At 42.2% G+C, this 57,671-nt stretch carries 51 protein-coding genes and 1 pseudogene (1 of these 52 running past the window's edge); 38 read left to right on the plus strand and 14 right to left on the minus strand.

All coding sequences use genetic code 11. The annotated features are described in order from the left end of the window. Positions 1-2,467: 2,467 nt before the first annotated feature. A complete protein-coding gene (locus tag MHN00_RS19815) occupies positions 2,468-3,349 on the minus strand; it encodes a hypothetical protein (RefSeq protein WP_239302160.1) in 882 nt (293 codons plus the stop codon). Between the two features lie 385 nt (positions 3,350-3,734). Next, complete coding sequence (locus MHN00_RS19820) at positions 3,735-5,201, minus strand: helix-turn-helix domain-containing protein (RefSeq protein WP_239302162.1); 1,467 nt, start codon at positions 5,199-5,201, stop codon at positions 3,735-3,737. Positions 5,202-5,734: 533 nt separating this feature from the next. On the opposite strand from MHN00_RS19820, the gene MHN00_RS19825 reads away from it, so the two are divergent. The 3 genes from MHN00_RS19825 (at position 5,735) to MHN00_RS19835 (ending at position 9,820) form a co-directional block, all read left to right on the plus strand. Further along, a complete protein-coding gene (locus tag MHN00_RS19825; protein WP_239302164.1) occupies positions 5,735-6,658 on the plus strand; it encodes a ParA family protein in 924 nt (307 codons plus the stop codon). Further along, positions 6,658-7,785 carry a ParB N-terminal domain-containing protein gene (locus MHN00_RS19830; protein WP_239302166.1) on the plus strand — a complete coding sequence of 376 codons (1,128 nt, stop codon included), beginning with the start codon at positions 6,658-6,660 and terminating at the stop codon, positions 7,783-7,785. The genes MHN00_RS19825 and MHN00_RS19830 overlap by 1 nt, the downstream gene beginning before the upstream one ends. 1,354 nt (positions 7,786-9,139) lie before the next feature. Further along, positions 9,140-9,820, plus strand: coding sequence for a PEP-CTERM sorting domain-containing protein (locus MHN00_RS19835; RefSeq protein ID WP_239302167.1), 681 nt, complete (start codon positions 9,140-9,142; stop codon positions 9,818-9,820). A 170-nt stretch (positions 9,821-9,990) separates the two neighbouring features. Here the strand turns inward: MHN00_RS19835 and MHN00_RS19840 are convergent, their stop codons facing one another. Continuing rightward, entirely contained in the window at positions 9,991-10,458 is a 468-nt protein-coding gene (locus tag MHN00_RS19840; RefSeq protein ID WP_239302168.1) for a hypothetical protein, read from the minus strand. A 504-nt stretch (positions 10,459-10,962) separates the two neighbouring features. On the opposite strand from MHN00_RS19840, the gene MHN00_RS19845 reads away from it, so the two are divergent. Further along, positions 10,963-11,916 (plus strand): DNA replication terminus site-binding protein, encoded by a 954-nt coding sequence (locus MHN00_RS19845; protein ID WP_239302169.1) that lies wholly within the window; start codon positions 10,963-10,965, stop codon positions 11,914-11,916. A gap of 160 nt (positions 11,917-12,076) precedes the next feature. Here the strand turns inward: MHN00_RS19845 and MHN00_RS19850 are convergent, their stop codons facing one another. The 3 genes from MHN00_RS19850 to MHN00_RS19860 form a co-directional block, all read right to left on the minus strand. Further along, on the minus strand, positions 12,077-12,616 hold the full coding sequence (locus MHN00_RS19850; RefSeq protein WP_239302170.1) for a hypothetical protein: 540 nt from the start codon (positions 12,614-12,616) through the stop codon (positions 12,077-12,079). Between the two features lie 1,435 nt (positions 12,617-14,051). Beyond that, the gene (locus tag MHN00_RS19855) at positions 14,052-15,458 is read right to left on the minus strand and encodes a heavy metal sensor histidine kinase (RefSeq protein WP_239302171.1); all 1,407 of its coding nucleotides are present in this window, start codon (positions 15,456-15,458) and stop codon (positions 14,052-14,054) included. Further along, positions 15,442-16,125 carry a heavy metal response regulator transcription factor gene (locus MHN00_RS19860; RefSeq protein ID WP_012516830.1) on the minus strand — a complete coding sequence of 228 codons (684 nt, stop codon included), beginning with the start codon at positions 16,123-16,125 and terminating at the stop codon, positions 15,442-15,444. Before MHN00_RS19860 ends, MHN00_RS19855 begins: the two co-directional genes overlap by 17 nt. A 747-nt stretch (positions 16,126-16,872) precedes the next feature. Between MHN00_RS19860 and MHN00_RS19865 the strand changes: the two genes are divergently transcribed. The 11 genes from MHN00_RS19865 to MHN00_RS19915 are packed head-to-tail and all read left to right on the plus strand — an operon-like array spanning position 16,873 to position 29,475. Beyond that, positions 16,873-17,382: a DUF411 domain-containing protein gene (locus tag MHN00_RS19865; RefSeq protein ID WP_012516831.1), complete on the plus strand. Its 510-nt coding sequence runs from the start codon at positions 16,873-16,875 to the stop codon at positions 17,380-17,382. After that, on the plus strand, positions 17,382-18,746 hold the full coding sequence (locus tag MHN00_RS19870) for a TolC family protein (protein WP_239302172.1): 1,365 nt from the start codon (positions 17,382-17,384) through the stop codon (positions 18,744-18,746). The genes MHN00_RS19865 and MHN00_RS19870 overlap by 1 nt, the downstream gene beginning before the upstream one ends. Further along, complete coding sequence (locus MHN00_RS19875; RefSeq protein WP_202285626.1) at positions 18,743-20,761, plus strand: efflux RND transporter periplasmic adaptor subunit; 2,019 nt, start codon at positions 18,743-18,745, stop codon at positions 20,759-20,761. The genes MHN00_RS19870 and MHN00_RS19875 overlap by 4 nt, the downstream gene beginning before the upstream one ends. After that, positions 20,758-23,895, plus strand: a complete 3,138-nt coding sequence (locus MHN00_RS19880; RefSeq protein WP_202285628.1) for an efflux RND transporter permease subunit — start codon at positions 20,758-20,760, stop codon at positions 23,893-23,895. The genes MHN00_RS19875 and MHN00_RS19880 overlap by 4 nt, the downstream gene beginning before the upstream one ends. Next, entirely contained in the window at positions 23,895-24,587 is a 693-nt protein-coding gene (locus MHN00_RS19885; protein WP_202285630.1) for a peptidase, read from the plus strand. The genes MHN00_RS19880 and MHN00_RS19885 overlap by 1 nt, the downstream gene beginning before the upstream one ends. Before the next feature lies 1 nt (position 24,588). After that, positions 24,589-26,427 carry a 2Fe-2S iron-sulfur cluster-binding protein gene (locus MHN00_RS19890; protein WP_239302173.1) on the plus strand — a complete coding sequence of 613 codons (1,839 nt, stop codon included), beginning with the start codon at positions 24,589-24,591 and terminating at the stop codon, positions 26,425-26,427. 11 nt (positions 26,428-26,438) lie between these two features. Next, on the plus strand, positions 26,439-26,831 hold the full coding sequence (locus MHN00_RS19895) for a copper resistance CopC family protein (RefSeq protein WP_014996991.1): 393 nt from the start codon (positions 26,439-26,441) through the stop codon (positions 26,829-26,831). Between the two features lie 8 nt (positions 26,832-26,839). Beyond that, complete coding sequence (locus MHN00_RS19900) at positions 26,840-27,754, plus strand: CopD family protein (RefSeq protein WP_239302174.1); 915 nt, start codon at positions 26,840-26,842, stop codon at positions 27,752-27,754. A gap of 29 nt (positions 27,755-27,783) precedes the next feature. Continuing rightward, a complete protein-coding gene (locus tag MHN00_RS19905; protein ID WP_239302175.1) occupies positions 27,784-28,245 on the plus strand; it encodes a nuclear transport factor 2 family protein in 462 nt (153 codons plus the stop codon). A 31-nt stretch (positions 28,246-28,276) separates the two neighbouring features. After that, positions 28,277-28,762, plus strand: coding sequence for a nuclear transport factor 2 family protein (locus MHN00_RS19910; RefSeq protein ID WP_239302177.1), 486 nt, complete (start codon positions 28,277-28,279; stop codon positions 28,760-28,762). 14 nt (positions 28,763-28,776) lie between these two features. Beyond that, entirely contained in the window at positions 28,777-29,475 is a 699-nt protein-coding gene (locus MHN00_RS19915) for a heparan-alpha-glucosaminide N-acetyltransferase (RefSeq protein ID WP_239302178.1), read from the plus strand. Between the two features lie 264 nt (positions 29,476-29,739). Here the strand turns inward: MHN00_RS19915 and MHN00_RS19920 are convergent, their stop codons facing one another. The 4 genes from MHN00_RS19920 to MHN00_RS19935 all read right to left on the minus strand — a co-directional run bounded on the left by MHN00_RS19920 (position 29,740) and on the right by MHN00_RS19935 (position 33,272). Next, a complete protein-coding gene (locus MHN00_RS19920; RefSeq protein ID WP_239302180.1) occupies positions 29,740-30,240 on the minus strand; it encodes a hypothetical protein in 501 nt (166 codons plus the stop codon). A 59-nt stretch (positions 30,241-30,299) separates the two neighbouring features. After that, a complete protein-coding gene (locus MHN00_RS19925; RefSeq protein WP_239302182.1) occupies positions 30,300-30,734 on the minus strand; it encodes a hypothetical protein in 435 nt (144 codons plus the stop codon). Positions 30,735-30,743: 9 nt separating this feature from the next. Further along, a complete protein-coding gene (locus tag MHN00_RS19930) occupies positions 30,744-31,055 on the minus strand; it encodes a hypothetical protein (RefSeq protein WP_012516843.1) in 312 nt (103 codons plus the stop codon). 99 nt (positions 31,056-31,154) lie between these two features. Next, a complete protein-coding gene (locus MHN00_RS19935) occupies positions 31,155-33,272 on the minus strand; it encodes an SDR family NAD(P)-dependent oxidoreductase (protein ID WP_239302184.1) in 2,118 nt (705 codons plus the stop codon). A 215-nt stretch (positions 33,273-33,487) separates the two neighbouring features. On the opposite strand from MHN00_RS19935, the gene MHN00_RS19940 reads away from it, so the two are divergent. The 20 genes from MHN00_RS19940 to MHN00_RS20035 all read left to right on the plus strand — a co-directional run bounded on the left by MHN00_RS19940 (position 33,488) and on the right by MHN00_RS20035 (position 48,431). Next, positions 33,488-33,844: a hypothetical protein gene (locus tag MHN00_RS19940; RefSeq protein WP_157187941.1), complete on the plus strand. Its 357-nt coding sequence runs from the start codon at positions 33,488-33,490 to the stop codon at positions 33,842-33,844. A gap of 128 nt (positions 33,845-33,972) precedes the next feature. Next, complete coding sequence (locus MHN00_RS19945; RefSeq protein WP_239302186.1) at positions 33,973-35,100, plus strand: OprO/OprP family phosphate-selective porin; 1,128 nt, start codon at positions 33,973-33,975, stop codon at positions 35,098-35,100. Positions 35,101-35,108: 8 nt separating this feature from the next. Next, complete coding sequence (locus tag MHN00_RS19950; RefSeq protein ID WP_014996996.1) at positions 35,109-35,633, plus strand: c-type cytochrome; 525 nt, start codon at positions 35,109-35,111, stop codon at positions 35,631-35,633. Between the two features lie 96 nt (positions 35,634-35,729). After that, the gene (locus MHN00_RS19955; RefSeq protein WP_012516848.1) at positions 35,730-36,161 is read left to right on the plus strand and encodes a hypothetical protein; all 432 of its coding nucleotides are present in this window, start codon (positions 35,730-35,732) and stop codon (positions 36,159-36,161) included. Between the two features lie 72 nt (positions 36,162-36,233). Beyond that, positions 36,234-36,590 (plus strand): hypothetical protein, encoded by a 357-nt coding sequence (locus MHN00_RS19960; RefSeq protein WP_012516849.1) that lies wholly within the window; start codon positions 36,234-36,236, stop codon positions 36,588-36,590. 28 nt (positions 36,591-36,618) lie between these two features. After that, positions 36,619-37,464 (plus strand): hypothetical protein, encoded by an 846-nt coding sequence (locus MHN00_RS19965; RefSeq protein WP_044556710.1) that lies wholly within the window; start codon positions 36,619-36,621, stop codon positions 37,462-37,464. Further along, positions 37,461-39,395, plus strand: a complete 1,935-nt coding sequence (locus MHN00_RS19970) for a 2Fe-2S iron-sulfur cluster-binding protein (RefSeq protein ID WP_202285640.1) — start codon at positions 37,461-37,463, stop codon at positions 39,393-39,395. The genes MHN00_RS19965 and MHN00_RS19970 overlap by 4 nt, the downstream gene beginning before the upstream one ends. Next, a complete protein-coding gene (locus tag MHN00_RS19975; RefSeq protein ID WP_014996999.1) occupies positions 39,395-40,153 on the plus strand; it encodes a hypothetical protein in 759 nt (252 codons plus the stop codon). Before MHN00_RS19970 ends, MHN00_RS19975 begins: the two co-directional genes overlap by 1 nt. Beyond that, positions 40,150-40,944, plus strand: coding sequence for a cytochrome c3 family protein (locus tag MHN00_RS19980; RefSeq protein ID WP_014997000.1), 795 nt, complete (start codon positions 40,150-40,152; stop codon positions 40,942-40,944). The genes MHN00_RS19975 and MHN00_RS19980 overlap by 4 nt, the downstream gene beginning before the upstream one ends. A gap of 12 nt (positions 40,945-40,956) precedes the next feature. Further along, complete coding sequence (locus MHN00_RS19985) at positions 40,957-42,180, plus strand: hypothetical protein (protein ID WP_043959777.1); 1,224 nt, start codon at positions 40,957-40,959, stop codon at positions 42,178-42,180. 14 nt (positions 42,181-42,194) lie between these two features. Continuing rightward, positions 42,195-42,587, plus strand: coding sequence for a hydrogenase maturation protease (locus tag MHN00_RS19990; RefSeq protein ID WP_014997002.1), 393 nt, complete (start codon positions 42,195-42,197; stop codon positions 42,585-42,587). Next, positions 42,572-43,021 carry an AIR synthase-related protein gene (locus MHN00_RS19995; RefSeq protein WP_014997003.1) on the plus strand — a complete coding sequence of 150 codons (450 nt, stop codon included), beginning with the start codon at positions 42,572-42,574 and terminating at the stop codon, positions 43,019-43,021. The genes MHN00_RS19990 and MHN00_RS19995 overlap by 16 nt, the downstream gene beginning before the upstream one ends. Before the next feature lie 118 nt (positions 43,022-43,139). Continuing rightward, entirely contained in the window at positions 43,140-43,550 is a 411-nt protein-coding gene (locus tag MHN00_RS20000) for a MerR family transcriptional regulator (protein WP_015066020.1), read from the plus strand. A gap of 24 nt (positions 43,551-43,574) precedes the next feature. Continuing rightward, positions 43,575-45,923, plus strand: coding sequence for a heavy metal translocating P-type ATPase (locus MHN00_RS20005; RefSeq protein ID WP_196494312.1), 2,349 nt, complete (start codon positions 43,575-43,577; stop codon positions 45,921-45,923). Between the two features lie 9 nt (positions 45,924-45,932). Continuing rightward, entirely contained in the window at positions 45,933-46,289 is a 357-nt protein-coding gene (locus MHN00_RS20010) for a cupredoxin domain-containing protein (RefSeq protein ID WP_012516868.1), read from the plus strand. Between the two features lie 46 nt (positions 46,290-46,335). Continuing rightward, positions 46,336-46,659, plus strand: coding sequence for a DUF2933 domain-containing protein (locus tag MHN00_RS20015; protein ID WP_014997005.1), 324 nt, complete (start codon positions 46,336-46,338; stop codon positions 46,657-46,659). Beyond that, positions 46,649-47,302, plus strand: coding sequence for an isoprenylcysteine carboxylmethyltransferase family protein (locus MHN00_RS20020; RefSeq protein WP_014997006.1), 654 nt, complete (start codon positions 46,649-46,651; stop codon positions 47,300-47,302). Before MHN00_RS20015 ends, MHN00_RS20020 begins: the two co-directional genes overlap by 11 nt. A 10-nt stretch (positions 47,303-47,312) precedes the next feature. After that, the gene (locus MHN00_RS20025; RefSeq protein ID WP_239302188.1) at positions 47,313-47,765 is read left to right on the plus strand and encodes a hypothetical protein; all 453 of its coding nucleotides are present in this window, start codon (positions 47,313-47,315) and stop codon (positions 47,763-47,765) included. 49 nt (positions 47,766-47,814) lie between these two features. Next, entirely contained in the window at positions 47,815-48,183 is a 369-nt protein-coding gene (locus tag MHN00_RS20030; protein ID WP_012516876.1) for a hypothetical protein, read from the plus strand. A 110-nt stretch (positions 48,184-48,293) separates the two neighbouring features. Next, positions 48,294-48,431, plus strand: coding sequence for a hypothetical protein (locus MHN00_RS20035; protein WP_239302190.1), 138 nt, complete (start codon positions 48,294-48,296; stop codon positions 48,429-48,431). A gap of 251 nt (positions 48,432-48,682) precedes the next feature. Here the strand turns inward: MHN00_RS20035 and MHN00_RS20040 are convergent. The 4 genes and pseudogenes from MHN00_RS20040 to MHN00_RS20055 all read right to left on the minus strand — a co-directional run bounded on the left by MHN00_RS20040 (position 48,683) and on the right by MHN00_RS20055 (position 51,775). Continuing rightward, positions 48,683-49,648: pseudogene (locus MHN00_RS20040) on the minus strand (IS481 family transposase). Between the two features lie 59 nt (positions 49,649-49,707). After that, positions 49,708-50,442, minus strand: coding sequence for a hypothetical protein (locus MHN00_RS20045; RefSeq protein WP_239302192.1), 735 nt, complete (start codon positions 50,440-50,442; stop codon positions 49,708-49,710). An 84-nt stretch (positions 50,443-50,526) separates the two neighbouring features. Then, on the minus strand, positions 50,527-51,342 hold the full coding sequence (locus MHN00_RS20050; protein ID WP_023559485.1) for a hypothetical protein: 816 nt from the start codon (positions 51,340-51,342) through the stop codon (positions 50,527-50,529). A 61-nt stretch (positions 51,343-51,403) separates the two neighbouring features. After that, complete coding sequence (locus MHN00_RS20055; RefSeq protein ID WP_226434503.1) at positions 51,404-51,775, minus strand: hypothetical protein; 372 nt, start codon at positions 51,773-51,775, stop codon at positions 51,404-51,406. A 1,599-nt stretch (positions 51,776-53,374) separates the two neighbouring features. Between MHN00_RS20055 and MHN00_RS20060 the strand changes: the two genes are divergently transcribed. The 3 genes in view from MHN00_RS20060 to MHN00_RS20070 are tightly spaced (at most 15 nt apart) and all read left to right on the plus strand, a layout consistent with a single transcriptional unit that may run on beyond the window. Further along, on the plus strand, positions 53,375-54,655 hold the full coding sequence (locus MHN00_RS20060) for a TolC family protein (protein ID WP_012516884.1): 1,281 nt from the start codon (positions 53,375-53,377) through the stop codon (positions 54,653-54,655). Between the two features lie 2 nt (positions 54,656-54,657). Further along, positions 54,658-55,839: an efflux RND transporter periplasmic adaptor subunit gene (locus MHN00_RS20065; RefSeq protein WP_239302194.1), complete on the plus strand. Its 1,182-nt coding sequence runs from the start codon at positions 54,658-54,660 to the stop codon at positions 55,837-55,839. Between the two features lie 15 nt (positions 55,840-55,854). Further along, on the plus strand, positions 55,855-57,671 hold the 5' portion of the coding sequence (locus MHN00_RS20070) for a CusA/CzcA family heavy metal efflux RND transporter (RefSeq protein ID WP_012516886.1). 1,291 nt of this gene lie beyond the right edge of the window; the window shows 1,817 of its 3,108 coding nt (coding positions 1-1,817); its start codon is at positions 55,855-55,857; the stop codon falls past the right edge of the window.

Genomic DNA, 57,671 nt, shown 5'->3' on the forward strand with positions numbered 1-57,671 from the left:
GATGAGAATGCCAAAAACGGTAAAACGGCAGTAAAACCTAGTAGCAAAAATGGATGAGAATGCCAAAAACGGTAAGACGGCAGTAAAACCTAGTAGCAAAAATGGATGAGAATGCCAAAAACGGTAAGACGGCAGTAAAACCTAGTAGCAAAAATGGATGAGAATGCCAAAAACGGTAAAACAGCAGTAAAACCTAGTAGCAATTCAAAATAGAGGTGCAGAAAGTTTTTTAAATTCCTGACTTAGTAGTACAAACTAATAACTGAACTGTAAGTTACTTGCTTTTTAAGGTGCCGCTGTCAGATTAAATTTGAGTTAGATTGTTCTCTAGTGTTAACGCAAAGCGATTTTGTCGTAGTCGCTAATTACCAAGGGAAATTGACGGTTGATGTCATCGCGTAAGTGGCTGAGCGTGAAATTACGATAGCCAATGCCACTAAGCTCCTCAATAAGTCTAGACGTACTGTTGAACGTTATTTACAGAGTTACCGAAGCCAAGGGTAACAGTTCGTTGTTTACGGAAATACAGGCAGCGCGTCAGTTAATAAAATGCCTGACCGGCTTAAGCAGCAAGTTCATTCGGTAATCCGCGATAAATACTAAGCCCTGAACCTGTTACACCTTGCCCGAGATGCTTGAGACGCCCGAATTCATTGCTGTTAAGCGCGAAATACCGCGTAAATGGACGTATGATATCCATTATGTAAAACGGGCGAAGCGTAGGTGCAGCCGTCTTCACAAGCTCAGAGAGCCAATGGAAGTGCCAAGTTTAATACTACAATTGAACGGCAGCACACACCGTTGGTTCGGCGATAAGAAGTCGTGTTTTATCGCCATGATTGACGATGTCAACAGCGATATCATGCTGAGTTCTTTCCTCCAGAGACGACTGAAAGGTGTATGAAAGTAATGCACTCAGTCTTTGAGAAATACGGTGTATTTAAAACCCTGTATGTTGATCGAGCCGGAATATTCGGTGGCCCTTTGCAACTTATCCCAGATGCAAAGGGCTTGTAAGGAGTTGGGGCTTAAAATTGTCTTCACCAGTTCTCCTCAGGGTAAAGGCAGAATTGAACGTGTCTTCGATACCTTGCAAGACAGACGCAAATAGCTACCTCCAAGACGTCTTCATTTCCCAGTTTTGGCGTAAAAACCTCGTTTTAAAATCAAGAATTTCATACAAAGAACATACGCCTGTACTACGCTACATCAACCTCGATGTTATCTGTATCACTAAGGTTTGCGGAAAATACGCAACGACCATACGTTTAGCTGCAGGAGAAAACTCTACATCATCGACTCACCGCTTAAGCACTCAATCTCAAACCAGAAAATTGAAATTCGTACAGGTAAAAATAAGCAGTTTGAAACTTACTTCGCCGGACGAAAGCTACAGATAACAGAAATCACTGAGCTTGAAAAATTGTCCTCGGAAGACAGTGAGATCCAGAAGGAGTTTGAGGTACTAGCTTTTGCAGATAGGCCTGGGAATGTGGCTGAAAAGCATCCTGTCTTAGTTTCGTCTCCTCCGTTACATTTTATCTCCACCGTATACTAATGAAACAAAGTGGAATAGAATCATTTAGACCTCAGGAAATGTCCCACGATTATCACAAAAATCGTACTGACATAGATATTTATGAAATAATCATGCGCAGTAAGCCCGTTTTGTTTTGTTGCTCAAACAGGTTAAACCAGTTTTACATTTCCCTTTATTGATTTTGATGCTTGGTCTTGTTTAGTTACCCAAACAAGCTCTCAAATTTGCCTAGTTGATTCAATTTAACCAAAAGCTGGCCTAAAACGATTAATATTAAGTCACCTCCACCTTTAACCGAATACGGAGTTTCTTTAAGAATAATCGACAAGTATGAGACTTCTATAGTTAATGTTAGGTTTATTAAGCCTTTCTGACTACGTTTTTCAGGATGCGTTGAGCCGACGGCAATAAACAAAACGAGTCTTCTACAGTAAGGTCTCACAGTTTTTAGTTAGCAAGATCACTATCATTAAAACTGTCCAGGCCCAGTGAACTATCTTGTAATAACATTTATTAAGGTTGCAATCAGCATGAATCCCACGTGTATACATCCTTACTAAAGTTATAGTTAGATAAAAAATAAATTGTAAGTGGGTTAATCCCCTCTAGCCTTTTCTTTCTTTTTCTATCTTATTCTAATGTGGTTAGTTTTGGCCGATCATGAACGTGGTTGGTATTTTCACCTTACCTATGGATCATTCCGGTTATGGATGGGACTTGTTTTATCCATATGCGCATGGATGGCACAAATAGCATTTAGGGCGCGTTCTATAGTTTTTATTTCTCTATTATTTTAATGATTTTACAGTCTTTGATTAATAAACTTGAGCGTTTGCCTTGTTGAATTGTATAAATTCAACACCAAACTGATCTTTAGGCACGAAAAAACTCCAGAGCACTGTCTGGATTCTATAGAGTTATTTTTGGTCAGTGATTTTGAGCTTTTTTCATTGCCACAAGGTAGGATGCGTGTTCCGCTGGCGTAGCATGCTTACCTGGCCTATTGAGTTCCATTGGCTTGTTAATTGAATTACGAGTCACATCAACATTTTTTTGTCTTATGTCAGAAAGTCGAGACTTTAGCTGCTTGTATCCTTCCCTCACCCGCTCAGCTATTCTAACTCGTAAGAAAGCGATTCGTTTGCCGTCTAGCTTGATTGTTACTAGCCCGAGTTCGACAAGTGTATTGACTACCCGTCTTACGGTATTTCTTGACCACTGCATCATTGCTGATAAATAAGGTACACTTAGTGACAAGGTCGATTTATCAAATTTGTCTCTGAATTTGATCTTATTATGAAGGTAACCGTGCAAAACTAGCATTTTATGAAGGTGCCGAGATTGATTACGCTTCCACTTTTCCCCTTTCTTAGAGGCTTGAAGCGCGTTCACGTAAACTTTGAAAAATACATTTTTCAAATCTGGCTTTTTATGTTTACTGCTTTTCCTCAGAAAATTTAAGATTTCTGACAGTTCTGATGAGAATTCCTGTGCATACTCATGAGTACCAAGTACTAAACAATGTGATATGTCGTCAAAGTAATTATAACGAAGATCCTTATTTTTGGGAGCAGGTTTTTCAGCACGTGCTAAAAATTTCTTCTCTACAAGCTTATCGATTGTTGACCGGATTGTGTTAGCAGAGTATCCAAGGTTGTTACAGAGACTTGCTGTGCTGCGTTTAAATACTTGTCCCTTTTGTTTATCACAAGCGAAATAAGTAACAAAAGAGAAAACATATGATTCTGTTTCATTGAGGTGTTCAAAAAGCCCCGTGCTCATGAACACAAATTCTGTGTTTTTTCTCATTTTTTTACCAACAAATCGAGTTATTGTTGATAAAAAACGCCCTAACAGTTGACGTGATCGATCAATCCGCTAAAATTGGATGTGTAACTCGTTCCAAAAAGTTACATCCTAAGACCCGTGCAGTGCGCCAACACTTCACGGGTTTTGTCTTTTAAGCGCTTCTTATCTTCCCAAATAATTTATGTTGCTCTTCAATGAGCAAGTTAAAGATTTAATAAAAGTAAGAGAATGTCTTTAACAGGTGTAATCTTTATACGAATGGTAATAGAGATCAAGTTGGATCGTGATCAAAATTAGATCTTTTTATAGATTCGATCCGAGTCCTAATCCATTGATTTTCATTACTATAGATTCGATCCGGGAATGTTTATCATCAAATTATAGGTTAGCGTTGTTTATTGAAGTGGCTCAAAATATGTAACGCAGACATATCTCGTCTAAAAGCTATAACTGACGACCCATGCTCTGGTGAATAACCAATATTTATTAGGTAGCCTTGAACCGTGGCCCGACCGTATTCGACTATCAATTCGCCTTTTCTTGGTTCAGACAAATGGCATGTATCGATAATTCTAACAATCTTGTTTTTCACGACGTTGTGAATTTTAGCTTTATATTCGGGATCTGCGTTCGTAAGGACCATATTTGAAAACTTACGCTTAAATTCACTAAGACTAGTCGAAGGAGCTACTGACTCACGAAGCTCGTTCCATGTATACATCTGCTGTGCCTGACGTCCGGTGATGAGATGTTCCCTCGCCCATAGACCAAACAGAATTTCAATTTCATTTTTTGTTGCGAAAATATCACTGTCAATTAACAACATTTCGTTAAGAGATTTTTCAGCGCGTACTGCGGCTATAATATTTTTCACTGTCGAGCGCGGAAATTGAACGACTGCAGCTTTCTTTTCTATCTCTCTTTCATCTTCATAGGTAACAAGAGCCTCAAGTCTGAAAAGCTTATAGTACATTTCAATGTCTTTAATTGTACCGTGGTCTCGTCCATATAAATCGCGCATATCAAATGTAGTTGCTGATATTCGCTGCAACGATTGGATAGCATTATTCATATAACCACCAGCTGATGCATCTGAAAGCGGAATATCTTTCGCCATAGATATAAGAGGTTCTAGTGGCAGTGTAAATGTTTCTCCAATGGTATCGGCCTGCTCTACTCGTTCAGAAATATGATTTATAAGCCAGGTAATAGCGCCTGCGTAGTAGCTCATATCTGGGAGATAGATTAGCCTTCCCTCTTCTGCGCGTGAGGTAATGGAAATTGGTTTTACTCTACCGTCTAATTTTAGTTTAACGTTGATCGTACCTGCCTTATCTTTACGATTAGTTCGCATCGCTTTGACTAGATATCTAACAATTTGTAGCTCAAGAAAACGTGTTTTATCGTCATATCGGTCAATATCTATAGTTTCAACGGTATTTGAAGACACCAACTGATATCTATCTACTTCCGATACTGATGAATGGTCTGCAGCTGCTACAGTCTGCCCTTTAGGTATCGCTAATGTAAAAAGCTTTCCTCTACGACGTCTTATTGGATCAGTTGTAATGAATTCACTTCTTATAAGATTAGCTTTTTCAAGAATTACCAGGTGATGTCGAATATTTGATACTTTTCGATTAATACGTTCAGAGATATATTGGAAGCTTGCAATGCGTTCTTCAATATCCTGTAAAGCTATAAAGACATCAGAAATCACAGCAATTGTAATTGGTGAAATAGATAATGCACCACATAAACGGAGGTACAGTTTTAAATCGAGAGATTCAGGAGCGTCGACCAGAGGTGCTTTAAATCCATATTTTTCTGACAAGTCAAAAAGCTCTCGCACAATAATTCTACCCGTTATTATAGATTACAGTTATTCCGTTGATTCGATCCTGAGATTACCCAACTATCTTTATCAAGTCCATTTTTGAGGTTGTATTAAATCGTATGTTCAAAAAAAGTAAAATCATAATAGGTTCACTTGAACCTGATAGGAACTTATACCTCGCAAGAGCTTGCTAACAAAAGCTTTCCGGAAGTTTTCAATTAACAAATTAAATACGTAGTTTATTAGGTTATTTGTCATTAAATTAATGATTTTCTGTAATGATGTTTTAAGAGTAAGTACAAAATTTTTATCCATTATAGGCCAGTCAGACATGTATGTTTACTTAACATTTTCTTTATTGGGTTCATGTGAACCTGATAGGCATAAACACCCCTCAATATCTGCCAGTAAAGGCTTTCAGTTAGGTTTTAATTATTGAACTAAATAACCCAAATAGCTTCTCAAAATGGATTATTAAAGATTCGATCCGAGACATTGAAAGATGAGCATGTCAGACTAAAATTATGTGCTTATACAAGGTTGAGATTATGAATACAGACGAAATGTACAATGGATTGCGCGTGCTTTCTAGTTACCATAGAAAAGGAGGCGTTGGAAAAACGTTTCTCGCATCAACAATAGCATATCTGTTGGCAACCGGCGGCCCAACTGGAAAAGGTATAAAGCGTCGTGTCTTGGTGCTGGACTATGATTCACAGCAAGATTCATCAAAAGCATTCTTAAAAATGGATGCGATACCAGGTGATGATGAATACGCTGCTCCACTACACCCAGAAATTGAAGAGATTGATGATCCAGAATGGAGTGGCCGAAATACGTCCACTGATATTTTGTTTGACTCACCAGTATATGAATACCCGACAGCTTTTGAAAACATTAAAGTCTTACCATCCGAAGGTAATGTTGATCGAGTACTAGCTCTGACACCGCAAGCGGATAGACTGGTTTCAAAAATTTCGACACATATGCGGGATTGGTTTTCAATCCCAGAACTGGCCGAGGATTACGATCTCGTTATTGTTGATAACCCGCCAAGTAAGTCACCGGTTAGTGCTGGTATGTTGGGCGCCGCGACTCATGTGATAATTCCGACTGAGCCCGAATACGACTCTATAGATGGTGTACCTATGTTACTTAATCGCGTAGACCGCATTAACGAAGACCGACAAAAATCACCTCTAAAGATTGTCGGAGTTGTTCCAAATAAAGTTCCAAGCAAATCACGTCTTACTCAGAAAGATGAAGTGGCACTTGCGAAACTTTACGACAAAAATGGTCCTACTGGAAAATATATGACGCGCTTTTGGCTTCAGCAACGTAATTGCTATCGCGTTATGGAACGTCCATCGGTTGATGAGTCACATTTTAATTATGTGCATAATCACCACGCGCAAAAAGAAATGCAAAAGCTTTATGAACTGATTGAAGGCAGCTTATGGGGGAATGAGTGATGAACAGCCCTAAAAAGGCAAGACGTAGAACGGTCGGAAAAGTTAATTCTCAAGAAGATTTAATAAACCAATTTGAGTCAGGTGAAGGCGTATCTAAAAAATCTCAACAGATGTTGGATGACCTTAAAGCAAGGGACAAATCCAAAGAAAGCGAAGTACACGACGACCCTATTTTTAAAACATCCTCTGAAATAGATAGAGTGCTGGTTGATTATATACAACCACAGTCAGATAATTCACGATATTTACCCGTTACGTTTGCACAGAAATCAGATGCTGAGTCCATTGCGGCTTTGGACAATTGTGTTGTCTGTGAAAAGGGGCTTCTTGAGAACCGATTATCAAAAGATAACCCTCGGTATGACGCCGTCAATTTAGAAATAGAAGAAATAAAAGATCTAGCTGAGACATTAAAGCACAGTGAACTAGTTCATCCAATTTCTGTGTGGAGAAAGAATATGACTGACTATCCTATTGTAGCTGGTCATAGACGTTTCTATGCAATTCGATTCCTTTATGGTGGTTTGATAAAGGTTAAAGTTAAAATCTACGCTGAAAAACCACGAAACCTTAATGTGCTCCGTCACATTGAGAATTTCTCTCGTTCTGACCTGACTCCACCTGATGCGCTAAACAGTTATGCAAAAGCAGTTCGCGAACTAGAAAGTTTAGAAGCAGCAAAGATGCGAACCGAACGAACTTCTTTGGTAACGTCATACTTGGGTATAAGTCGTCCTTCCTATTATCGATACGATAAACTTTATGAGCATTTTGATATTGTTTATAAGCTACTTGAAAACAAAGTAGTGACAAGTCTTATTGCTCTTTACGAAGAGATTAAGAAAGCGGAAAAACATAACGAAGTTGAGCGATACCTAAATAGATTGGCGGAGATCGGAAAATTTAAAAAATATATCCCTTCTGACATATCTAAGAAGCCGGGCAGGGCGAAGCAGTACATTACAATGCCAAAAGTGAAAGTGAGTCAAACTTCAGCAATTCGTCGATTATTAACAGAAGATGTTACAAAGCTCGATATAGGTATTGATTGGGAAAATGTTAACTTCGACGATGCTGCGGCATTAGAAAAGGTGTTAAAATCTTTACTTATATCACTGTCAAAATAACACGTCACGGTTCAAGTGAACCTGAATAATTATTTTGCACTGCAGGTCTTTATTTACAAGGCTTGCAGCAGTTTTTTTATTTGAAATTAAATGAGAAAAAACTAAAGATTTTATATAATTCCTAGATTCGATCCGATACTTTATATCTTAATTTTTACCTAACTTTAGTATTCAGTTAAACCAATAGCAGCAAATGATGGTTGACAGTTGAAAGGTAGATATCAAGGGGATTACTTCTGGCGTCAAATTACTCGAGTATTAGCATTATATCTAACCAACAACGTTCTCGCGTCTAGGTTCTTGTATCGATAAAAAGTGCTAATGATCACAACCGTGTTCCTTACTATACACTCTATAACTTTATAGCGACCAAAAGCCTGTCTATAATTTTAATTGCTTCGGATGAAAATAACATCTATGTTGTCCTTAAAGGACAAGGCTTTGTCTACCGAGGCATTCGCATTGTGAGATCGTGTAAGTCGAATTCGTCATTTTTTAATCGAAAACGTTACTTCCTCAGTTGTCACTACCACGGGTAGACCTAGTTTAAGTGCAAAGCTACATGAATGAGAGTCGACTAAGCCTCAATCGAAAATTAGAACGTCAAACTGATGATGACCTATGAGTAACATGTTCATGGGGTTACCGTTTTTAATTAGGATCGTATTCGGTATAAAAGTGAGAATAGGGAGAAATTGCGTACTGTATTAAAGCAAAGAACTCTTGCTTTGCAGTGGTGGGCATAATATTGATGAAACCAGGCTCCATAATCAAACGGAGGCCTTCTCTTATTTTTTTTCGCGCTATTTTTGAATTGCTGATGCGTAATGTGCATTGAAAGTGCCCCTACTTCAAATGAATCTCGAATAAAGCTAGGTTGTCCTTGGAAAGCAATAACAGTTAACGCATCCCATGGATCGAAAAATTCATCGATGTCAATGTTATTTGAAGGCACAGGAAGGTTTATGACACTTGACCGATTATTCGTCTTGCACAATCAACGTTTCATCATTTGTATAGGCTTTTATCACTACTTTCACTTCCTGCTTGATATCAATATCGTTAATGTATTAAGTATGAAAACAACGTGTCGATAATTGATATACTGGCAATAAATGAACAATGTTAGAGAGCAGGTGGTGGTCTGATGCCCAATTGTTCAAGCCTTAATGGTTAACTAATTATCCTTGCCGTTTCGTTTCTCTATGTATAAATATAAATCTGTTTATAAAGAAAAGTGTCTACTTTTTACACTCGTTCTAAATTAGTTAAGTCCTGTTTGTTGTAGCTCGCAATATATAAGGCAAGGCACATATTTTGCTAATGTTTCACTGCTCTGGAAAAGGAAAACAGCATGAAGCATATTCTTACCACCATACTATTGCTATCAATCAGTAAGGCAGCATTCGCCGACATTATAAAATATGAGTATTCACTCAACTATACTGGCTATGAATACTACGGTGTAAGTTATCTCGATGAGTCACAGATTGCCTCTGAACTCGATGATCTAAACACCAATCCGATTGAAGTCTCATTTACCTATGATGATACACTCATGTATTACTCATATTGGCTCGATGGTGAAAATAGAGTAGGGCAGTTTGGAGGTGGAGATGATACCTTATGGTCTCGTTCAGGACCTTCAAGGGGAGATAATTATTTTGACTTTACAGCATTTAATATTTCTCGAGTGCATTCACTACTGGAAGGTCTGATTGTTAGAATGCCGGAGATAACGACCACGAATTATTTAAGCGGTTCTAGTGCTTACACATTGACAAACCCTAGTGTCGATTTATTTACAATAGAAAGAGATTATTACTCATTTTCATTAGAAGACAGTACTAGCCAACAAACAAGCCGCGTTGTTTTTTACCTCAATGAAAGTTCGCAACTGGCTGTTAATTTTGAAAGCAGTCTAGTCTCAAGAACCGTCACACCAGTACAATCTAATCTTTCTGTTCCTGAGCCACAAACGGGTATTATCCTGGCAATGGGTGTAATGCTGTTGTTATTACGGCGCCGCCGCTAATAAATATATTCACTAGGGCGTTTCTCTGTTTACCAAAGAGGGCAACGCCCAGCAAACGTCATCAGATTTCACGTACGAGCGCCTATCTGGGTTCAATTAATGCAGCACGCCTTCAATAGTTATCAAGTCACTATACGAAAAGCAAAAAAGTGAACATCAATCTAAAGCGTCTATTCGGTCCCAGGTTTTTCGACGTGATAATCCCAGTTTTTCAACCAATAGATCAATAATGCCAAAGTGGCCACAATAATGGCTGCGCGAGCTAAGAGGTCCATGTCGGTGAATGAGACCACTAACGTCCGAACAATAATGAAAAGAGTGGTACCAATAATCCATTTTAATTTTACAAATTCATCATATGGGCAAACCTTAAAGCCTTTAACATCTTTAAGCAGATGGTTGTAGAAACGGTTAGCAAAAAAGTAGCACAAGTGTCCGATGTAGAGACCCGTATAAGTGATGCTTGAATCCCCATATTCATCACGCAACTGTTTGGCGCTAGAGGAAGAAAAGGTCTCTAGCCCAATTTGATAAAGTAAAAAAGTAAGTGCACCGAACATTGATGCGAATAACAGAGAAGATAGTTTAAATGCTCGATTTTTAGCGATTTCTAGCGCATTTTGCTCGTTGTAATCCATAACTAATACCACAATTTTAATGTTACAGCGGTGATATTATTTTTAAATTTTTTGATATTTTCAATATGTGTAAATCGTTGATGAAGATAATTTCATAAGGCTGAAGGTACAATACCACCGGCGACTATGAAATCGATAAACTAGAAAAAAATCACTCAATTAATACCCCTGACTTCCGGAAATTTCACGTAGAAACATCTACTTTTATAACAAATTCTGGGGCTATGCCTGCTCACAAACGCAAAACACCGAAAACAACGATACCAATCATTAATTACAGACCACCTTCAAACAGGTATTTCAAAGAAGGCGTCCCTCATCCACCACCGAGGTGCCCCTCTTGCTCAACTCGAGCGCGCCTTCGGCTGGGCGGGCAGGGCGGGCTTGCAGGGTGGATGTCACTTTGTGGTGTCCGCGGGTGGGTTTTAATGGTGTTTTTATGTGAAGGTGGTCTGTAATTATAATACAATAGGAGTTAGGTTCAATTGATAAGAGGATGTGGTGATGGTGAATGATTTTGCGCGCTTTAACGGTTTGCTCACGACTTTGGATGAGTTGTATGAGTCGCTTTATAGTGCCATGCGGTTAGCACCTACTGCTTATTTTGCCAATATTGATGACATCACTAAAGAGGACTTTAAAGCGTTCTCTGCCGGTGAGCTAATGCTTGGTCACCGGGATATGTTCAATGTTCAGGCGCAGATGCGTTGTCTTAATGCCTTAAAGTGCTTCCATCGTCCTTCTCATGATATTTCAGGCCGGGTGGCGGGCAAGTACCCTGGCATCCTTTTGCTTGAGAACCATGACGACGTCATTGATACCATTATCGCCATTAACAGTACGAAGACGGCTATCAAACACTGCGTGCAGGATAGAAAGCCTGATGGCTCACACGGGCGCAATCATTTGCAGAAACACGAGTTCTTACATCAACACCGTGGCGCCGAAATTATCTCCTATCAGCTGTATCGGCATATCGATGTCATTAACTGTCGCCCTGATACGGATACCGCGCTTAAAAGTGTGAATTTCTATTGGGCTTACAAGAATGCTGACCAAAGGCTAACGCCTGAGCGCGCTGTGTTGTATCTGTATAACAGCAAGTCTGGTCTCAACGATACACAACTAAACGAGATAAAAGCGCGTATCATGGGCACACAGCACACCCACCGCTTTTATATACGTAAGACACGCAATGCGTCGGTGAATTTGTCGCTTTATTACGGGGCAGCACAGGGTAAGCCGGTGGTAAATACTATCAACGCCGCACAGCCCGTTATTTTGTGTAATTACGAGGATGTGCCCACTATTCGTCAATTAAGCGCCCATGTGCCGCAAAAACGTAAAGCAAATAGGCAAGGGCATGCGTGGGAGTGCTTGAATGAAGCCATCAACCTCTATACGAGGCCGATTAGCGAGGCAGACAATAAACGTGAAGCTCATTTAGCGAAAATCTAACCTTGTTAGGTTACCGCGATGGGCGAATGTTGTTGTCTTACTGCTGTGTTTGTACTTCTCACTCCGCTTTGTTGACGAGGTGTTTAAGGTGCTGCCTCAGTTCGGGAAATTCCGTCCTAGCCTCATCTAAATAATCGTCATAATACGGTGTAGCCAGGTATCACCGGCAATTTGCAGCCAATTGCTGTGCTAATAAGCTTTCTAACTCCTGGCGCGTTTTCCCCTTCATCGTCCAGCGTCTCGATTCTTTATACAAGAGGTCACTGTTCTCTTTGATCAAGTTCACTGCCGCCCTAAAAAGTGAAGCACCAGATACTTCACGCACTTCATCACTAGGAAGGAGCAATGAAAAATTAGCGATGGGAGGCACATTACCTTTCAACTCTACTGTAAAGTTATCACTGTATTCGCTATGAAGCGCCAAACCACTCGCAGGACTCTTAAAGGGTACTTTCGAGATGATATCGTTAAAAAAGATATCATTAACCAATCCAAATTTTGTCTTTGGACGGCTAATATACACTTCTGCAATGACATCCCCCTTTTTTACCCAGCTGTACCTATTCGGCTTATAACTTACTGTGTCGATACCACCAGCGTGTGTGAAGACGCTACCTATCAGGCTTGGCATAACAAGCACTTCAGTACCAAAGGTAACGCCATTAGGTATAACGCCGCTCTCTCGTTTATCTTGCATCACAGAAGGACTCTCCCTCTAATATGTTTTAGACCTGTACCAAGCGTTCAATTACGTAAATTGGCAAACAACGAATTGGCTAAGGAACGGCTACTCACCAAATAGCCATTAGGTTTCGGTGACTCCCATTTATTACATCTGTCACGTCTGCAGGTACTACGACTCACACGTTCATCCACGCAGTACTTCTGTGGCGCTCGCTTTTCAGGAAAGGAAGGTATTTTTTTATAGACAGGGTATTTCTTGTTACCGATGACAACGACGGTGGGCTCATAAGGGAAACCCCAGCTGAATTCTTCAAAAGCATTACAGTGAGGCAAATGGGGGCGGATTTGATAGTCTTATGTATAGAATTGCTGAGTTTTCGTAGACCACCATCCTCTTGCTATCAAAAGCCCTTTGGTATAGTACCGAGGGGTACTATGTAGATATTAGTTCTGACTTTAAGTTTATCTGCCAGGTAGAGTTATTAGATGGGCTTGCAAAACTTAACAACGCTGCGGTTGTACTTAGTGTTGTGCTTGCACTTGGGCTTACAAATTTTCTTGTTTCTCAAGCTAAGAAATTGATGGAAAATCTACGTCAGATAGATGTTCTCTTGGAGTTCGGTCTCTGTGACCACCATGGAAAGGCTGCTCTAGAATGGATGTATAACAATTTAGACGCAGCCTACAAGATAATGGTTAATTGACGTAGCCGATTGGTAAAAAGCTTCAGTGACAGCACTAATATCGGGTCACCTAGCTGCGATAGTAAACACCCTGCTAATCGGTTTGATTTTTCTGAACAACATTTTATTGGGCAAACTCTTGACACTCCAACAGTATCAACTTGGGTTCGTTTTGATAGCAGTTTAGTGACATAGTTGTTAGCTGCTTTTTCCAGGATAGATCTTGGTAGACTCCTGCGCAATCCGTTTTTCGAAAAATAGCATTTTGGCTTTTTATAAACATACACAATGGCACTGATATTTGTGGCGTCACCGTCCGAGCGTGTGGGAAAATTTCAAACGATGCGAATGAAATAGTCCTAAGTGTGATTGGCCACAATGAGTCAATGATGACGACTATTATAGCAGCTGAAACAACACGACAGATGTGCGTTTTCCATCTGGCTCCAGGTGTTTTTCACTGTGAGCAGGTTATCATTCTTTATCCAATAATTGAGGAACTGAAAAATGAGTTTCCCAATTTGGTAGTGAGGCTCTAGGCTTGGTTTTTTCCGAAGGTATTAATCAACTTATTCCGAACTGTTAGATCAATCGTTGATACACACAAGTTAAGCCTATACCAGCAACTGTATTAAGATTAATGATGAAATGTCCAGTTTTATGAAGCAGGTGTTGGAAAGTGCAAACATGACAAATGAGGGGAAGTGGCCGATACATCAGCTTCAGAAAGTGACCACCTGTTTAGATTCCAGGACGAAGTTTGATTGATTATTTGTGGAATGAAACAACAAATACGGTTAAGTTGTCATCTGAGCTAACCGTTAGTTTAGCTCCGTTCATGTGAAGCAATGAACGAGCGATAGTCAATCCTAAACCAACGCCTTGACCATGATTTTTTCGTGAAGGGTCTGCTCTAAAAAAGCGATCAAAAAGTCTCTGAAGATGGTCATCAGAGATTTTCGGGCCTGGATTTGAAACGGTAATTTTTGTATGTTCATCGTTGGTAGATACTGCTACCTTAACAATCGCGTTTTCGAAGGAATATCGAATTGCGTTTGATAATAGATTACTCATAGCTTGTCGAAACATGGACCTATCGCAATCAATTGTGGCATCGGCCCCTCGGATGCGAATTTGAATTTGTCTTTCTTCTGCCAGTAGTTCAAAATACTCAACTAATTCTTGAAGCTCTGCTCGGCAATTTAGTCGCTCTAACTGTGGCTTGACGAGTCCATGTTCCGTTTTGGCTAGAAGTAACATGTCACTGACCATCTTGGTCATACGTTCGTATTCTTCCAAATTAGAATATAAAATATCAACATATTCACTTTCAGTGCGCGGTTGATTCAGAATAACCTGCGTTTGAGTTGTCAGGTTTGTGACCGGTGTTCTCAATTCATGCGCAATGTCCGCAGAAAAATATGAAAGTTGCTCAAAGCCAGCTTCGAGTCGTTCAATCATAGCATTAAACGACCCCACTAATCCTGCGAGCTCGACCGGTACCTCTAAAGGATTTAGTCGGATATCGAGCTTGGCAGCAGTAATAGAACCTATTTTTCTACTCAGTTTTCGTAGCGGCGAGTGGCCTCGATACACAGCAAAACGTGCCACTATTATCGTGATCAAACCAGACACGAAAATAATGCCCCATAACGTCTTTTCAAAGTCTTCCATGTAATTCATGTGAAATTCCATGTTGGAGGCTACCACAACACGGTATGTAGACTTATTCTGACCAGTGCTGACGGTCACGAGAGCTTCAGTTGCTCGCAACATATGGGATCCATCAAAAAAAAGTGTCAACATATCAGGCGTTATGAGATCGTTGTCAAACAATTGACCGGGGTATTTGTGCAAGTTAACGCCTTTACTCGAAAATACGGATTCTCCATCTTCATTTTGCACAAGGTAATAGACTCCATGATGACCAGACACTGCTTCAACGAGGATACTCGAAGGTGCCACCTTTTCAGTGTATGCTTCGCTAAGCTTTCGTTTTACAGCATGGAATACCTCATTTAATTCATCAGCATCCTGTTCAGCAAAATGCGTTGCAATTGATTGTTGAACGATTAAGCTGATTATTGTAAGGCACAAAAATACGGTAATGCCAACAAGTATAGTGACTCTAAACGCAAGAGAGTTTGGCCGTTTTAGTTTATTCGTTACTATCATCTACACTCATTTTATAGCCCATCCCCCTGACAGTTTGAATTAGCTTTACAGGAAAGTCATCATCAATTTTTGCGCGCAATCTTCGGATAGCGACATCAATGACATTCGTGTCACTGTCAAAATTCATGTCCCATACCTGAGAGGCGATCAAAGAACGGGGCAATACTTCACCTTGACGTCTGACCATTAGTTCAAGCAATGTAAACTCTTTAGTCGTCAGATTGATTACTTTGCCACCGCGCTTCGCAACGCGAGAAGGGATATCAAGCTCCAAATCTGCAATGTGTAACGTGTTGTTAGGGACAGACGTCCCTCTCCTGATCAAGGTGCGCACTCTTGCGAGGAGTTCCGCGAAAGCAAACGGTTTAACCAAATAATCGTCTGCGCCTAACTCAAGTCCTTTGACTCTGTCATTAACGTGATCGCGAGCGGTTAAAAAAAGAACGGGTGTAAATTTACCAGACTCTCTCAATGAAGACAGGATTTTCCAACCTTCTATGTCGGGCAGCATTACATCGAGTACGATTAATTCATAATCACCAATCATCGATTTGTGGTGACCATCCAGGCCAGTCCTTACTAATTCTACAACAAAGCCGGATTCAATTAGCCCTTGTTTGATGTAATCGCCCGTTTTTACTTCGTCTTCGACTACAAGTATTTTCATGGTATGTGATTAACCTGCTGCATAGCTTTAATTCAATGGAGTAAGCCTGTTGAATACACCGCAATCGTAAAATGCTGTTAGTATACTAATAATAAAACGTATGCCAGCAACCAACAGAGTATTCAATATACTAATGAGCGCGCCACATCGTAGCTCGAAGTCGCAAATATTCAACTAAAAATACATTTTCGCTATCAATATCGCTCATGATTACAAAATTGTAATGTCAAGGTAATCTGTCTGTCAGGGCCATTTGATATTCTCATTGCCGTAGCTAATCCGTGAAAACGCGTTTCATTAAAGGAGTCAGGTTTAAGTGAAACTTTCATTCGTCAAATACCTCTTTGTTATCGCTTTGTTGAGCGTGCAAGTAAGCGGGTCTTTCGCGAGTGTAGCTACGCCATGTGCAAGCGATATGGTGCATGAAATAGATAACAGAATCGGTCATCACATGGACCACTCATCACACGACGCATCAGAGAGTTGTTGCAATCAAAATTGCTGTTGTCCCATGGCAGTCTTTCAGCTCGGCATGTTGGCTGGGGAGAGTTTCGAAACACCAAAACTGTTGAACACCCCAGCCCTAAGCAAACAAACAAGGCTGCATAAAGTCTTTATCGCTATACATTTACGCCCCCCAAAATACTCTCTCGTGTAATTAGATTAGTCGATGTAAAGACTAACAGTTACTGCACGTGACGTTTCCATCGTAAAGCGTGCAAAATCCAATATATGTGAGAGTTGTTTATGAACAAAAATATACCGTTTGGGGCTTTGTTTTCTTTAGTCCTCTTTTTAACGGCGTGCAGTGATGTACTGCAGGCAAAGAATGATGCAAAGTCTGCAACACAGGCACCGAAATTCACATTACATGTCTACAAGAGTAGAACATGTAAATGTTGTCAAAAATGGGTGCGACATGTTGAAGAACATGGCTTTGAGACAGATGTGACAAATGTCACGCTAATGTCCGGAGTCAAAGATAAATATGGCGTCGAACCCCAGTATCGCTCCTGCCATACTGCTCTTTCTCAGGACGGGTTTGTATTTGAGGGGCACATACCCGCAAAATACATCCAACAATTTTTAGAAAACCCTCCTGAAGGGGTTTTAGGGTTGAGCGTTCCAGCCATGCCAATTGGATCGCCGGGCATGGAAGTTGACGAACGATTCCAACCTTACCTTGTATTGCAACTCAATGTAGATGGTTCAGTTACGACCTTTGCTGAAGTCAACACCTATGAGGAGCAATTCTAATGAACCGGTTTTGTCTTTTTGTTTCTATTTGGGGAGCGTTCTCGTTCTCGATGGTCTCTCCCGCTATCGCGAATGAAAAATTAACGCTCAAACGTGCAGTAGAAATAGCGGTAGAAAATGATCCATGGCTCGTTAGCAGTGCACATCGTGAACGTGCCACATTGTCCAGTAGTGTCGTCGCCTCGAGCCTACCAGACCCCGTTGTCAACATCGGTTTAGCAAATGTACCCACTGATGGTTTTGCGTTTGATCAAGAGCCCATGACTCAGCTAAAAGTAGGTGTGTCACAGATGTTTCCTCGTGGTGATTCGTTAGCCATAAGGTCTCGTCAATTGCGGGAGCAAGCAGCAGAGCATCCCCTGATGAGAGCCGACCGAGTGGCCAAAGCACGCGTTCAAGTATCAAACTTATGGTTAGAAATATATCGGGCGCAGCAAAGTGTAAAGCTAATTGATGAAGATAAAGCGTTATTTGAACAGCTCAGCGATATCGCAAAGGCAAATTATTCAACTGCCTTTGGACGCGTAAATCAGCAAGATATCGTTCGTGCAAAGTTGGAATTAACAAGGTTGGAAGACCGACTTACTAAACTACGAGCATTAGAAGAAAGAGCCACAGGGAAGCTTCTAGAGTGGCTAGTTAGAGATCAAAATTATCCAAGTCAATCGGGATTTGATGCCTTTTCTCGATTAACGTTGCCGCATGCCCTACCTGAGATCAAAAACATGGGGCAGAATATGAGAACAATACTTGAGCGCAGAGATCAACAATCGCTTGCAATGGTTCTCAATCAACACCCTTTGATCCTCTCGATAGAGCAAAGAATTCGCGCCAGCCAAACCGGTATTGACCTTGCCAAAGAAAAATACAAGCCACAATGGGGGGTTAACGCTAGTTACGCCTACAGAGACGACACGCCCGACGGTACAAGTCGAGCAGATTTTTTATCGATGGGTGTAAGTTTCGATGTACCTCTTTTTACAGAAAACCGCCAAGACCAAGAGGTTTCGGCTGTCGTAAGCCTATCTGAAGCCATTAAAACCGACAAGCGCTTAGTCCTCAGAGAAATGATGTCATACATCCAGTCTTTATATGCGGAAAATGAGCGATTAATGGAGCGACAAGCGCTGTACGAACTCGAATTGTTAGAGCAAATGCAAGAGCAAGCTGAGGCATCGCTCAATGCTTATACCAACGACGAAGGAGACTTTGCTGAGGTAGTGCGTGCTCGTATTGCGGATCTTAATGCCAGAATTGACGCACTGGATATCAGTGTGGATTTGGTCAAAACAAAAATTCAACTCAACTATTACTTTGATACCAACGCAGGTATTCCTTTGTCTCAAATCGGAGAACAACAATGAGCACAATTAAAGCACTCGTCATAGGCGGGGTAGCAGGCGGTATTATGACTGCGTTGGCATTCACGTTTCTGATACCATCTTCATCATCCACCGCGAATAATGAGCAAAACGAAGAGAAGCAACCGTTGTATTGGGTTGCGCCGATGGACCCAAATTACCGCAGAGACGAACCAGGAAAGTCTCCGATGGGCATGGATCTCATTCCTGTCTACGAAGAAAGTTCAAGTGGTGATGCGGGCTCAGGAACAATTACTATAGCGCCAAATGTGGAGAACAACCTTGGTGTTCGAACTGCGAAAGTGCAGCGCCGCGCGCTGCATGTCCCTATTAGAACTGTCGGGTACGTTCAATACAACGAAGAAACATTAATCCATGTGCATCCTCGCGTTGAAGGCTGGATAGAAACACTGCATGTAAAAGCATCAGGAGAATATGTTAAAAAAGGGGAACCACTTTACTCTCTATACTCGCCTGAGTTAGTGAATGCACAAGAAGAATTGCTGCTTGCTATGCGCAGAAACAACAAAGATCTGATCGTAGCTGCTCGTTCTCGCTTAAATGCATTGCAAGTGCCTGAAGACGTCGTGGAGACGTTAATAAAAACAAAAAATGTTCAGCAAACCGTTACCTTTTCCGCACCCCAAACCGGATTCGTAGATAATTTAAACATTCGAGAAGGTTTTTTTATAAAACCTGGCGTTACAGTCATGTCGATTGGTGCATTGGATGAGGTTTGGGTTGATGCAGAGGTATTTGAGCGACAAACCGCCCAAATAGTGGAAGGGTTGCCTGTTACTATGACATTAGATTTCCTCCCCGGAAAGACGTGGCAAGGCGTTGTAGACTACGTCTACCCAACCCTTGAACAGAGTACCCGCACACTGCGTGTGCGTCTTCGCTTTGCTAATCAAGATTATACGTTAAAGCCGAACATGTTCGCTCAAGTGACTATCCACTCTGATATGGATTCGACCAACTTGATCGTGCCAACCGAAGCGGTTATTCGAACAGGCAATCAAAATCGCGTTGTATTGGCATTGGGAGATGGAAAATTTAAATCAGTTGCAATCAAAATTGGGCGAGTGGTTGACGAGTTTACAGAAGTACTTGAAGGACTGATCGATGGTGACAGCATTGTCACCTCCGCTCAATTTATGCTTGATTCAGAGAGCAGTATTAGCTCTGACTTTAAGCGAATGGAACCCCCTGAAGAAAGTCCAACATCGGTCTTCACAGAGGTGATGATCACAGACGTGATGCCTTCTCACAACATGATAACTGCAAAACATGGTCCAATTCCAGAATGGGATTGGCCGTCGATGACCATGGATTTTGTGGTAGCGGAGCATATCAATTTAGCAACGGTCAAAGGTGGTTCATCGGCACATATCGAGATCAGTAAGCAAACTGATGGTCAATATGTTGTGACAACCGTGCACATTATCGATTCAGCACAAAGTACACAGGCGACTATGTCTGAAAGCGTTTGGGCTGAAGTCAAGATTAATTCTGTAATGGATGGGCATCGAATGATAAATGTCGATCATCCCGCGATAAAAGAGTGGGATTGGCCCGCGATGACGATGGATTTTAATGTGGCAGATAACATAACCTTGTCTGATTTGGCCTCTGGAACGCTTGCGCATATTGAAATTTCAAAATCCTCAAGTGGCGAATATCTTGTTTCTACCATTCATGTTGTTGAAGAGGCAAGTAGTGAAACAAGTACCGCTGTCGACGCTGTGTGGACTCAAGCAACGGTCAATGCAGTGATGAGTGCTAACAACCAGTTAAGCCTTGAACATGACCCTATTGAGGCGTGGGATTGGCCTGCAATGACAATGGATTTCAACGTCGCTAATGAGATTGATTTATCTGACATTACCGCTGGTATGCGACTGCACATCGAAATTACCAAAACCCAAGACGGTGCGTACGTTATTACCACATTACATATACAAGCATCTGATAAAGGAACGATGGATCACAGCCAACATGAAGGAGCGCACGAATGATAGAAGCAATCATACGTTGGTCGGTCTCAAACCGCTTCTTTGTTTTACTCGCAACCATCATCATAGTCGGTGGCGGTTTAGTTACAATGAAAAATACGCCAGTAGACGCGATCCCAGATTTATCCGATGTCCAAGTGATAATCAAAACGAGTTATCCTGGTCAAGCGCCACAAGTTGTAGAAGATCAGGTAACGTACCCGCTAACGACCGCCATGCTTTCCGTACCGGGTGCACAAACGGTTCGAGGTTATTCGTTTTTCGGTGACTCCTACGTTTATATCATTTTTGATGATGATACCGACTTATATTGGGCAAGAAGCAGGGTGCTTGAATATTTATCGCAAGTTGCCCCCAATCTACCTGAAAACGCCAGGCCGCAATTAGGTCCAGATGCCACAGGCGTTGGTTGGGTTTATCTGTATGCATTGGTCGACAGAACCGGCCAACACGATATTTCTCAATTACGCAGTTTGCAAGACTGGTTCTTGAAATTTGAGCTCCAAACTGTGCCTGGCGTGTCCGAAGTCTCGGCGCTAGGGGGTATGGTGAAACAGTATCAAGTGAAAGTAGATCCTGAAAAACTCCGCGCTTACGGTATACCGCTTTCTCATATTCAGATGGCAATAAAGCGAGGAAATCAAGAAGTTGGGGCCTCTGTAGTGGAGCTTGCAGAAGCTGAGTACATGGTTCGTGCCACGGGGTATATTTCTGATAAGAAGGATATCGAAACCATTCCTCTTGGCGTCAATGACAATGGCACACCGCTTTTAATAAGGGATATTGCAACTGTAGATATCGGTCCACAAATGCGCCGCGGTATAGCAGAGCTAAACGGCGAAGGGGAAACAGTCGGCGGTATTGTCGTGATGCGTTTTGGTGAGAATGCTCAAAAAACGATAGATGGCGTCAAAGCAAAACTAGAGGACTTAAAAAAAGGACTACCTGATGGCGTGGAGGTGGTCACTGTTTATGATCGTTCCGCATTAATTGAAAGAGCCGTTGATAACCTAGCTTCGAAACTAGTGGAAGAGTTTATCGTAGTCGCTTTGGTATGTGTCGCTTTTCTTTTTCATGTTCGGTCGTCACTCGTCGCAATCATCAGTATTCCAGTCGGGATCATTACCGCGCTAATCGTTATGTATATGCAAGGGATCAATGCCAATATCATGTCGTTGGGCGGCATTGCTATTGCCATTGGCGCCATGAGTGATGGTGCGATCGTTATGATTGAAAATATGCACAAACACATGGAAAAGACGCCTCTTACCAAGGAAAATCGCTGGCAGGTTGTTATCGATTCTGCGGTCGAAGTTGGACCTGCGTTATTTTTCAGTTTGTTGATCATTACGGTTAGTTTTGTACCTGTTTTTACGCTTGAGGCCCAGGAAGGGAGGATGTTTTCCCCTCTTGCTTATACGAAAACATATGCAATGGCTGCATCAGCGGCACTTGCGATTACACTGGTCCCAGTCTTAATGGGGTATTTTGTACGTGGAAAGGTGTTGCCTGAACACAAAAACCCAGTCAACAAGTTTTTAACGTTTTTATACATACCGACGCTCAAGACAGTTTTGCGCTTTCCAAAGTCAACGATGGTCGCAGCATTGATTGTCTTGGCTATCGGGCTTTGGCCAATTGATAAAATTGGTAGTGAATTTATTCCCCCGCTTGACGAAGGCGATTTGATGTATATGCCAACCACCTATGCCGGCATATCAATCGGGAAGGCACGAGAGCTTCTTCAACAGACCAACAAATTAATAAAAACCGTGCCAGAAGTAGAAACGGTATTTGGCAAAGTAGGGCGGGCGGATACGGCGACGGACCCCGCGCCACTGACCATGATTGAGACATTCATTCAATTGAAACCCAAAGAACAATGGCGAGAAGGGATGACCACGCAGGACCTTATTAAAGAGTTTGATGCAGTGGTCAATTTACCGGGCTTAACCAACGCATGGGTGATGCCAATAAAAACCCGAATTGACATGCTTGCCACAGGAATTAAAACTCCTGTTGGGATTAAAATTGGTGGTCCCGATCTAATGGAAATTCAAAAAATCGGCCAACAAATTGAGTCAATATTAACTGACGTCGATGGCACGGCATCAGTGTATTCTGAACGCGTCGCTGGCGGTCGCTACTTGAAAGTCGACATTGATCGCGAAAAAGCCGCCCGATATGGGCTCAATATCGCTGATGTTCAGCAAATTGTCTCCGGTGCAATTGGCGGTGTTAACGTAACACAAAGTGTAGAAGGGCTGGAGCGCTATCCAGTAAATATTCGTTATCCGCAGTCATACCGAAGCTCTCCAGAGTCGCTTTCTTTGTTACCTGTAGTGACACCACAAGGAAAACGTATAGCCCTAGCTGATGTTGCTGACGTCTATATCGAAGACGGACCGCCGGGTATCAAGAGTGAAAACGCGCGGCTCAATGGATGGGTGTATGTTGACATCGATGGTGTAGACATAGGCACGTATGTGGCTAACGCGCAGCAAGTTGTTGCTGAACAACTCGTTTTACCCGCCGGCTATTCAATTAATTGGTCTGGCCAATACGAGTATATGTTAAGGGCAAAGGAGAAGCTCACATACGTTGTGCCTTTGACGCTCGCTATCATCGTTATTCTATTGTACCTCAACTTCCGAAACTTCATTGAAGTAGCCATTATTATGGGAACGTTGCCATTGTCGATGGTTGGTAGCATATGGCTTATGTACATCGAAGGCTTTAATTTCTCCGTGGCCGTGGGCGTAGGTTTCATTGCTCTGGCCGGTGTCGCTGTAGAAATCGGAGTCATTATGCTTGTATATCTTAATCATGAATATCAGGCACTGATGGATAAATGCAAAGAAGAGGGTACCTTACCGAGCGTCAACATGTTGACCGAGGCAGTACTGCACGGTGCAGGATTGCGTGTTCGTCCCGTCATGATGACAACGGCCACTATCATCTTTGGATTGCTGCCGGTGTTATATGGCTCTGGTACGGGGTCCGAAGTCATGAGTCGTATTGCGGCGCCGATGGTGGGGGGAATGGTTAGTGCGATTATTCTGACACTACTCATATTACCTGCCATTTATTTAATGTGGCGCAAACAACAGCTCAAGAACCTGGCTGTCGTTGCGTAATGAAAGTACCTGTTCGCCGTTCACATCGTTGGCTTATGCTGCTTGTCGGCGGGCAGGTGTTGTTTTGGTCGTTAAGCGGCCTTTACATGGTCTGGTTTGATATCCACTACATTCACGGTGACCATTTTATTGAGTCGCCTGCGCCATTGGAAAGCAATGCGACGACGCGCGTTGAATTTAATGACATTATTAATATGTATCCGGGGGCGAGTTCCATTTTACTTAGCTCTGAGCGAGGTCGGCTCATTTATCAGGTTGTTGATAATGACCAAATAAAACGTGTTGACAGTATCACAGGTAATGAGCTAAAGCCCGTCAATCCTGTTCTCGCGGGTGCAATCGCTGCTTCTCAACTACGTAAAGGCTACCCGGTAGAAAGTGTAGAATTGTTGTCGTCAGAAAATCACGTAGTGGGAGGGCGCGGCCGACCACTATGGGAAGTTAAATTTGAGGGCATGCTCGCTCCAGTCGTTTATGTTAGCCGATATACCGGAAACATAGAATATGTGCGACACCTTCCTTGGCATATTTTTGACGTGTTTTGGCGTATTCATATTATGGACTACCAAGACGGTGAAGACGTAGCCAATACCCTCCTTATTACCATCTCATCGTTAAGCTTGTTGGGTGTTTTTTTCGGCATTTATTTATTGCCAGGATCAATAAAAAATCCTAAGAGGAAATGTCTTTAGCATGTTTAGTCGTTTCTTGCATAAATACCTCGCACTGATAGTGGCTGTACAATTACTGATTTGGTTGTCTACTGGATTGTTGTTAGGGCAAATGCACTCAGCCCCGACCATAGAAAAGCGCGTAGAGAACGGTGTGGATTTGTCAGAGAACGATGAAGAACTAATAACGATCAAACAGCTTCTAGCGTTGTCACCAAATGCGATTTCAATAGAGCTTGTTAATCTCTTAGGGAAATCAGTCTATAGAGTCATGACAGAATATTCTAAGCATGAACAAGAGAAAACATATGAACTATACGATGCGGTAACAGGAGAGCAGTTTAACTTAAATGAAGTTGACATTCGCCGGCTTGTAACCAGTAAATTTCAATTCACTTCGCCAATCACGAACGTGTCTCTTGTGCAGCCTCCATTCTCTGAACTACCCAAAGAGAAATCACCGCTTTGGAAAGTAGCGGTGTTTGATGAGTTCAGCACTCATATATATTTACGTGCTTCATCGGGAGATATCGTAGCGGTGCTCAATGAAAATAGTGAATGGACTTCACTGTTAATGATGCTGCATTTCATGGACTATCAAAATGCAGGGTCATTTAATCATTGGTGGATAAAGCTTTTTGCACTGCTTACTTTGGTGATGAGTATCACAGGTGTGACGTGGTTGTTGCAAATCATGATGACTAAACCTGCCGTACCAGGAACACAAAGAACGAAAAAGTGGTTCACTGTCATCGATGACAAAGAGGCTGAACATCGCATCGAAGGCAGAGTAACTGATAATCTGTTGTCAATTTTACAGCGAAATAAAATATCGATTGAATCGCAATGTGGTGGCAGCGGAACGTGTGGTCGTTGTCGTGTAGTGATCAAGCCAACGGACCCAGTCTTGACTGCAGATCGCTACCAATTATCAAAAGATCAGCTAAAAGCAGGCTATCGGCTAGCCTGTCAGCGCGTGGTTGGCCAAACAAGCATAGTGCGTGTAGACACAAATACTTTACTTCAAACGATATCTGCAGAGTTGGTCAATAACGAGTTTTTGACACCTTTTATTAAAGAGTTGAAATTCAAATATCATTCCCCTGAGACATTCGTGTTTCGACCTGGTTGTTATTTCAAGTTTTCGATATCTAAAGGTAAAACTCGAGGATGCCCTCCTGACTTGCCTAGACGTTTCCGCCGATTTTGGCCTTACAGCGAAAGATCAAGTTTTTTTCACCCGAGTGTCACCCGTTACTACTCAGTTGCAAACCGCTGTGAAGGGGCAGGCTACCTTACTTTTAATATCAAAATGCAACCAGCGCCTTCCTCCATGCTGAAACCAGGGATCGGTTCGCATGTATTGGGTAATCTCGGTATTGGCAGTGTGTTAGAGATTGAGGGGCCCTATGGCGGCTTTTCATTGCCACATGATTTTCATAAAAAAGAGTTTGTGTTAATCGGCGGCGGTTCAGGTATAGCACCACTTAAATCAATGATAGATGAGCTTCTGTTCGGATTGCAGGTAACACAATCAGTAGTGCTTTTTTATGGCGCTCGTCACCCAATAGATTTGGCCAATCACAACTGGTTTAAGGATATAGAAACCACACTCACAAACTTTAGCTATTGTCCCGTGGTGTCTAGGGCCTCGAATATATGGTTTGGAGCGACGGGACATGTCCAGTTACCACTTCGCTCGTTTCTAGAAGCGCATCATGCAAAAGATCAATGTCTGTTTTTTTTATGTGGGCCCAGCGCGATGATGAAAGACGTTAAAGACATGTTGATCGACTATTCCATTGACCCAAATGCCATCACTGTTGAAGCATTTGCGTCATCCACAACCCATCAAGTCTAAGGAGACTCTGAATGAAACTACTCTTTTCAATGCTCATGATAGCCTTAAGTTTTTCAACTTTTGCTCACACAACACTCAAGACATCTACGCCTAAGGATAATGCAATGTTGATGTCATCTCCACCTGAACTATCATTGGTTTTTACCAAGCCTGTAAGGTTGGCTAGAGTCACATTGCAATCGAAAAGTGGGGAAACCATTCCGTTTGAGTTTAAGCCAAGTACGGAACTCGCTAGTGCCTTTAGTTACGAATTACCCGGATTACCAGTAGATACATACACTGTCAATTGGATGTTGCTAGGTCAGGACGGTCACAAAATGGAAGGGGCTTTTAGTTTTATGGTGCATGCTTCAATGATGAAACATAACGACAAAAAGCACGACAGCACGCACGGCAACCATTAGAGGACGCTATGGACATTTGGCAGTTGGGGTTGTTGATTTCAAAGTTTGGTGTTTATCTCGGCGTATCAGCGCTGCTTGGTGGTGGTTGGATTTTGTGCATTACCAATACTGATATTGACACCAAATTTACTTTACCCGCAAGCTTACAAACAACGGTAACAAGGCACATGTGTTTGTTTGCGGTCATTGGCATCATTTTTAGTGCTTTTGACTTTTTGTTTCAGGTTGGGCAGCTCGCTCAATCTGGATACGCTGGTATGTTTGACCCCATTATGCGAGAGATGGTCACGCATTCAACGCTCGGAGATGTTGCAAAAAGTCGACTAGTGCTGTTCGCAAGTGCGCTACTATATTTAACCTATTTAGGTCATTCAATTAGAAAAACCGCCCTTATTTCAAGTCTCTCTCTTGGAATTTTCATTGTTATTGCGTTGGCAGGATTTGGGTATACATTTACGTTAACTGGGCATACTCAACAGTTACAACCTAGTTTTAAATTTATCCTGGCTGCTCATGCCGTTATTGCGCTCGCGTGGGTGGGTTCACTCTGGCCTCTTTCAAGGACGTGCGTAGAGCTTTCTACCCCCAATTTGCACCATGTCATGACAAAATTTGGGAAATCGGCGATGTACCCCATTGGGGGACTAATTATTGCTGGTTTACTACTGGCTTGGCAACTTGTGCGTTCTGTTAGCAGTTTGCTCGACACAAACTACGGCTTTGTATTGCTTGTTAAGCTGTTGTTTGTTGGTGCTATCTTTCTAATCGCGTTGTTACACAAACTGCGATTGGTTCCTCAGCTTTTAACCGGCATAACCAGTCCTCGAACGCTTCAAAAATCAATCCAAATCGAACTTTGTATAGGGATATCTATTTTAATGGTGACGGTGGTGTTAAGTACCGCCGTAGGCCCCAATTATTGAAGAAACACAAAATGAAAAAAATCTACTTGTTGTCAATCATACTCTTTCCTTTGCTATTAACTAACAGTGTTAATGCTCATGATAAAACGCATAACGACACCAGTAATAGTCCTATGTTCTCAGGGCTAGACTCCGACGCAGGAATAATAGCAAAACAATTCCACAAAGCACTCTCCGAGGCTAATGCAGAGACAGTCATGAGCTTACTTGCCGATGATGTCCTTATTTTGGAAGGTGGCAGAATTGAGCGCAGTGCCGACGAATATCGTGCACATCATTTGCAAGCAGACATGCAATTTTCATCTGCCGTAACCACGAAGACGATTGAGCATCATGTTCGTGTGCATGGTAATACAGCTGTCTCCATTTCAAGAAGTCACACTTCTGGAAACTATAAAGGTCGAGATAATGATAGGACAGGCAATGAAACGCTCTTTTTAACGCTAATCAATGGACAGTGGAAAATCAGTCATATTCATTGGTCTCACTAACTCCCCACCAAACTAAAATAAAAAGGTCAAAATGATGAAACTTTTCTATGCAAGCTGCGTTGTTATTTTTTTAGCCACATCACCATACATTTATGCGTCTGAGCAAACGAACGACGAAACCGAGATACTAGAAATGATCCAAGATATTGAAAAGGGGTGGGAGTCTGGTAACGGTATGCCGTTCTATCAACATTATCTTGGCCAGGTAGGTGCGCGTTACATTGAGTCAGGCGGTCAGAATAAAGGTTTAGAGGATTTGGTCAAAAATCATGTAGAGCCGGAAAAAGAGGTATTGAAACGATTGACCATTGATATTCTAGATATCGAAACAAACGTTGAAGGAGACTTCGCTTGGGCAGTTACGACAGTAAATGTTTCAGGAGAAGTGCGCAAAACCGGCGCAGTTTTTGATAAAAAAGGATTTCAAACCTATTTATTTCGCCGAACTGATGAAGGATGGAAGGTCATTCATTCGCATTCATCTACCCGTGATAACAAGCCACATAAGCACCATTAACAACGTTGAATTCCGTGCAAAATCGCAATATCACATTGGATGCAATACGAACGTTAGCCATTGTGTTGATGGTTGTCTTCCATTTTGCTTACGACCTTCGTTTCTTTGGTTGGGTTGATTGGAATGTCCCCAATGGAAAAGGGTGGAGGGAGTTTCGGTATGTAATATTGACGCTCTTCTTCGTGAGTGTAGGCGCGTCGCTCGTGCTCGGGAATTATCGAAAATTTAGTCTAAAAATGTTTTTACTGCGGCTGTTTTCCATAGCATTCTGGGCCGCGGTAATATCGCTTTTTACGTACTATTTTTTTAATGCAAACTGGATATTCTTTGGCGTATTGCATTTTATTGCTGTAGCGAGTGTTTTGTGTGTTCTGTTGATTCGAAAACCCATATTGGCGCTGTTGTTGGGTTTTGTTGCGGTCACGTTGTTTAACAGTGGCCTCGTATCCAGTAAATGGCCATTTAATCTGATGAGTTTGTCACTACCTCATTCTCCAAACGATTACGTTGCAATTTTTCCATGGATAGGTGTTGTATTGTTTGGTATAGCGATAGGGCACGTTTTGAAAAGCGGATTTGATCCGTTTGCAAAATGGAATATTCCGAATAAGTTGACTCTTCTCGGACGGCATAGTTTAGCAGTTTACATATTGCATCAACCTATCTTTTTTGTGCTGTTTGGTACTATCTATTGGTTGAGCTCATCGGTGTAACTATACACCTTCTTTTACTTTGCCATAAATCACCTTCAGTAACTAATATCCGCTATGCTGCTGCAGACATAAAATTACGATTAGATGTGCACATTTTTTTGGGGGAGAGTCAAGGCAGCAGAGTAATGCTTAATAAACGCATATGCGCTTGCGCGCAAATGCATGTGTCGATATACTCTTGTTATCAACGCTAATGTGTTTACAGTAACGCAAGATTAATTCGGAGAAAATTGTGCTTTTAGTGCCAACAAACCCAGACTATCGTTAATACTCGAACAGTTTTGGCCGTTCTTCTTTGAAATTGGTGTATTTTGACCACAAAGAGCTACATTCTTTTGACTCTATTACGTCAGTTATTTGTCTTACAGTAGCCATATCGTTTTCTACCAGCAATGCAGACACTTGTGATAATATTTCGTCTTTAGCGGGTTTTTCTTCAAAAATTTCGTGAAGTTTCAAACATCCCCTGATAAAAACCAAGCTGTCTACCATGCAGATTACGCGAAAAATGAAACGCGGTAACCGCTCTGGTGTTTTGTATTCGCTTCGTTCTTCGTTTAACCAAAAGAGTAAATTCTGCTCAAAAGCTACAAGGTTTTCATTGATCCGTTGTGTCGCATCGACATTCAATATACCAAACCGCGACATTTCAGCCTCATAAAATGCAAGATCTAGTAATGCTTCGTAATACAGCATTTTAGCATCTTCTAGCTTGTTTTTGACTTTTTCAAACCGTGAAATTGCGTGCTCTTGAATTGAAATCACTTCTCTTAATATGCTTGGATCACACCGAACCGTTGCTGTTTCATCAATTGAAGTAAGCGTTAAGTCGTTAAAAACCGATCGTAACCATCTTCCACTAAGAACCGGCGAAGATATATGGAGACCGCTAGATTTTTAAATATCAGCCCATTTTGTGTTTCTGTTTCTCCCATTAGATTTTCAAATGCTGTCTCTGCATGTTGAACCTTGTCTAAATTTAATTGCTCAAGACGCCTTACTTCTTCCTTATGGTCTTGAGTGAGGCGAACAATATCGTTTTCGTGCCTCTCAGTCAGTGAATTAATTTGCCGCTGCGTGTTCATTTGTAGTTCTATCAGTTCACGATCCGTTGCTTCTCTCAAGGCAACTAAGTCGCTTTCAGCTTCATCTTTAACTGCCTTCGTTCGCGAACTTTGAACATGGTTCATCCAAGAAGCGAGTAGTGTTTCAGATTTAGTCGATTTATGCAGTTGATTTAAATGGGGTTGCAATTGCATTCGAATGTCTTACATGTTGAGAACCTGCAAAGACCGCTTTACCTGCTCTAACTCTTGAGCACTCAACTCACGTAACTCTGCGTCAGAAGCCTCTGAAATTTTCTTATTTGCGTCATCAATTTGTTGCTCAATCCGAGCCAGTCGCCTGTTGACTTCTGAACTCGAAAGGGTGGCATTTTCCAGCAAAATCAAGTCACGATTAATTTCATCAATTTGTGCTTTAAGACCAGTTAATCCTCTGTAAAAATCGCCATGCTCACGATCATTTGGATGTGCGAGCGATGATGACATCACAAGAAACAAACATATCCATCTTTTCATAAACTATTTCCTTGTTACAAGTAACCACAATGCCAATTCAATATGGGTAGAACATACGTTCACAATATCGAAATCGTCACAGCAATGACTAAAAGTTTTTTAGTCAGGGCGCAGAAGAGAGCTCATAAACAGACCAGTAGGATCGTATTGTTGTTTTAATAATTTCAAACGAGCTGTGTGTTGGCCGTAGTAAAGAGCAAGTGGCGACCCATTCCCCATGTCATAATTTTGGTAAGAATGACCATTAAAAAACGGTAATAGCAAATCGAAAGATTTATTCACCCAATCGATAACTTCAGTATCGTCACATTCAGCTTGAGTGATCCCTGTGATACTACAGACGAAAGAAGCGTTGCGGTGAATAAATGCCGAATCGTCAGCGTTTACATCCTGAATAGCGCCACAAAGCGGGTCTAGCATAAATCCACCTGAATTTCCCGGACAAGCTCGGTAACACGATAAAAGTGTTTCAATGAATTCGTCTGATAGCTCGCCTTCAATTATGCCATTTCGCCAATACAAACTCAGATCACTATCGTAGTCATTGGATTGGCATTCAACGTATTGCGACCGCCTACTTAACAATTTGGCACCGTCTTGCCATTTGGCTACAGAATCCAAACCCTGCACCGAGTCCTCACTAAACCCCATTATCGAAATTCGAGCTTTATCTTCCATCGATCGCGAGAGATATGCATATAGAAAAACCGATCTGTTATCACTGAGCACTGTTTTGCTATATTGCCTAAGAATAGATCGTGCGTGACATAATGGCCACTCGAGTATTCGGCCATCAATATTTTGGGGGGCATCGTGTAATTTAAACGTGATATCGGTCACAACGCCAAATTGACCATGGCCACACCCTTTTAATGCCCAAAATAACTCCGCATGTTGGGATTCTGTCACTTGTCTTACTTTACCGTCAGCAGTTATCAATCCAAACGCGAGCACATTGTCGCAACTCAAACCAAGCTTTCTGGACAAAAAACCGATCCCCCCTCCCAATGTTGCGCCGACAACACCAACATCGGGACAGGTACCCAAAGGAACCACTTTATTGTGTTGCGCTAGAAAATGGTCCAATTCACTATTTTTGACGCCTGCGCCGACGTTTACTGAGCTCTTATCAACATTCAGTACAGTTGTTTTAAACATCGACATATCAATTACAATTGCATTGTTAAGGACCGACATGCCACTTACACCATGCCCTTGACCCTTAATTGTAATGGATAAGCGCAACTGCTTTGCACATTTGACAATGTGTATAATATCGGTCTTTGTCTTAGGTTGAATAATTACTAACGGAAAACGCGAAACACCTTGATTGAATACTTTCCTGTTTTCTTCATATTCTGCACTACCCGGTGACCAGAATGCGCCGCCAACAAGACTTGCCAGTTCTACTAGGCTTGTTTCAGTAGCACGCGTGTCAATTGAATCAGTTTTTGTCTGTTTTGCAGGTGAAACTTCAACAATACTCTCTAGTAAATTCCAACTACGACTTCCAAAAGTGTTTGGCGTGACATCGCTTAGCAATTGTCGCAGATATTGTGCAACTAATCGGGGAGGTAAAAGCTTGTTTGCCGAAAACATACTGCGCATTAACTCCGATGCAGGCAAAACTCGATTTGAGGCTTGCCTTATCGTTTCCTGCATCTTCGTGTCGACGTTTCCAGGAGCCACAGTTGTAAAAACAGCAATATCGTTATCGACTTCACGTTGAAAACACTGGCACAGCATATTTAATGATGCTTTGCTCACACAATAAGCTGAGGCGCCAGCAACGGGTTGTACAGGCAAATCACTGGTTAAAAACATCACGCGGCTATGACTAAATTTTTTTAAGCATATCTGCGTTAAAAGGCGAGGTACTTCGACATTTATCCATTGGGTTGCCTCCCACTCATCAGGGGCGACGTTGCTAATACCTCCAAATGGCATGACAACACCTGCGCAATGGATCAGGTAGCTAAAGTGAGTATGCTGATTGACGACGTTTTGAAGGCTTTTAATACAATCCCTATCAGTGAAATCGATACACTCGATTCTGATCCTATCCCCATAAGACCTTTTAAGCTGTTGTAAAGTGTCTGGATTTCTGCACAGTGCTACGATCTGGATAAAAGGGTAGGAGAGTAGAAGCTCTTTTGTAAGCGCAAGTCCTATACCAGAGCTAGCGCCTGATATTAGTGCTGTCTGTTGATACAACATCTTAAAAGCCTATTTCGTAGAAGAGTGAAAGCTCACTAATATGTTTGATAGCTTCAGCATAAGTAAAGTCCTTGAATGGATAAATAAGTTAATGATTTGATTACAGAAATGTAATCAAGCTGTAATCGATTCGTTGTGAAGCTTTGATCTGGATCAACTACATTTGAAATGAAATCACTACGATTAAATACATAAACATTTAAGGGTAAGGTTCAGTGACTCGGTTCTCGTTAGTAAACATTTGGATAGCACTACTGCTGGTCAACACGTTATCGGTGAGTGTCCATGCTACGCGTGACATCGGATTTCATGAACATGCATCGACGGTGTTTATCAATGGTGAACGTGCACACGATGATGAGCAAAAAGAGCCTTTCACATCTTGTTATTGCCCAGACTGTTTTTATACGGACAATTCGTCTTCCAACGCACCGCTTGCCATTCTTGAAGCACACTCCTGTTTTTTAATTGAGGCGCTAGAGGATAGAAATCACAGAGATCGTTATCAGGTGCTCAAAAGACCTGTTCCGCCAAATCACCCGCCTCCCATAGAGTTTTTTGTTACTTCGTAAGCGCACTTAACAACGCAGTGCCAAATAAGTAAATCAACCCAGTTAGTGGGTAAGAAAAACAATTTAAAAAGAGAAATACTATGCGATTACGTAAAGGAGTGTTGCATGCAATGATTTTTGTGGCCGGTATGATCACATCGTCACTATTGCTTGCATCTGAGACCACCGACCGGTTTGTCCTTGTGGGATACGGTGACGTTAAATATGAAAGTGCAGATGTAGCCGACACCGATGCTTTTTCGGCCAGGTTTATTCCCATTTTTTTATTCAGCTTAAATGACAAAATGCATGTCGAAGCAGAACTCGAGTTTGGATTGGGCGAAAACGGGGAGACCGAAACCGAGCTCGAATACGCTGACATCCATTATTTCCTGAACGACAACACAACATTGACTGCCGGAAAATTCCTTTTACCATTTGGGCAGTTTAGTGCCAACTGGCACCCTAGTTGGATTAATAGAAGTATATGGACCCCCGGCGTCTATGGCGCTCATGGCTCGAGCCAAGCAATGGATCCATTGTTACCTATTCTTAGTGACGTAGGCGTAGCTGCACAGCAAGTCTATCAAGTCGGCTCGGCCAAGGTGTTTGTGGATGTTTTCATGACAAACGGTCCGCGCTCTGAAGCTGCTCATGACGAAGAAGAGATTGAGGATGATCATGATGATCTAATAGCTCGCTTTTTCGCACCCTCTGCTGCAGCTGATCCTGATTCGGAAGAAGATGGTCATGGTGAGGCGTTCCCGGAAGTGGAATTTGAAGCGACGAGTTCTGACAACAATAGCAATAAAGCGTTTGGTGGCCGCCTGGCTATTGCCTTACTACCTTCAATCGAGATTGGAACGTCATATTATCAAGGTGCCTACGACGAACAAGGACAACTAGATATCACAGCCAATGGGTTTGATATCAACTTTATTAGTACTCACGCCATCATCAGAGGCGAGTATATTAAAACTGAAACGGACTCATTTGTTGAGCGAGATCATGAGCAAACTATTGACTCATTTTCACGCAATGGATGGTTTTTACAAGGTACTTTCTTCGTTGGGCACGCTTTTCAATCCCTAGGTAGTACTGAATTGGTCCTTGAATATGCTGAAACCAATAAAATTGAAGAAGCGGAGCGCTGGATGGTAGGTGTCAACTATTGGTTGGACCCTCGTTCAGTTATTAAGGTGGGCTATGAAGATACAGACGTAGTTGAAGGTCCTGATGATACACGGTTTGCTGTGCAATTCAGCTATGGATTCTAGGGGATATCATGAACAAGAAATTAATTATATGTGCACTAATCACATTTATTTCGTTACCGAACTTGGCAGACGATGAAACCACACTTTCTGGCGCAGAGTTAATTAATAACAACTGTGCGCGTTGTCATAACAGTAGGCCTGTGCGTGAGTTTTCTATCAGTGAGTGGAGAGTGATCATGCCACACATGCGCGAAAAAGCGCATTTAACCGGCAGCGAAGTAAAAGCCATTCTTGAATTCATGGAAATAGCTTCTAGTCCTGCTCAACCGGTAGAGGTGACTCTGGCTAAATCATTAACAGTCAATCCACGTGACGTACTCACTCGATATGGTTGTCAGGGGTGTCATCAAGTGCAAGGCGCAGGCGGAACACTCGGTCCATCGCTGGATAATGTTATTAGCGAAAAAGGCAGGGCATTCTTTTTGCGCAAAGTTAAGGAGCCTCAATTTAATAACTCGTCGTCCGCAATGCCGCAAATGCCGATTACAGATGATGAGCTTGAAGCTTTAGCTGAGTTTTTATCGTCCATATAGCCTATTGACCTGAGTCTAAGACATTAGATTAAGGTGACAAGACGTAAACTTTAAACCTAAAACGCTCAACTGAGCATAATCAAAGGAAACAATCTTATGAAAAAGCTTACTTCACTATTACTGGCCAGTGCTTTAGTCGTTGCGCCAATAGCGACTTCTTTTGCATATCAACAGACTGACAAATCTGATATGCCGATGATGGATGGTCAGATGATGCAAAAGATGCAGACGCATATGGAAGAAATGCGCGCAGTATTGGATGCCGTTAAGAGTGAATCGGATCCGGAGAAGCGCGAAGCCATGTTGCATGAGCATGCCCAAAAGATGCAAGACATGATGGGCATGATGGAAGGAAGCGACTCGATGGGGATGAAAGCGGGAAAAGGAATGAAACACAAACACACTGATATGTCCACCGAAGACAAAATGAAAATGATGGAACAGCGTATGTCGATGATGGAAGACATGATGAGCCAAATGATGGGGCACACCGCTGAAAAGTCTAAACCAATACATAAACACAAATAGAGCTAATCACCACGTTACGAGGCAGGAGGTGACCTGCTGTCTCGCTTATTTCAATAATCACAGGAATTTTACATGAATAAATTAATTAAGTTTTTTTCAATTGTAGTCTTGTCAGTTGGACTCCTCGGAGGATGCGCAAGCCAGGTTTATCACGACTACATCATGAGTGGGCAAGTTGTTACAGTCGATGATAAGCAAGCAGTGGTATGTGTATCTGATACGGATGGTTTGAAGGAACATCAAGTTTTTAATGTCTATAGAACTGTCTACGACCCTACAGCAATCTCAGAAGGTGAAAACAGCTATTCACGAGAGTTCGTTGGGAAAATTCGTCTTGGAAAAACTAAGGATAAGCACTTCGCGGAAGCTATTGTGCTGGATGGCGAAATTACGCGTTATGACATGGTCGAGTTTGACCGTGGTTTTTGATTAATATTTTAATTAGGAGTATGCCGTTGTGAATAATAGAGTTTATCACCAACCCTACCGTATAGCGATTATTGTGACGCTGGTATTAGTGAGTGTCTTATTCACAACCGCGTGCTCAGCAGTACCACAAAGTACTGAGCCAGACAAAAAAAACAATTCATCAGAAACTAAAGAAACTCAGCCTGAGTTAAACGTTGATGACTTCGCTAAAATCCAAACCGCTTTGCGCTCGTTAGACAATTCATTAGCGACCCAGCCAAAAAGCAATGAGAGTGTAAATCCGAGTGATACCAGTGTTTCACTCAATACATCATCAATGCCACTTTCAGCAACAAACACAATGAAAATGGGAAAGAGTAAGAATAAAGGCATGATGCCAATGCGCGGGAAATCGTGCATGGGAATGATGTGCAAAATGATGATGAAAAACAGCTCAATGATGGGTACACCACCTGAACAAAATAAAACACAGATATCTGGTTCTCCATTAAATGAAAGCTTACCCGGTGTCAGTGGAGCGCTGCATTTATACCACGTTGGAGAGCAAGCTTTTTTCTTAAACCACAAAGAGACACTCGAATTGACCGATGGTCAGTACCAAACGCTTCTCACGATCCGAACTGAATGGGAGTCTACTCAACAAAGCTTTACGCTGCAGCGAAGTGCGTTAGAAGCATCGTTGTGGGAATTGACCGCTCAGGGGCTACCTCAATACGACAATATCAAAGACACCATTGCTGAAATAGAAGCCACAAACAGCGCCTTGCGGTTGCAGTTTATTACATCGGTAGGGAAAGCGGTATCAGTATTAACGCCCTCTCAGATCGCTAAGATAAATAGCCTGTGGATGGCCGAACAAACAGGTGAGTTATGAGCATGTGGTGGCCACACACATCATTTTTTCTGCGTTACGCCGTCATTTTGAACGTTATGCTGTTATTCGCAACGACGAGCAGTTACGCACAGCAACAGCCAGAGGATAGTGAGCATGCGAGCCACCATCCTGAAGCTACCAATGATCCCACTGTCAACGCTAATACGGATGTTTTGCCGACTGCTACACAAGGTAAAGGGCCGCTGGGCAATGCTGACGCCATGATGGGACCCGGAATGGCAAAAGGCATGGATAAAATGATGGAGAAAATGGGTGCACCCAAACCTAAAGATCTCTATCCCACGCTAATGCGCATGCATTCAGCTACACCCGAACAAAGAGAGACTGTTCTGATTAAAGCAACCGCAAGAATGCAACAAGGAAGTGAGCAACTTGCTACAGGTTTTGATTGGCTTGCCCGCGCAGCTGCCACTGATGACTATTCCCAAATGCAAATGGCTGTTGAAACAGTTAAAGAGGGTATAGCCCATTTTGACAGTGGTCTTGCTGCGAAACGTGCCATACAAGACGGGCAAGAACCACGAAGAGTGGCATTAACCTGGTTCAAGTCACAAATGAATTTGCTTCCCAGTGCGCCGGAAAAAGGTACTTCAACCCTATTTGGTATGACACCGTTTCACAGCGCAGTGATGCTCGTTTTACTCATATTTACAATTGTTATGGTGTATGTGTATGGATTTAAGATGCGCAGAGCTGCCGCGCTGCTCGAAGAGCTTAAGTCTACAGACACCGCAAGCACATCTGCGCCAACGACAAAAGTTTCCTCTGTTGTCGAATCTAATCCGGCTGCCCAGCAGCATGCTTCGGCACCAGCGCAAAGTAGCGAGCCAGCATTGTCATCCACTGCCTCATCGCGCAAGGGCACGTTTAGTGGCGATATGGTAGTAACCGCGATTTTTAATGAAACCCATGATGTTAAAACGTTACGTCTAGCCAGCCCAGATGGACAAACCATTCCATTTGATTTCGAACCAGGTCAATTTGTCACGTTCACACTGAACATCGATGGTTTTGAAAAGCCAGTTAAGCGCTCATACACCATTGCATCATCGCCCACTGAACAGTATTACTTTGAAGTTACGATAAAGCGAGAGGAGTTCGGTGTGGTTTCTCGTTATATGCATGACGCGGTTGAGGTAGGAAATACGCTTTCAATTAAAGCCCCCGGCGGTAAATTTTATTTCAATGGTCATGGTTCAAACAGCGTGGTGTTGATTTCTGGGGGAGTGGGGATCACACCGATGATGAGCGCTGTCCGCTACTTGACGACGACGTGCTGGGACGGTGATATTTATTTTCTGTTTTGTACGCGAACGTCCAACGACTTTATTTTTGAACAGGAATTAAAATATCTGCAAGCACGTCATCCTCGGTTAAAAGTACTGGTCAGTATGACTCAAGCAGAGGGTACATCCTGGATGGGGCCCCAAGGCCGCTTTTCATCCGCAATGATAAACGAATTTGTGCCAGATATTGCCTCAAAAACTGCGCATATTTGTGGGCCTCCTGCAATGATGGATGCTACGAAAAAAATGCTAGCCGAATTGGGTATGCCTAACACGCATATTAAAACCGAAGCGTTTGGGGCTGCTAAACCAGAGCCCGCTCCCGTTAAACCTCAATTAGCCACTAACACCAACGCAGGCGACAACAGACAAGTACGGTTTAGTCTTTCAGACGTCGAAGCCCACGCGGGTCCGGATGAGACCGTATTAGACGTCGCTGATGGACTCGATGTAGATATAGAGAATTCATGCAGAGCGGGTTCGTGCGGGAGTTGTAAGGTGAAACTGCTACGTGGTGACGTCGATATGGAGGTTGATGATGGGCTGGAGCCTGAAGATAAGCTCAGTGGGTATATTCTGGCGTGCCAAGCTATCCCTAAATCTGATGTGGAGGTTGAGGCTTAATGAATTCTCAAGAGCGCACAATTGTAAGCAGCTTGGTTGTCCTAATGATCCTGCTATGGCTCGGTTTTTTATGGCATAGAGACCCAGCATTCCCAGGCAGTTTTATTGGATTTGGCGTGGGTTTAAGCGCTTCGGTATTAATGCTTATCCCATTGGTATACATGACCATTAAGCGTAACAAATCACTTAAGAAAGTCGTGACGAAGCACATCGCTATGCCAACGCTCCTGCGTATACATATCTATGCTGGTGTGCTGGGGCCTATTCTAGCGCTGATCCATAGTGCCCATCGTTTTGATAGTGCTACCGGAGTTTCGCTTGTTATCTTTATGATGGTCGTTGTGATCAGTGGGTTTGTGGGTCGATATGTACTCGGTCTTATTTCATCGAATGTGAAAGAGAAAAAGCGCCAAGTAAATGAACTCCACGTTGCGCTTTCTAACGCAAAACAGGCGTTGAAAGACGCAGTCTGTGATGACAGATATTCGACGTTTGCCCAAACATCCGCACGACATATTCCTTACATCACGTTAAATGTGCCTACTTCAGCACAAAGTAAATTGTTCAAACAAGAAAGCCAGGTTCTTTCTATCATTGATACAATTTCCGATGTTGAGTACAGCATTCTCATTCATGACACCGCGAAGGTGTGGTTTGCTCGTTGGTTAAAATTTCACATCGTGATTTCAATGACACTTTATGTAGTCCTGTTTTTTCACATTTTCAGTGAAGTTTACTTTGGACTGCGCTGGTTATGATGAAATGGATAATAATCGTTCTTGGCTTAGTTGCTGCTGGCTTTGGCGTCAGTCATTTCATTCATATGCCTGAAGATAGCGCACAAATTCCATGGGAAAAAATGGTTGAACCCGGTTCACTCAATAAAGCACATGCCTTTCTCGCGGATGACTGTTTGAGTTGTCACACACCGGTGAAGGGCGTTGAGCGTGACAAATGTGTGGCGTGTCATGCAAATGATACGCATATCGTTGCGCGTCAACCCACTGCATTTCATACCGACATCAAAGAATGTGCAAGTTGCCATGTAGAGCACAAAGGTGAATCGGCCAACATTTCGCTCATGAGCCATATAGCGTTAGTCGACATTGGTTTCAATATGCTCCCCAACCCAAATGTCCCGTTTGACGAGGGCGCTGCCACCATGGCGTTTTTGGAGAACATACTAGCGAATAAACAAACTCCTGAGCCCTTGTTTGTGCACCCTGAGGTCAGTGATAAAGAAGCCTTATTAAATTGTACGCAATGTCACAGCAACGATGATCGCCATTTAGGTCTATTTGGAGAGGATTGCGTGCAGTGTCACAGCACAGACAAATGGTCATTGCCAAAGTTTATTCACCCGTCGAGTCAATCACGTGATTGCAATCAATGTCATGAAGCGCCGCCCAGTCACTATATGCAGCATTTTAAAATGATTTCCGCCAAAGTGGCAGGCGAGCCTAAAGCTAAAGTTGAGGAATGCTATGCCTGCCATCAATCTACGTCCTGGAACGATATTAAGCGTGCCGGGTGGTATAAACACCATTAAGGGGTACAAACTGTGATCACAAATTCCATTGCGCTCGCAACCTCGGTGCTGATCGCAATAGTATTGTGTCTGCCTCGCTTACGACAATCTTTCCAATGGCGAGCAACAGTCACACCGTTGGCTTCCATTATTGGTAGTGGCTTTTTGATCATTGCACCACTGCTGCATTCGGTAATGGGGAAATGGGCACTGCTTGGAATAGTGTTGTTGTCCATTCTGGCATATGCGCTGGGGTCGGTTATTCGCTTCAATATACGCCACGCAGAACCTGAGCTAGCTAGCAATCAACAAAGCAGTATTATGACGCTTGAAAAAGCAAGTCAATGGGCGCTTGGTGCGGCATATGCCATTTCCGTGGCGTTTTATATTAGTTTGTTTGCAGCGTTTGTTTTTGATCGTTTATCTATCTCTGATACGACGTACATCAAACTGTTTACCAGTGGGTTGCTTGTCATCATTATGGTGGTCGCTTGGCTTCGAGGTGCTAGGGGGCTAGAGACCATTGAGCTATTCGCCGTGACAATAAAGTTGGCTATTATAGTAGGTGTGCTCGCAGCGCTGGCAACCTACGACATACAAGTACAAAGTGCTTGGTTTCAACATGAAGCGATACAGGCATTGAGCCATTTTGAAACTGTTAGCATGCTCGCAGGGATGCTCATGGTAACGCAAGGGTTCGAGACAACCCGTTTTATGGGGAATAACTATACGCCAGAACAGCGCATTAAAGCGAGTCGTTATGCTCAGTGGATCGCTATTTTTCTCTATGTTGTTTTTATCGGTCTAACGTGTCCTATTTTCCTGAATTTTCCGATCACGGAATTAAACGAAACAACGATTAGCTACACCCTAGGGCAAGCAATATGGGTATTGCCGATTTTATTACTGGTTGCCGCCACGGCAAGTCAGTTAAGTGCAGCATTAGCCGATACTATCGGTGGCGGAGGCCTCTTAAAAGAGCTTTTCCATTTACCTATCTCCCCCCAATTTTACTACGTTTTAGTTATCGCCATCGCAGGTATATTAGTTTGGTCATCTAACGTATTTGAAATTATTAATCTCGCTTCAAAAGGGTTTGCACTTTATTACCTGATCCAAACAATAATCGTGATCAAACTCGTGATGCGTCAAAGCACAGGTCAACGCATTAGGTCAACAAAATTACTTGGTCTATCGGTGATCGTTCTCTGTTTATTCTTTGTGATTGGCTGGTCAATTCCAGCACCTCATAGCTAATAAGGAAAATACCGATGCTATCACTAGAAACTACACCAACAATTGACCAAATTAAAAATGCGGCTAAGCGCTACGCTATCATTGGTGTTGGAAATCTACTGCAGCGAGATGATGGCGTTGGTGTGCACGCGGTTCGTGCTCTGCAACCCCTGCTAAAGTCTTATTCAAATGTATCTTGCATTGACGCTGGGACACTGAGCTATGAACTTTTGGAGTGGGTCGCGAGTTCCGATCATACGATAGTCATCGACGCGGCCTACATGCGCTGTTCGCCTGGTACGGTGAGAGTGTTTGAGGACGAGGCAATTGCGGATCAGTTTAAGCAAGCGACGACCCATTCCGTTCACCAGATCACGGTGCGTGTGTCCTGCTTGCTCGCGAGGACTATGGTTTGCAAGGTCAGCTAAAGTCTGATTGTGGAAGCGTTGTTCCTCTTATTGATCCAATCAAGCATTTGGAAGGTGTTCGTTTTGTGCGTGACCCAACTCGTGGAGGGTTGTCAGTATTACTCCATGACGTTGCTAATGAAACAGGCTTCGATATCGAGTTAATTGAAAATAATATTCCGGTGCGACCTGAAGTGGCAAGCGTGTGTGAAATATTAGGCTTTGATCCGTTTGTTTTAGCGTGTGAGGGACGCATTGTTGCTGTTGTTGCCCCTGACATAAGCGGTAAGGTGCTAGAACACTGGCGGAGCATTCGAAACGGGGAGCAGGCCGAACACATTGGTGTAATAGTAAAAAACACCGAATCAAAAGGGCGCGTGACCATTGTTACGCCAATGGGAGGAAGACGTTTCATGAATGAACTCGAAGATGAGCCGCTTCCAAGGATCTGCTGAAAGAATAGGTGTTGACCTGTGAGCAACACATAGGTTTACCCTAGTAACGTGAGAGTAGAACATAGGATTAAAGGCGTGCTTAACCGCATATCTATGTTGATAAAAGAGGAGCGTTAAAATGCGCGTTAAACAAATTGCAGATGCACTAGAGATTAGCGCGGACAGCGTACGGTATTACACGCGCATTGGTTTTTTGGTGCCAAGTAAATCGCACAATGGTTACAAGTATTACAGGCCCGCTGATGTGACACGACTACGGTTTATTTTAAGCGCGCGTTCATTAGGTTTCTCTATCAATGATATTAAGGAAATTCTGTTCACGTCATCACAAACCAACGCGCCATGCCCGACGGTTCGGCGCCTTATTGAACAAAGGTTGAAAGAAACTGAACAGCGGTATCAGGACATGCATGAGCTAAGACTGCGCATGCGAAAAGCAATCTCAGAATGGGAAAATACACCGGATCAGCATCCAACGGCCGATACGATTTGCCATTTGATTGAAGGTTTCACAACACTTAAATCATAACATTATTTAGAGAGGGAGTGGCTCATGAATTCAAAAACGGACGATGCGAAAATTCATTCGTGTTGTGGCGGTGACAAAAAAGTATCAACCGCTAGTAAGGCGGTCGAGAGTGAAACACATACTGAGCAAGTCTCTGCGTCTTCGGGTGAGCTACAACTCAATATCCAAGGTGCAAGTTGCGCCAGTTGTGTGTCTAAAATTGAAGCGGCCTTAAAACAGGTCTCGGGTGTCACCAATGCTGAGATGAATTTTGCTGAACGCTCGGTGTTGGTGATGGGCAGTTCATCCTCCCACGCATTGATTAAGGCGGTAGAGCAAGCTGGGTATAACGCAACATTAGCGAATACGGATTCAGATGAGGCTGCCATTGAAGAAAAGGAACAGGCGGACTGGGCATATTATAAAAAACTAATGCGAGACATGGTCATTGCATTATCTCTGGGTGTGCCACTGATGCTTTATGGCTTGGTGACGGGGGAAATGAGCGTCAACACGACCACTGAGCGGATCGTGTGGTTGATTGTAGGGATCATGACATTGGGTGTTATGGTGTTTTCTGGTCGGCATTTTTATGTAGGTGCTTGGAACTCCTTTAAAAATCACGCCGCGAACATGGATACTTTGATTGCATTGGGGACAGGAACAGCCTGGTTGTACTCTATGGTCGTTGTGTTTTTCCCCGGATATGTGCCTGAAATGGCGCGGCATGTCTATTTTGAAGCAACAGCCATGATAATTGGTCTCATTAATTTAGGCTTAGCGCTTGAGATAAAAGCACGCGGTAAAACGTCCGAGGCAATTAAACGACTGATTGGTTTACAAGCCAAAACAGCTCGCGTCATTCGTGATGGGCATGATATAGATATTCCGATTGAAGATGTTCTGCTAAATGATCTTATCCGGGTTCGCCCTGGGGAGCGCATCTCTGTTGATGGCTTAGTTGTCGAGGGCCAGACAAGTATTGATGAATCAATGCTAACGGGTGAACCCATGCCCATAGAAAAACGAAAAGACGATGAGGTCGTTGCCGGCACGATAAACAAATCAGGCTCTATCGTCTTTCGAGCAGAGCGCGTGGGAAAAGATACCGCGCTTGCTCAAATTATTAACATGGTAAAACGCGCACAAAATTCTAAACCGCCTATTGGTCGATTAGCTGATATGATTTCCGCCTATTTTGTACCGGTCGTCATGATCATTGCCGTGATCAGTGCGCTGGCCTGGTTGAATTATGGTCCATCTCCTGAAGTAGCTTTTGCAATCGTTTCTGCGACCACAGTACTGATTATTGCCTGCCCTTGCGCCTTGGGTTTGGCCACACCGATGTCGGTGATGGTCGGTGTGGGAAAGGCGGCTGAAGCGGGGGTTCTTATCCGAAACGGCGAAGCGCTGCAATCTGCATCAAAAATAACCACTATGGTTCTAGATAAAACAGGCACTATTACTGAGGGGGCCCCTAAAGTAACAGATGTCGTTATAGTTTCAGATCATAGTCACAACGATGTGCTTTCTTTGGCGGCTAGCCTTGAGTCTGGTTCTGAGCATCCACTTGCCATGGCGATCGTTGAATCTGCAAAGGAGCAAGGTGTGCCGATCCATTCCGTTACTGATTTTCAGTCCATTGCGGGGAAGGGGGTTGAAGCCATGCTAAATTCTCAACGCCTGCTATTTGGAAATGAAAAATTGATGATAGACCAAGGGATCGAGCTTCATCATTACATCGACAAAGCGCAGAGGTTAGCAGCGGATGCAAAGACCCCTATGTATTTTGCTATTGATTCTACATTAGTTGCCGTAATTGCCGTCGCTGACCCAATAAAATCTGACTCAATAGATGCGATAAAGCGGCTACAGCATAACGGGATACGAGTTGTGATGTTAACCGGGGATAATCGACTGACCGCAAAAGCCGTCGCCCGAAAAGCGGGGATTGCAGATTACGTTGCCGAAGTGATGCCGGAAGATAAGGCAAACAAAATACTTGAGCTTCAACGTGAAGGCGAAATTGTGGGTATGACCGGTGATGGCATAAATGACGCACCGGCCCTTGCTCATGCCAACGTCGGCTTTGCGATTGGGACTGGGACTGATGTAGCGATAGAAAGTGCGGATATAACGTTGATGCGCGGCTCCCTACATGGGTTAGCGGATGCAATTGCCGTGAGCAAAGCAACACTGCGTAACATCAAGCAAAACCTCTTTGGCGCATTTATTTATAATGTCGCCGGAATACCATTTGCGGCAGGCGTCTTTTATCCATTCTTAGGGATACTGCTTAACCCAGTCATTGCTGGTGCAGCGATGGCATTCTCATCACTAACGGTGGTGACCAATGCTAACCGATTACGTCTATTTAAAGCGAAAGAGCACTAGGAGTACACAATGATGATATGGATTAATTTAGCAGGGCTTATCCTGATTGGGCTTATTGTTTGGTGGTTTTGGCTTTACAAAGCACAATCAACCCAGATAAAAGACGGCAGTATCAAAGTCCTTGTAAAAGACGGCGTGTATCAGCCTGCCAATATCACGGTGCCGGCGCATCAGTCCGTTCAGCTTATGTTCGTCAGAGAAGATGCAACGCCCTGTGCAGAAACGTTATTGATCCCGGAGTTGGATATCAATGAAACATTAGCGCTTAACAAGCGAGTGACGGTCACTATTCCTGCTTCCAGTGCCGGCGTTTACCCATTTCATTGTCAGATGCAAATGTATCGTGGCACGTTGGTGATCAAGTGATTAAACGCTTTTTATTAACGTAAAAGATACCAAAGCGAGGTGTATTATGAGTAAACAAAAAGTCCCCTTTTGGCGCACCCCCAGTGGTTGGTCTGCCATAGGCCTTATTACCGCCGCGAGCTACTTCTTGCTGGTTGAGCATGGTGAGCATGTGTTTCCGTATTTACCTTACTTGATCTTGTTGTTGTGCCTTGTCATGCACATTTTTATGCACGGCAGTCATGGCAAAGGACATGAAACACATGAGCACACCGAAAAAACATTTAAAGAACAAACCGAGGACAATGAGCAATATCGAAAAGGCTATATCGAAGGGTTAGAGCAGGCCCGTAAAGGAAAACATAAAACGGAGAATAATAATGCACGGTGATTCTGATTATGGGCTCTGGGCACTAGTCATTATAAACTCAGCCATTTTTATCTTTTTTGCGTTTAGTTTTATCAAGCCGAAGTCGAAAACAGATTGGCGAAGCCTAGGTGTATTTTCCGCTTTTATCGTGGCCTTATTTACCGAAATGTATGGTTTCCCCCTGACAATATACTTTTTGTCAGGGTGGTTAGCGGAAAGTTATCCAGGGGTAGACTTTTTAGCGCATGAAAATGGTCACTTGTGGCATACTTTGCTAGGGCTATCCGGCGATGCTCACTGGGATATTTTACACATCTTAAGTAATGTCATCATCATTTTAGGTTTCTTTTTACTATCCGCTTCTTGGAGTGTCCTACACCACGCGCAAAAATCGCATAGTTTAGCCACTACTGGATGGTACGCTCGCTGCCGGCATCCTCAATATGTTGCATTTATACTGATCATGTTTGGCTTTTTGTTGCAATGGCCAACACTGCCAACCTTACTTATGTTTCCAATTCTTATTGTCGTTTATGCTCGACTCGCCACGCGAGAAGAGCAGCAAGCTGAATCCGAGTTTGGTGATAGCTACAGACACTATAAACAAACGACGCCAGGTTGGTTTCCCCGTATGGGTATTTCAAACGTTTCAAGCACTAATTAAGGATTACAAAATGAACAAAGTACTACTGTCATTACTGTTTGTTGGAGGGGTGTTACCCGCGACATTTGCTGCTGCTCAAACGTCGATGAGTGCGGATGATATGCTTCGAAGTAATGAGCTTGTCATGGATACACTAATGCAACGCATACAACGGATCAACGACGTCTCTGATAGGCAAACTCTCATCGTTGAGCATATGAAAATGATGGAAATTTATTTAACGAATATTGAGAAGAGACTCCAAAGTGAAACAGACCTGCAACACAAAGCACATCTGGAAGAAACGTACACAAATGGCCTTCAACGAAGTCTCGTTCTTATCGACAGCGGTTTAGCAGGGGGCGACTTTGTAGTCATGGGAAATTCGGTAGACGAACATTTGTTTTATCTTGAACAAAGAATGTCAATTTTACAATCGTTAATGAAGCAGCAGCTCGGTGCCAATAGTGTTTTAAATAATTAAAGAAATGACGAACATAAACAAGTTAACAATCGATTTATAGGAGGAAAAGATGAGCGATCTAGATCACAGAGTCGGTGTATCAGAGGCGAATTTAGTCGTACGGCATTTAAAGTTGGTTGGTATTACCGAAGATAACATAGAAGCAATTATTGCTGGCATTGATGGGACCTTTGGAATCGATGCAGTTTCATTTGAGGACGCCAAAAGTACCCTGCATATAGGCTACGATGCAACCCACTGCAATTTAGATGGCATTGAGACAATCATTCGTGACAACGGGGCAGACATTTCGGACGACTTTTGGACAAAAATGAAAGAAGGCTATTACCAATTCGTTGACGAAAACATTCGTGAAAATGCAAAACACAAACCCTGGAGTTGCCACCGTGTTCCTCCTGGGCAAACCCATAAAAAGTAATTGTTTCAATAGCAACGATCAGACTTACGTTACGCCTGATCGTACAGCCATAACAAACAAAAACAGGACAACACAGTAAAAACGAAGCGGACAGAATTAAGTTACTTAACTTGGGAATAATTGAAAGAAACCCAGCTGAGCATGAAATCCATCAAGCGGTACAAGAATTCACAGGTTCCGTTATGCCTAACGCAAAATATTCACTGGAAAAAGCATTAAAAGCGTTTTCTTCAAGCAAAGACGAATAGAAGCGTGGCAAGTTTTAGCCGCTGGAAGGGGCAATTTTTCTATTACCGGCACATGGGTAAATAAAGTGTTAGTGAGTACTTCAATAGGGGCTTTGGTAGCTGTTTTAATAATAGGATTGGCGAAGTTAAATAAATTCGATAAAGACCGAAGTTTTTATCCAACGCTCACTGTTGTGATCGCGAGTTACTATCCATTGTTTGGAGTGTTAGAAAGTTGATTTATATGGCATGAGTTGTGTGATTCATAGACATCATTTCACTTTTCTCAGTTGCAGGTCGCGTTGATAATTTGATAGCTGAATGCGCTCGTCCTCAGTTATATAATCCTCGTGAACCTCTTCTCAAAGTGGGGCTTGTTCAAGTCTTTCACAGACAATATCCATTGGCGTTTTTCCCTTTAACGAACCATGTGCCCGTTGCCAGTTGTAGTAATGCTGCCATTCGGGCAATGTTTCGTTTTTTAGTTCGTCTAGATTCAAGTTTACTGTCGAATAAAACTCTTCTTTGTCGGTTCTTTGCGACCTTTCAACCTTACCATTCAGGTGAGGAGAACCAGGCTTGTTAGGACGAAATTTGATGCCATAATCCATCAGCTTTCGCTGAACTTTCTCTGCGAAGAATTCTGTACCACGGTCGGTTTGTATTCGCTGTATTGGAAATGGCATTTCCTCGATTACCTTATCGATAAAAATAAGGGTGTTTGCTGCCGACCTCCGGTTAAACACATCCAGTACGCGATATCTAGAGCAGTCATCAATAGCAGTATATTGGTAAATTCCAGGAGCGATTTTGCATGTATCCATCTGCACTCGATCACCTGGAATGGGTCTTTGGTAACGGATGAAGTCTTTTTTCTTCCGTTGAAATACTATTGGTTTAACGTCATGTCTGGTCAGCACCTTATGTATGGAAGCAAGCGATAATTGAACACTATGCTCGCGAAGAAGTTCATTTTGGATTCTCCGCGCACCAAGCTTCCTGTCTTTTTTCAGGCTTAGAATCCATTCCTCTATCTGATGGTTTATTTTAGCATTTGGCGAGGTATGAGGGCGTTTAGAAACGTCCTGAAGACCGTCTAGACCATTTTCTTTATATCGTTTTAACCATTTACGAAGAGTGGGTCTGGACATACCACACCTGCGGCAAACCAGACCTGCATTTTTAGTTTCTTCGTAAAGCTCAATCCACTTGAGTCGCTGTCTAATTTCTTTGTTCATAGAGTCGTATTATGTTGAAACGATCTCTATGAATCACACACATAAACGTCCTTGTTGTCTTAAATATTCTGACTACTGTCTTCGAAGACCGTAATTAAAGATTCATCCAAATAGGGACCGATCTCGCTAAAATCGTAAATGCTATTTATGTTCTTATTGCTAATGATCCTTCTGCATTTTAATTTAGTTAAAAATGAATCACTACTAGCAACGGTGAGAATATCTTGTTCAAGATCTCCAGCTAGTTTTTCAGCCAATTTAGATTCTAATCTTCGCGAAATATTCTCAATAGAAGGCAAATGCTCTTCGTTAGTGTTATCGACCCAATCTTTGGTCCTCGTTAGATGATTCTCAATTACCTCGAAAGTTTTTTCAATTTTTATGTTTTTCTGCAACCGGTAAGCAAGTATTGGGTCATGTTTTGAAAGCTCTAAAATAGCGCTGTCAAACTGAGAGGAGAAATCTACTCGCAGTTCTTTCTTCATACCAATGATTAACGAATTAAATGCTTTTTCAAGGGCAATTCGTAGCTCTGCTTCGAATGCTGATTTATCTTTAGGCGAGAATGCTTGGTCATTCAATTTCTCTAAATACAGCTTCAAGTAACCGTCAATCGCGCGATCTGTATTAATTACTGAATTGATAAATACATTGCGTAACTCAAGGAGTAAATAAATTATTGTTCGATTACTTTCTTTTTTTTCTCTCTGAATTTTCCATATATATGTTGCTAAGGCTACTAAAATAGTTGCACTAGCGGTAATAAAGGATCCCAAAATCTTAAGTTCTATCATGTAACTCTCGTGCGATAAACTCATCAACTAAAGATGCTAACAAATGCAAAATTAGTTTTTGTTTATGAAGTAGATTAATAAGTATCAGCAATTTTGTAATACTGTGAAGATAGCGTTTTGCGCAGACTCTCTAAATTCACGACCAATTCTTGGTGTGTATGAAGGGTGGGGGGCTGATATTACAGTTGTTTTAAAATCGCCTTTTTGCAGGCTACCTACTGAAAACTTGAACGTTACTTTACCTCTCACTTCGTGATGCTGTATGTCTGTTAAGTTTGAAGAGTGTAGTAGCCAATTCTTTGATGATGGGCTATTAGAGCTCTTGGGAACAAGAACAACTTTTGGCTTGAAGTACTCGATTATCTGATTGTTCAGCTCGTAAGAAAACTGAATAGCTCTCTCTAAAAGCGCTTTATCGTATTTAGCCAACTGAGAAGTGAAGCTTTTAAAATCCTTACTTCCCCACAGCACTATGTTAGCCATGAGCGTTTTGTGTTCACCAAACCGCTTGTTGAATATCTCTGAGTAGAATTGCCACTTGTTGTTTGGCTTGTTAATAGGATCCCACAATGGGACATTCGCACCGTCGCTATTTTTGTACGCTTCGCTGAAATTGTCGTTCATGGCTTGTTGCACAAAACCCTCGTAGTGGGAAGGGGAGGAAGGAGACAAAATAGCGTCGAGAGATTCAGGAACATTAGGATTTGAGCCTAACCAAATTACATCAACTGATTCGGCATTGAGCTTACTTAATACTTTTGCTGTCTCGATTTCCCCGAAGATAGAGCCTCTAAACGGTATCGAATAAGAGCCTGTACCTCTCTTGAGCGCTTTATTTTCTTGATTTTCTACAAAGTCAGAAATACTATTGTTTATTGCTTCAAATATATTCAACGTCATGTCCTTATGATTTGCTTGCGTATTCTTTACAAAGCGACTTTTTAACTTTTTCGTAAGCTTTTTATGAACTAAAGATACGGTAATGCTTGTCTAGCTTCCAAGTGCATTGACTCGGTATTAGATTAAATTTATCACATACCAAGGTTTGAAGCTCAACGCTCTGTACCACTTTTCTGTCTGCATATATTTTAAAGAACTTTGAGTTTCCAGAGTAGATTATTCTACCCCTGCTGACTTCTTGATATTCAACAGCAATGAGCTCAGGAAAACACGGAAGGTATATTCTATGCTCTTCCCACTCTACTAAATGGCTAAAGTCACTGTCATAGAGTGAAAGGCTATCAGGCTCTGTACTATTCAAAGGCATTGCTTTAGCAAGTACAGTCGACTTGTAGACCCAAAAAATACCAATATGAGGCAGCTTAGTTTTCATCTTGTATATCTCCAACATGTTGACGTCACCCAACTGTCTTGACAGAGATTTACAACCCTTTAATTATTTTAAATTTGCTGCTGAAGTGAGCGCTATTCGCTTGCATGATATATCGTAGTCAAAAGAGGAAAGCTAACTTCTTATCTCTACTCGAATAGGTAACGTTAATGTGCATTAACATGAACTATTTAACATGAAAGTAACTCTGCTACGGTTCTAGATCAGAAAGAGAATTATCACAATTATTATAGTGCCCCTTCATAGATTTCAGTCATCTGTGGAGCCTCTTCAGATTTTTAGGAAACCTCCCCTAAAGAAGCTTGCTATGCCAGGAATGAGTGGTTGTTAACAAACAAAGTATACTTCAGAATTCATACTCGAAGCGGTATTACTCTGCTAGAAACCTGATATTATTGGTCGTCAGATTGCTTTAGATATTAGTATTTTTCTTAGTCTACCTAACTGCTGAAAACATCATGCTGCGCAATCTAAAGATAAAACACATAAGAGCAGTGATCCCCGTTGTGACGCGGGGATAGCAGATTAAAACATGAACTTGCCAAGGTCAAAAAATGACCGGTATTTTTACGCGAAGCGACAACGTTTTTAGCCAAAAAGTTACAGTAAGGTATCTAGCGATATCGAGTTTCCGATATGCCTTTCTACTAGTCTATTGTACCGTTTATTCGAAAATGGAGCCTTAGATGATTTGGTGAACTCAAAGAAGCGATGCGAACCAACTTCATGCTCATAAGCATAGCATCACGGTTATGGCATGAGCCAGATAATATTTACTTTGTTGTTCATTGATGCGCTCACTGTAAGGAGATCAGATAGCAATTGGAAAAGCTACCTCTTGGGTCAACGGTGATTTTATCTTTCAGTATTGGACTTGCTTTTACACTTGTTGTAGGGGGTATTACAGGTTTTGGTACGAGCGAGACGCAATAATTGTGACAGGCTTATTGAAATTGCATGTTGTATTCTTCTATTCCTTCGGTGTACTTATTTTACATTGCCGGATTATGTATGAGCAGGCTTTGCAGTAGATTTCTGTTTTTCTGACAAGATTTAGCAACTTAATTGAAATACATGGCTTTTTAATACAGAGTTCCTCTTGTGAATCAGAAAGCTGACCATTTAGGCATTGACTACAATCATATTTTAAGAGAACATGAATTGCCAATAGAGGAATCTTGTGTTGAAAACGAATTACCGCATTAGCAAAAATCTAAAAGTGGTCTTAGCCGCTTTTTTGTTGTGCGCACAATTTTTGTTGATTGTGACTGACGCGTTTTCTATTGAACAAGACCACTTGTTTAGCAATGAATTATGTACTGAAAATACATTAATCGAACTGTCCGATGCTTACGATTTAGATACGGGAAGTGATTGTGACCATTGTTGTTCTTGTCATGGCCATTTTACACACATAGCTTTTTACTTTGATATTGAAAGCTCGTTTCTAAAAAAATCTCCCAATTTAGTCTCAGTTTATAGTGAAGCTACACCTAATCGTTTCATTAACCAAATAGAGCGTCCTCCAAGAATTTAATCCCTGTCGTTTTTCGTTTTTTCAACTGACTAGGATTATATATCATGAAAATTTCACAGTTTCCTGTGCGCAAATTTACGCGCGCCGGAATATTGACTAGTGCATTGATGCTATCTCAAGCCAATGCATTGGCAGAACAAGTAACTTTAGATGATGCAGTTCAACTTACTCTCAACCGTCATCCAAGCTTGTTGAAATTCAGACCTCTTACTAGAGCTCTTGAGGGAGATCGCCAACAAGCTTTGCTTTCTCCAGCTTACACCGTAGGTGCTAATCTAGAAAATGTGATGGGCACAAGTTCTACTTCGGGAGTTCAAGCAGCAGAAGCAACCATCTCTCTATCTTCAGTGTATGAACTTGGTGGAAAGAAGAGTGCAAGAACACTGGTTGTGGATGCCAGAGCTGCCCTTTTAGATTCAGAGCAGTATTCAATGTCTCTCTCACTACTTGGTGGGCTCACTCAGCAGTATATTCGCGTTCTGGCACAACAGGAGCGTCTGCAAATAGCTGAGCGAAGTGTGAGCTTAGCTGAAGATGCTCTTACTGTGATCACTAATAGAATAAAAAGTGGTGCAACGAATGATGCTGAATTGTTCAGAGCTAAATCGGCTTTAAATCAAGCGAAATTAGAACTTGCGACAGCAAAGGTGAATAAAGAGATAGCCCTGCAATCTCTCACACTATTCTGGCAGGGCAATTATGAAGATATCACGCTTACTGGTTCTTTAAATTCACCCGCTAAAAATTATTCCTACGAAACACTTTTTAACCAATTCTTATCATCATCGAATGCGGATTTACTAATTAAGTCACTTGACCTGAAGGACGCTGAAATTCAGTTGGCTAAGTCTGATAATACCGCAGACCTATCTTGGTCTGTTGGTGTTAGAAGGAATCAGGGAGCTCAAGATACATCGTTAGTTTTTGGTGCCTCAATTCCACTATTTGCTGAGAAGAGGAATTCGGGTGCAGTCAAATCTGCAATTGCTAGTAAGGAGGCGGAGTTATTAGAGCGAGACACCAAGTATCTCGATGTAAAAGCGATTCTATTTAAAGCAACGAAAAGCATAAATTTTAGTTCACAGGCAGCATTGCACCTGGAAAAAGAAGTAATGCCAGATTTGAAAAGAGCATTGGAGCTGACCAAGGAGGGCTATCAAAAGGGAATTTACACTTATCAAGAATGGTTTGCTTCACGTGATGCACTTCTCCAATCTCAACGGAGTCTCATCAACTATCGCGAAGCCACCCTGCTCAATGAAGCACTTATCGAACAATGGACAGGGCAATCTCTGAAATCATTCACTTTCAATCTCCAGGATTAATTATGCTAAAGCAAATTTTATTTTTATTTCTTATCGGCACTGTGACATCTATCGCGACCGCAAGTGAAGATGTCACCAATTCAAATGACAACCAAAATATATTCCAGAAAGGTAACATCAAAATAGAAGTAAGTATCGATGAAAGCCCCGAGGGCTCTGTAATTATTGCCTCGACTTTTGAAGATGGGAAGCCATTTATCCCTGATTCCTTTTCTATAGAGCTACAGAAGTTAGGTTCAAGCTCAGAAAAATTTGAGTTTCAAACTTCAGAGGGGGTTTTGCGGTCAATAAAAGCTCTGTCTGAACCTCATTCTTTTAGGGCTACTATTTATCTGTCTGACAAAAGACGAAAGTATTCCTGGGAGTGGGAAAACTTCGAGGGAAGAACACAGATCTCAAGAGCATTAACTGAAAAGTTTCAATTAGCAACCTCCGAAGTTCAGAGTGGGACCATTGAAAGACATATCGAATTGTTGGGTACTCTTGTAATTCCACCCAAGAACAAGGCTGAAGTTAATGCGCGGTTCTCGGGAGTTGTAGAAACTCTCGCTTCGGATGTTGGTGACAGCGTGAAGGCTGGCGATGTAATTGCAAAAATTCAATCAAATGACAGCTTACAAACCTACATCGTGAAAGCGCCAATTTCGGGTACGGTAGTAAGTCGAAATGTTAATGTTGGGCAGTTGGTTACCAGTGAAACGCTTTATAAAATAGTCGACGCTGAAACGCTTTGGGCAGAATTGAAAGTATTTCCATCCAAGCGGGATACAATAAAGCAGGGCTCTTATATCCACATAAAAAAAGGTTCCCGACAGCAAGATGCAAAGGTCAAATTTCTCATTCCGTCAGGTTCACTTGAACCTTATCAGATCGCAATTGTTGAAATCACTAATACCGAAGGAGAATTCTCCCCCGGCGATATGGTTACAGGTGTAGTTGATGCTCAGAAAGTCGATGTTTCGCTTCGCGTTGAGAATGAAGCTATCCAATCAATGGATGGTAACTCAGTTGTATTTTTAAACGATGGTAACACGTTTCAAGCTGTCCCTGTCGAGCTGGGTATAAAAGATGACAACTTCACTGAAGTAAAGCGTGGCTTAATCGCTGGTCAAATTTACGTATCAAAAAATAGCTTTCTGATAAAAGCGGATCTTGAAAAATCCGGTGCCTCTCACGCTCACTAATCCTGGAGACGATAAATGATTGATAATATTATTCGTCTTTCAGTAGAAAGACGCTTTTTGTTTCTTGTTCTTGCACTAATCTTAATTGGGATCGGCGTTTGGAGCTACCAGCGATTACCTATTGATGCTGTACCAGATATTACAAATGTACAGGTTCAGATTAACACCAAAGCTCCGGGGTACTCACCATTAGAAGCTGAACAACGAATAACATTTCCTGTCGAAACAGCACTATATGGCTTGCCTAACTTATCCTATACACGTTCTATATCGAGGTATGGTCTTTCACAGATTACAGTTATTTTCGAAGAAGGAACGGATATCTTTTTTGCCCGAAATTTAATCGACGAAAGACTTGCTAACCTTAAAAGTGTTTTACCTGATGGCCTTGAGCCAGAAATGGGGCCAATCGCAACAGGGCTTGGCGAAATTTTCGTATATACACTGGAAGGGAAAGATGGAGCAACGTTACCCGATGGCTCGCCGGTCACACCTATGGCTTTAAGAGAGGTACAAGATTGGATCATTCGACCACAGTTAGCCCAGGTTCCGGGAGTAGTAGAAGTAAACACTATTGGAGGTTATGACAAGCAATATCACGTCAATCCCGACCCTGTAAAAATGCTGGAGATGGGAGTCTCGCTTAAAGACATTTCTGAAGCACTATATTTAAACAATGATAATGCTGGAGCAGGCTATATTGAGAAAAATGGCGAGCAACTTCTTGTTCGCTCTCCAGGTCAATTGACAGGGATAAAGGATATCGAAAATGTCGTAGTAGGAAAAAAAGGATCTGTTCCTGTTCTAATAAAAGATATTGGAACTGTAGGCTTGGGTAAGCAGCTGAGGACCGGTGCCGCTACAAGAAATGGTAAAGAGACAGTGATGGGAACGGTCATGATGTTGCTGGGAGAAAACTCAAGGGAAGTTGCAGCTTTAACTGCCAGTAAATTAACTGAAATTCAAAGATCGTTACCAAGCTGGGTAGTTACTGAACCCGCCTATGATCGAACTACACTGGTCGACAAAGCGATAAACACTGTGCAGAAGAACCTGCTGGAAGGAGCATTACTCGTAATTGTCATATTATTTTTACTACTAGGCAATATTCGAGCGGCTCTTATTACGGCTGCGATCATACCTATTGCTATGATGATGACAATCACTGGAATGGTCCAGAGAGGTGTTTCGGCAAATCTGATGAGTTTGGGGGCTTTAGATTTTGGTCTGATTGTCGATGGCGCTGTCATCATTGTTGAAAACTGTATTAGGCGCTTATCTGAAGCGCAACAGCATCACGGCAGACTTCTTCAACTCAAGGAACGTCTAGAAGAAGTGAAAATAGCAACGATTGAAGTAATCAGGCCCAGCTTATTTGGAGTCGGGATCATAACCGCTGTTTATCTGCCTATTTTTACTTTAACAGGCGTAGAGGGAAAGATGTTTCATCCCATGGCAATAACTGTTGTTATCGCTCTTATTGCGGCAATGATTTTGTCACTGACGGTAGTGCCTGCAGCGATCGCAATTTTCATGGGGGGAAAAATCAGTGAAAAGGAGAGTTTTTTAATACGTTGGGTGAAACTGGCTTACGAACCAGCACTTAGGGCTATTCTTAAATTTAAAGCTGCTGCTCTTGGGGCTGCACTAGCGTTTGTTGTCTTCTGCGGATGGTTGGCAACAACACTTGGGTCTGAATTTATTCCTCAACTGGATGAAGGTGATGTCGCTTTACAGGCTTTACGCATAACGGGTACCGGTCTAAACCAATCAATTCAAATGCAAGAATTACTTGAAGGTGCGCTGTTAGAAATTCCAGAGGTAGCGGTAGT

It is taken from the genome of Alteromonas sp. Cnat2-8 (genome assembly GCF_022348355.1).
In the GTDB taxonomy this organism is placed as follows: domain Bacteria; phylum Pseudomonadota; class Gammaproteobacteria; order Enterobacterales; family Alteromonadaceae; genus Alteromonas; species Alteromonas macleodii.

Bases quoted from the DNA above. Each gene is read 5' to 3' on its own strand.
- MHN00_RS19815 (WP_239302160.1), bottom strand. From the start codon at position 3,349: ATGAGAAAAAACACAGAATTTGTGTTCATGAGCACGGGGCTTTTTGAA.
- MHN00_RS19825 (WP_239302164.1), top strand. From the start codon at position 5,735: ATGAATACAGACGAAATGTACAATGGATTGCGCGTGCTTTCTAGTTAC.
- MHN00_RS19830 (WP_239302166.1), top strand. From the start codon at position 6,658: ATGAACAGCCCTAAAAAGGCAAGACGTAGAACGGTCGGAAAAGTTAAT.
- MHN00_RS19835 (WP_239302167.1), top strand. From the start codon at position 9,140: ATGAAGCATATTCTTACCACCATACTATTGCTATCAATCAGTAAGGCA.
- MHN00_RS19840 (WP_239302168.1), bottom strand. From the start codon at position 10,458: ATGGATTACAACGAGCAAAATGCGCTAGAAATCGCTAAAAATCGAGCA.
- MHN00_RS19845 (WP_239302169.1), top strand. From the start codon at position 10,963: ATGGTGAATGATTTTGCGCGCTTTAACGGTTTGCTCACGACTTTGGAT.
- MHN00_RS19855 (WP_239302171.1), bottom strand. From the start codon at position 15,458: ATGATAGTAACGAATAAACTAAAACGGCCAAACTCTCTTGCGTTTAGA.
- MHN00_RS19860 (WP_012516830.1), bottom strand. From the start codon at position 16,125: ATGAAAATACTTGTAGTCGAAGACGAAGTAAAAACGGGCGATTACATC.
- MHN00_RS19865 (WP_012516831.1), top strand. From the start codon at position 16,873: ATGAACAAAAATATACCGTTTGGGGCTTTGTTTTCTTTAGTCCTCTTT.
- MHN00_RS19870 (WP_239302172.1), top strand. From the start codon at position 17,382: ATGAACCGGTTTTGTCTTTTTGTTTCTATTTGGGGAGCGTTCTCGTTC.
- MHN00_RS19875 (WP_202285626.1), top strand. From the start codon at position 18,743: ATGAGCACAATTAAAGCACTCGTCATAGGCGGGGTAGCAGGCGGTATT.
- MHN00_RS19880 (WP_202285628.1), top strand. From the start codon at position 20,758: ATGATAGAAGCAATCATACGTTGGTCGGTCTCAAACCGCTTCTTTGTT.
- MHN00_RS19885 (WP_202285630.1), top strand. From the start codon at position 23,895: ATGAAAGTACCTGTTCGCCGTTCACATCGTTGGCTTATGCTGCTTGTC.
- MHN00_RS19890 (WP_239302173.1), top strand. From the start codon at position 24,589: ATGTTTAGTCGTTTCTTGCATAAATACCTCGCACTGATAGTGGCTGTA.
- MHN00_RS19895 (WP_014996991.1), top strand. From the start codon at position 26,439: ATGAAACTACTCTTTTCAATGCTCATGATAGCCTTAAGTTTTTCAACT.
- MHN00_RS19900 (WP_239302174.1), top strand. From the start codon at position 26,840: ATGGACATTTGGCAGTTGGGGTTGTTGATTTCAAAGTTTGGTGTTTAT.
- MHN00_RS19910 (WP_239302177.1), top strand. From the start codon at position 28,277: ATGATGAAACTTTTCTATGCAAGCTGCGTTGTTATTTTTTTAGCCACA.
- MHN00_RS19925 (WP_239302182.1), bottom strand. From the start codon at position 30,734: ATGCAATTGCAACCCCATTTAAATCAACTGCATAAATCGACTAAATCT.
- MHN00_RS19930 (WP_012516843.1), bottom strand. From the start codon at position 31,055: ATGAAAAGATGGATATGTTTGTTTCTTGTGATGTCATCATCGCTCGCA.
- MHN00_RS19935 (WP_239302184.1), bottom strand. From the start codon at position 33,272: ATGTTGTATCAACAGACAGCACTAATATCAGGCGCTAGCTCTGGTATA.
- MHN00_RS19945 (WP_239302186.1), top strand. From the start codon at position 33,973: ATGATCACATCGTCACTATTGCTTGCATCTGAGACCACCGACCGGTTT.
- MHN00_RS19950 (WP_014996996.1), top strand. From the start codon at position 35,109: ATGAACAAGAAATTAATTATATGTGCACTAATCACATTTATTTCGTTA.
- MHN00_RS19955 (WP_012516848.1), top strand. From the start codon at position 35,730: ATGAAAAAGCTTACTTCACTATTACTGGCCAGTGCTTTAGTCGTTGCG.
- MHN00_RS19960 (WP_012516849.1), top strand. From the start codon at position 36,234: ATGAATAAATTAATTAAGTTTTTTTCAATTGTAGTCTTGTCAGTTGGA.
- MHN00_RS19970 (WP_202285640.1), top strand. From the start codon at position 37,461: ATGAGCATGTGGTGGCCACACACATCATTTTTTCTGCGTTACGCCGTC.
- MHN00_RS19975 (WP_014996999.1), top strand. From the start codon at position 39,395: ATGAATTCTCAAGAGCGCACAATTGTAAGCAGCTTGGTTGTCCTAATG.
- MHN00_RS19980 (WP_014997000.1), top strand. From the start codon at position 40,150: ATGATGAAATGGATAATAATCGTTCTTGGCTTAGTTGCTGCTGGCTTT.
- MHN00_RS19990 (WP_014997002.1), top strand. From the start codon at position 42,195: ATGCTATCACTAGAAACTACACCAACAATTGACCAAATTAAAAATGCG.
- MHN00_RS20000 (WP_015066020.1), top strand. From the start codon at position 43,140: ATGCGCGTTAAACAAATTGCAGATGCACTAGAGATTAGCGCGGACAGC.
- MHN00_RS20005 (WP_196494312.1), top strand. From the start codon at position 43,575: ATGAATTCAAAAACGGACGATGCGAAAATTCATTCGTGTTGTGGCGGT.
- MHN00_RS20010 (WP_012516868.1), top strand. From the start codon at position 45,933: ATGATGATATGGATTAATTTAGCAGGGCTTATCCTGATTGGGCTTATT.
- MHN00_RS20015 (WP_014997005.1), top strand. From the start codon at position 46,336: ATGAGTAAACAAAAAGTCCCCTTTTGGCGCACCCCCAGTGGTTGGTCT.
- MHN00_RS20020 (WP_014997006.1), top strand. From the start codon at position 46,649: ATGCACGGTGATTCTGATTATGGGCTCTGGGCACTAGTCATTATAAAC.
- MHN00_RS20025 (WP_239302188.1), top strand. From the start codon at position 47,313: ATGAACAAAGTACTACTGTCATTACTGTTTGTTGGAGGGGTGTTACCC.
- MHN00_RS20030 (WP_012516876.1), top strand. From the start codon at position 47,815: ATGAGCGATCTAGATCACAGAGTCGGTGTATCAGAGGCGAATTTAGTC.
- MHN00_RS20045 (WP_239302192.1), bottom strand. From the start codon at position 50,442: ATGATAGAACTTAAGATTTTGGGATCCTTTATTACCGCTAGTGCAACT.
- MHN00_RS20050 (WP_023559485.1), bottom strand. From the start codon at position 51,342: ATGACGTTGAATATATTTGAAGCAATAAACAATAGTATTTCTGACTTT.
- MHN00_RS20055 (WP_226434503.1), bottom strand. From the start codon at position 51,775: ATGAAAACTAAGCTGCCTCATATTGGTATTTTTTGGGTCTACAAGTCG.
- MHN00_RS20060 (WP_012516884.1), top strand. From the start codon at position 53,375: ATGAAAATTTCACAGTTTCCTGTGCGCAAATTTACGCGCGCCGGAATA.
- MHN00_RS20065 (WP_239302194.1), top strand. From the start codon at position 54,658: ATGCTAAAGCAAATTTTATTTTTATTTCTTATCGGCACTGTGACATCT.